This window comes from Deltaproteobacteria bacterium, assembly GCA_016875225.1.
GTDB lineage: Bacteria > Myxococcota_A > UBA9160 > SZUA-336 > SZUA-336 > VGRW01.
Window position 1 is genome coordinate 56358 of sequence record VGRW01000003.1, and the last position, 52790, is coordinate 109147.

The window sequence follows — 52790 nt, forward strand, 5'->3', positions numbered from 1 at the left end:
GGACCAGATCGCCGTGGCCGACGATGAAATGCTCGGCCCGGCCGTCCGCGTACGCGGCGACGCGCGTCGGTGCCGAGATCGAGAGCTCGTCGAGCCCGTCCTGCCCGTGAACCACCCACGCGCGCTCGACGCCGAGCTCGATCAGCGCGGCGAGCGTGGGCTCGACCAGCGCAGCGGTCGCGACGCCGACCAGCTGCCGGCGCACGCGCATCGGATTGGTGAGCGGACCCAGACGGTTGAAGATCGTGCGCACGCCGAGCTTCGCGCGGACCGGCGCCACCCGCGCCATCGCTGGATGGCAGACGCGCGCATACAGGAAGCCGAAGCCGATCTCGCCGACCGCGCGAGCCATCGCCTGCGGCGGAATCTCGATCGCGACCCCGAGCGCTTCGAGCAGCTCGGCGCTGCCGCAGCGGCTCGAGGCCGCGCGGTTGCCGTGCTTCGCCACCGGCACGCCCGCCCCCGCGACGACGATGGCGGAGACCGTGGAGATGTTGAAGGTGTTCGCGCCGTCGCCGCCGGTTCCACACGTGTCGATCGCGCCCGCGGGCGCCTCGGGCAACGGCAGCGCCAGCTCGCGCATCGCCTCGGCCGCGCCGACGATCTCGTCGAGCGTCTCGCCGCGCGTGCGAAATGCGGCGAGGAGCGCGGCGATCTGAACCTCGTCGAGGGCGCCGCTCATGATCTCGCGCACGAGCACGCGCATCTCCGCGCGCGAGAACACCGCGCCGGAGAGGGCTCGCTCGAGCGCCGCGGACATCAGGCCGCCCTCCCTCGGCCCGAATCGCGCGCGATCCGCAGGAAGTTCGCGAGCAGATCCTTTCCGTGCACGGTCAGGATCGACTCGGGGTGGAACTGCACGCCGAAGACCGCATGGCGCGCGTGGCGCAGGCCCATGATCTCGCCGTCGTCGGTCTGCGCGGTCACGAGCAGGGTGTCCGGCAGCCCCTCGCGCGCGACCGCGAGCGAGTGGTAGCGCGTGGCTTCGAACGGGGCGGGAAGTCCCGCGAAGAGGTTCTCGCCGTCGTGGTGGATCCACGAGGTCTTGCCGTGCATGAGCTGCTTGGCGTGGACCACGCGTCCGCCGAAGGCCTGTCCGATCGACTGGTGGCCTAGGCAGACTCCGAGGATCGGGATCCGCCCGGACCAGCGCAGGATCGCCGGAACGCTGATGCCTGCCTCGTTCGGCGTGCAGGGCCCGGGCGAGACCACGATCGCGTCGATTCCGCGCCGGCCGATCTCCTCGACGTCGATCGCGTCGTTTCGCACCACGTCGGAGCCGGCGCCGAGCTCGCCGAGATACTGCACCAGGTTGTAAGTGAACGAGTCGTAGTTGTCGATCACGAGCAGCTTCATGTCGACGTCCCCGCGAGCCAGATCGCGCGCAGCAGAGCGCCCGCCTTGTGCAGCGTCTCCTGGAACTCCTTCTCTGGATCCGAGTCCGCGACGACTCCCCCGCCCGCCTGGACGAAGAGCTTTCCGTCCTTCACGAGCAGCGTGCGCAGCGCGATGCAGGTGTCCATGTTCCCGTAGTAGTCGAAGTAGCCGACGCAGCCCCCGTACAAGCCGCGCCGCTCCGGCTCGACCTCTTCGATCACCTCCATCGCGCGCACCTTCGGCGCGCCGCTCACCGTTCCCGCCGGGAACGTCGCGCGCAGCAGGTCGACCGCGTCCTTGTCCGCGCGCAGCCGCCCGCGCACGTTCGAGACGATGTGCATCACGTGCGAGTAGCGCTCGATCACCTCGAACTCGTCGACGAGCACCGAGCCGATCTCCGCCACGCGTCCAACGTCGTTGCGGCCCAGGTCGACGAGCATCACGTGCTCCGCGAGCTCCTTCGGATCGGCGAGCAGCCGCTTCTCGATCTCCTTGTCCTCTTCCGGCGTCGCGCCGCGCGGGGCGGTGCCCGCGAGCGGCCGCAGCTCGATGCGCCCGTCGGTGAGCCGGACGTGGATCTCGGGAGAGGAGCCGAGCACGACGTGATCGCCGCAGCGCATGAAGAACAGATACGGCGAGGGGTTGAGCACGCGGAGCTGGCGGTAGATCAGGAACGGCTCGCAGCGCTTCGGCAGCGTGATCCGCTGGGACGGCACGACCTGGAAGATGTCTCCGGCGTGGATGTACTCCTTGCAGTGCTCGACCATCTCGACGAAGCGCTCGCGCGTGACGTTCGAGACCGGCTCGAGCGCGGCGGGCTCGGCCGCGGCCTCCGGAGGGCGAGGTGTCGGTCGGGACAGCCTCCGCTCGACCTGGTCGAGCGCGCGCAGGCCGCGCTGGTACGCCGCGTCAGGCGACTCGCCCGCGCGGATCTCGAGGTCGTGGATGATCGACAGCCGCTGTCGCGTCCGGTCGTGCACGAGCACGGTCTCCGGGAAGACGAAGTAGCAGTCGGGAACGCCGAGCGTGTCCGGGGCCCGCTCCGGCAGCCGCTCGACGTACCGAACCCAGTCGTACGCGACGTAGCCGACCGCCCCACCCGCGAAACGCGGCAGGTCGTCGAGCCGGGTGGGCGCGAGCTCCGCGAGCAGTCGGCGCAGGTGATCGAGCGGATCGTCGCTGCGGTCCGCGGCCAGCTCGTGCTCGCGCAGCTCGTCTCCGCGCCGGATCTCGACGCGCCCCGCGTGGGCGCGGAAGATCGCCCGCGCACCGATCCCGATGAAGCTGTAGCGACCCCAGTGCTCCCCGCCCTCGTTCGACTCGAACAGGAAGGAGAAGCGGCCGTCGTCGACCTTCAGGAAGATCGCGAGGGCCGTGTCGAGGTCGGCTAGGACCTCTCGGACGAGCGGGACGGCCGATCCGCTGCGCGCGAGCGTGCGGAATGTCTCGAGGTCCGGCCGTACCATGGCGCCACCGCCTTCATCGCGCGGCACTTTCTCACAGGCCCTCGGGAGCGTCAACCTCTGGCGGCCCGGCGCTCATCGGTACAGGCCCCCATACCGACCGCGCTGTCCGCTCGTGGGGCGGGTCCGCTCACCGAGGCCGGTGATTCGCACCAGCATCGTGAAGCGAGTGTCGTCCGGGCGCGCCTGCTTTTCGAGCTCGGTCACGAGATCCCAGCACTTGCAGCCCGAGATCAGCACCACGCCGACGCGCCCACCGTCCGTACCGGAGCTGCCGATCGAGGTGAAGCCGTCGGCGTAGAGCTCGAGCCGGCTCGTCGCCACGATGTAGGCGGAGAGGTTGAGCTGGTTCACCTTCTCGTCGGGGTCGTCGCCCTCGTCGAAGATCTGACCTCGGCCGAGAAAGTCCTCGAAGATCGTGCTCGGGTCGCGGTTGAAGCGATAGCCGAGGAGCAGCTGGTTTCCCGCCTCGGTCTCCCAGCCCGCCGTGGCCGAGACGTCGCGCATCTCGTGCTGTTCCGGGTCCCAGCCCGCGTCGAGTCCGATCAGGAACTCGCGCGATGGCCGGAATTCCGTGAGCGCGAAGATCCGCGTGAAGGCTTGCGCCTCGTAGTCGTAGCCGGAGCCGACGCGGAGCTCGCCGTAGAGCCGGGCGGGAAGAGCGTCGTCCGGCGACGGACCGTAGAGGCGATTCGAGAGCTGGACCTGGAGCAAGCGCGCGTCGGCCACTCGATCGCTGGGGTTGCGGGTGACCAGACGGATGTCGGCATCGATCAGGCGCGGATCGGCGCGCTGCGCCTCGGGGATGAAGAGCGGGTTGTCCTCCTGGTCCGGCGCGAAGACGCCGGCGAACGCCACGCGCGGCTCCACGATGTGCTGCAGGGGAACCGTCGCCACCGCGAATTCGCGTCCGAAGCGCGCGCGCAGATCGCCGCGCGCGGTGTAGAGCGTTCGGCTGTCGTTGTCGCCCAGGCTCGGGAAGTACAACGTCTCGCGCAGCCCGCCCTCGGTCAGCAGCTCGAACACCCCGAGCTGCAGCGGCAGCGCGAGCGTGGGGTACATGTCGATGCGCTGGCCGTGCGCGGCGAGCAGCTCTCCCTCCTGGAACACGCCGTCGCCCTCGGTCCGCGTCTTGGCGTCGGGGTTGGAGGCGTCGTCCCGATCGTTGTCGACGAGATCGACGGCCCCGCTCGCACCGGGCTCCGCTCCCGTGAAGCGGCCGTCCTCGCCGGTGTCGAAGAACTGCCCGTTCACCGGCCCGATCTGGCCCGGAACTCCGCCCACGACTCCGAAGAGCGTGCCGTCTGCCGAGCTCTGCACGAAGTTGGTGAAGCGCGTGTCGAGCCCGGTTCGGAACGGCAATCCGAAGAACGCGCGCGGCAGCGATCCTGCGCGCAGGTCGGGGAGCATCTGCAGGAAGTACCCGTCGCGGTCCAGGTCGTTGGGGTTTTGCAGATCGTCGCTCATCGAAGCGACGACGTCGCCGTAGAGCCCGAGGCCCGAAGCCGTGATCCAGCCCGCGCTGTCGAGCTGGCGCTGGTGCTCGACATCGCTGCCGAGATCCCTGAAATCCACCGCGTACTCGTTGTCGCTGACCCGATTCACGTCCAGGCCCAGCCGGACGCCTTCCGCGAGCGGCTGGTCGTGCCGCAGCCAGTAAGCCCAGCGGTCGTCGCTGAAGTAGAGATCCTCGTCGCCATCGACCTTGCGATCGCCGGGCAGGATCGAGCCTCCGCCGCGCCCCTGCCCGTCCTCTCCGATCAGGTACTCGAGGTTCGACGTCGGCTTCCAGCCGCGCCGGCTGATCCACTGCGGCTCGAGCGTGAGATTGACGCTCTCGCTCACCGCCCAGAAGAAGGGCAAGCCGAGCTCGGTGCCGTTCCGGCTCGACTGCGCGAAGCTCGGCATCAGAAACCCGGTCTGCCGCTCCGTCTTCACCGGAAACACGAGCCATGGCACGTAGAGGACCGGAACGTCGAACATCTTGAACCAGAGATGCCGGCCGACCGCGTAGCCGCCGAGCTCGAGATCCGCGTCTGCGACCTCGATCTCCCACGGACGGCGCGTCGCATCGGGGGGGCAGCGACAGGTGCTGAAGCTGCCCTTCTCGATCTCGAAGGTGTCCACGCCGGTGCGCTTGATCGTCTCGCCGCGAACGGCGAACCCCGGCGTCGGGTTGTCCAGCGACCCGCGCACCGCGATCGCGACGCTCGAGTCGAGATCGACCGCGGCGAACTCGGCGAGCACCGTGTTCTGCTCGTCGACGACGCGCACTTCGCCGGTCGCCACGCCGGTTCGGGTCGCGCCGCTGAAGATGATCCAGTCCGTCGTGAGCACGCGCCCGCCGACCTTTTGGATCCGCACGTTCCCGGTCGCCTCGTAGAGGTCGCGCTCGCTGTCGTAGGTGACCTCGTCGGCGACGAGCGAGAACTCGGGCCCCGGGTCCGGCGCGGCCGCCGCGGGCGGCGGCGGCGCGGTCGGCTCGATTTCCTGCGCGCGGGCCTCGTGCAGCGCCGCGGTGAAGACCGCACACGCGGCGAGGAACACTCGGAGGCGGCGCATCGCGCGTTTCTAACCCGCGATGCCGGCGGAAGCAAGCTGGGCTAGCCGCTCCGCTGCGAAACGAGCGCGAGCTCGTCCGGCTCGAGCACGGTGAGCTGGTCGTCGACCAGACCGACGAGCCGGCGGTCGAGCAGCTCCTGCAGGCACAGGTACGCCGGCTTGATCGGCAGCTTCGCGGCGACCGCGAGATCCATGAGCTTGCCCTTCACCGGCGTGGGAACCTCGCCGGGAATCCGCCGCTCGAGAATCGCGCGAGCGAGCGTGGCGAGCGCGCGCGGATCCTGACTCGCGGACTCGCGCGGGGGCTCGGGCTCGAGCGGGACGACTTCGGCCACGGCCTCCTCGCGCGCGTGGCCGATCCGCTCCGCGAGGACCTGGATCAGGCGGAACGCGAACTCCGTGTTCTCGCGGATCAGGGCGTTGAGCAGCGCGACGTCGATCTCGAGGACGCACGTGTCCCCCTCCGCCTGCGCCCGGAACGGCGAAGGCCGCGCGAGAATCGACGATGCCTCGCCGAAGATGTCGCCGGGGCCCAGCAGGTACGGAGCCTGGCCCTCGTTCACGTGGATCAGGACGTTGCCGCGGCGGACGACGTAGAGCATGCGCTCCGTCGAGCCGCGCTCGACGATCGTCTCGCCCTTGGCAAAGCGCCTTTCGATCTCTTCGGGTTTCATGGGCGCGAGTCCCCGCCTCCGGCCATCCCGAGAGATCGACGGCCGCGCAGGAGCGCTTGAGCTAGCGGGGGAAGTGGCGCTCGATCAGGGCGCGAAGCTCCGCGCGGTCGTGAAAGCCGGCCTCGAGCCGCTCGCGGACGGTTCCATCGGGCCCGAGCAGGACGTGAAACGGAAATGCGTCGGCCCCGTAGGCGCTGGCGAGATCGGTCGAGGCCTGCGCCACCGGATAGGCGATCTCGTGCTCGGCCACCCAGCGCGCGAGCTCCTCGTCCGGGAGTCCGTCGATCGAGATGGCGAGGATGCGCACGTCTGGCGCGAGCTCGGCCTGCAGCGCGTTCAGCTCCGGGATCTCGAGCAGACACGGCGCGCACCAGGTGGCCCAGAAATCGAGGAGCACGGCGTGACCGCGAAGCGAATCGAGCGATACACGACCGCCGCCGACCAGCGGAAGGTCGAAGGGCACGGCGGGCTCGGCCGCGGGAGTCGAGGCCTCGCGGCAGCCGAGCGCGAGAGACAGGAGCGCCAGGCCGAGCGCGACGCGCCTCAACTGCGGAGCCGGCTCACTGCCACTCCGTGGAATCGTCGGCCGCGGGCGGCTCGTCGAGCGCGGAGTCGCGACCCGTGAAGATCAGCGGCTCGGCGAAGGCCAGGTTCTCGGGCGTGACGACGTAGTCGCCCCGCACCGACGCGACGATGATCTCGCGCGCGACGTCCGTGCGGCCACCGGTGAGCACCCAGGCGAGGCCGCTCGTGATCCCGCCGAGCGTCGCGTAGACGATCTTCACCGGTCCGTAGACCAGCGAGCAGATCGCAGCGCCCACGCCGAGGCCGTAGTGCGCGGCGAGATTCCGCTCGCGTTTCTCCTCTGCGTGGGCCGAGGTGGCGAGCGAGAGTGCGATGACCAGCGCCAGTGACGCGAGACTCCGGACGGAAACGCTCTTCATGGCCGCGAAGATTCCTAAAAAACCCCCGCCGTGTCGAGGATCAGCGTCACCGGACCGTCATTCACCAGCTCGACTTCCATCTCGGCGCGAAAGACCCCGGTGACGACGGTCACACCGAGTGACCGCGCGTGTGCGACCACCCGCTCGATCAGCGGCTCGGCGTGCTCGGGCCTCGCCGCAGCGTCGAAGCTCGGGCGCCGGCCTCTTCGCGCGTCGGCCAGAAGCGTGAACTGCGACACGACGGCGAGCGAGCCGCCGGTCTCCAGAAGCGATCGGTTCATCGCTCCGGCCGCGTCCGGGAAGACGCGCAGGTGCGCCAGCTTCTCCGCGAGCGCGCGCGCGTCGCGCTCTGCGTCGTCGCGCGCGACACCGACGAGCGCCAGCAGACCGAGATCGATCTGCGCCACGACCTCCCCGCCCACGCGTACGCGGGCGCCGCGGACGCGCTGCGCCACCGCCCTCACGGAGCGTTCTGGCTGGCGAACTGCCCCCGGTAGATCGCCTCGCCCTCGCAGCGCTGCAGCACGATCTGGCAGATCCGGATGCCCGGGTGGATCCGGAGCGCACGCCCCGAGACGTTGCTCATCTCGAGGACCTGGTGGTTGGAGACGCCGGGCTGAACGAAGCCCGACGTGACGTGGACCGTGAGCCCCAGGCGCGCGATCCGGCTGCGCCCCTCGAGCCAGCCGCAGATGTCCGGCGGCAGGAAGATGCGCTCGCGCGTGATCCCGTGAACCGTCTGGCCGGGCGCGAGCAGATACGGCTCGTCGAACGCGATCAGGCGGGTCGCGAGGTCGGCAACGGCGTCGTCGGTCACCTCGATCGGCGTGTTCCCGTTCTCGATCGGCACGCGCAGGCCGGTGCCGAGGTGCAGATCGATCGATGCGGCGCCGACCTGGTCCACGGCGAACGGCTCGAGGCGAAGCCTGCCGATCTCGATCTCTCGCAGAATCGCGTCGCGGGTCAGAACGCTCATCGGGTCTTCCGGATCAGGCTCGCGGCCCGACGCCGCTTGTCAACGACGCCTTCATGTTCGTAGCGTAGCGGCATGCACCCTTACTTCGACATCCCGCGCCCGCATCTTTTCGGCCACCGCGGCGCGAGCGCCGAGGCGCCCGAGAACACGCTCCCCGCGTTCACGCGCGCGCTCGAACGGGGCGTCCCGTACCTGGAGCTCGATTGCCACGCCACCCGCGACGGCGAGATCGTGATCCTCCACGACGCGGAGCTCGAGCGGACGACGGATGGCGAGGGTCCGGTCTCGGCGCTCTCGTTCGCGGAGCTCGAGCGCCTCGATGCCGGCTACCGCTTCAGCCCCGACGGCCGCAGTTTCCCGTTCCGCGGCTGCGGCGTGCGGGTGCCGCGCTTTTCCGAAGTGCTTGCAGCCTTCTCGGGCGTACATCTGAACCTCGAGGTGAAGCAGGCGGAGCCGCCGATCGCCGAGCAGGTCGTGCGGATGGTGCGGGGTGCGAACGCGGCTTCGCGCGTGCTCCTCGCGGCCGCCGAGGAGCCGATCCTCGCCACCATCGCCGCGCTCGATCCGGGCACCGCGCTCGGCTCCTCGACCGCGGACGTGATCGAGTTCGTGAAGGCGGCCGCCGAGGGGCGCCTCTCGACCTTCGCGCCGCGCGGCCACGCGCTGCAGATTCCGCCCGATGCGTTCGGCCGACCGCTCGTGACGCGCGAGCTCGTGCAGGCCGCGCACGCGCTCGGGCTCTTCGTCCACGTCTGGACCGTGAACGAGGCCGACGAGATGCGGCGCCTGCTCGCGCTCGGCGTGGACGGACTGATGTCGGACGATCCGGGCCTGCTGGTCAGGACCGCGCGCGGCTGAGTCGCGCGCGCGCCCAGCGAGCCGCGTCGGCGACGGCCGGATCTTCCGCGTCGAGAAAGCGGTCCACGAGCTCGAGCAACCCCGGCTCACCGGAATTTCCGGCCGCGATCAGCGCATTGCGGCGAAGCCTGGTCGGCCCGGCGCGGCGCAGTGCGGAGCGGCGCAGCCTGGCTCGCAGTCCCTCGTCGTCGAGCGCGAGAAGCTCGCGGAGCGCCGGCGCGAGCCATTCGCCGCGCGGCGCGAAGAACGGCTCGCCCGACAGCGGGCGACCGTGCCGCTGGTTCCAGGGGCAGACCTCCTGGCAGCGATCGCAGCCGAAGACGTGCGGGCCGATGCCCTCGCGAAGCTCCTCGGAGATCGCGCCGTGCTTCTCGATCGTCAGGTACGAGATGCAGCGCCGCGCGTCGACCATTCCCGGCTCGGGGAATGCCGAGGTCGGGCAGGCGTCGAGACAGCTCCGGCAGCTGCCGCAGTGATCGACGACCGGCTCGTCGGGCGCGATCTCGAGGTCGGTCAGGATCACGCCGAGGAAGAGATAGGAGCCGAGCTCCGGATCGATCACGCAGGCGTTCTTCCCGACCCAGCCGATTCCCGCTCGCGCGGCGATCGCTCGCTCCGGCAGCGGCCCCGTGTCGACGTAGCGGCGGAACGCGGCTCCGGCGAACTCGGCGCGCAGCTCGCGCGCGAGCGCGTCGAGCCGCGCGCCCAGCACGCCGTGGTAGTCGTCTCCCCAGGCGTAGCGCGAGACCCAGCCCCACCCCGATTCGCGCGACGAGCGGGAGTCGGGGGTGTCGGTGTCGTAGGCCAGCGCCGCCACGATCGCGGAGCGCGCGCCGGGAAAGACGCGCTCGAGATCCTCGCGCTCCTCGATGCGCTGTGCGATGTAGCCCATCTCGCCGGCGTAGCCGCGCTCGACCCAGGCGCGCGTGCGCGCGAGCTCGGGCCATTTCTCGATCCGCGCGACACCGATCCGGGTCAGCTCGTGTCGGCGCGCGGCCTGCGCGAGCCAGGCGCGCGCCTGCCGCGGCGAGAGGGCGACGGCTTCCATCGGGCCGCACTGTAGCCGCTCGCGAAGCGGACCGGGCTCTGCGATCGTGCCGGCCATGCGCCGCACTCCCATCGCGACCCGGGACGATCTGCACGTCGTGCTCGTGCACCCCGAGATTCCCTGGAACACCGGCAGCGTCGGGCGGACCTGCCTCGCCGCCGGCGCGCAGCTGCACCTGATCGAGCCGCTGGGGTTCTCGCTCTCGGAACGCGCGGTGCGCCGTTCCGGGCTCGACTACTGGGTGCGAGTGGCGCCGCGGATCTGGCCCGACTGGGCCAGCTTCGAGCCCGCGCTGCCCGCGCTCGGCGAGCCGGTCTTCTTCAGCGCGGACGCGGAGCGCTGCTTCTGGGACGTCGACTGCGGGCCGCGCACCGTGCTGATCTTCGGCGGCGAGAGCTCTGGATTTCCCGCCGCGATCCGAGAGCGCTACCGCGAGCGGCTGGTCGGCGTGCCGATGGCGGATCCCGAGCTCCGCTCGCTCAACCTCTCCAACACCGCGGCGATCGCCCTCTACGAGGTCCTGCGCCGCCGCGCTCGCCTCTGATCGGCGCTACGCGAAGACGACGACCGCCTCTCCGGGCGTGGTCTTCTTGCCCTGCGCGTCCTCGGTCCAGATCTCGACCTGCGCGAGCTTCTTCCCGCCCTCCTCCCACTTCCGCTTCACGGTGCCGCGGCAGCGGATCGGCTGGTCGGGCATGTCCATGCCGCGGTACTGGCACGAGATCTTCTGGATCCGGCCGTTGTGTCCGAGCCAGTTCGAGACCAGCTCGCCGAGCGAGGCGTACTTGAAGCGACCGTGCACGATGATCGAGCCGATCTGCTTGGCCTGCGGGAAGTTCGGATCGTGGTGCAGCGGATTGAAATCGCCCGAGCCGGCGGCGTACTTCACGAGCTGCGTGACGCCCGGCTGCTTGTCGAGCCCGGGTAGCGTCTGACCTTCCTGGATGCTCTGCCATGTGACTGCCATGTCGTCTCCCGTTCCTAGTAGAAGATCGCCTGCGCGCGCTGACGCGCGACGAGCTTTCCGGTCTGCTGGTTGGTGTAGGTCGTCTCGCTGGTCGTGATCAGCATCTTTCCCAGGCCCTTGCTCTCGCGGACGTCGAGCCCCGCGACCTTGCTCACCACGACGAGATTGTCGCCGGCGCAGATCTGGTCGAAGTACTCGGTCTCGGTGCCACCATCGAGCAGGCCCGGGAGCCCGTGCTTCACGGACGGCTGATTCTCGGTCGGTCCGCTGAACGTGTCGCTCGAGCGCCCGGGGATGAACACGGGCGTTCCCAGGTACGTGGGCGGCGCCGGCAGGCTGCGATAGCCGGCCTTACGCGCCGCGTCGACGTCGAAGTAGACGGGGTCGGTGTAGCCGACGCCGCGCGCGAACATGCGCACGCTGGTCGTCGTCACCTCGTGGATCCAGGGCGGAGACTCCTTGCCGATCTGCGCCTTCATCTCGTCGGTGATCACGATCTCCTGGGCCATTCGCAGCGCTCCTTCGTGCCGGGCCGTGGCGTCCCGATCGCGGAAGTGTAAACCAGAAGCCCGAGGGAGTTCCCAGCCGATGAGTCGACCGCGAAACGGTGCCCTGCTCACGCCCGCGCAGGTGCTCGAGAAGCATCACGGCGGTCCGAAGAGCGGCGTGTTCACCGACGGAGCCTGCGAGGGCAATCCCGGACCCGGAGGCTGGGGCTTCGTCTGGGTCGACGACGATCGCGTCGTGGTCGAGAAGCACGGCAGCGATCCCGCGACGACGAACAACCGCATGGAGCTCACGGCCCTGATCGAGGCCTTCCGTGCGCTTCCCGACGACGCGCGCACGACGGTGTTCTCCGATAGCGAGCTCTGCGTGAAGACGGTGAACGAGTGGGCCGCGGGATGGGAGCGCAACGGCTGGAAGCGCAAGACCGGGCCGATCGCGAACCTCGAGCTCGTGCAGACCCTGTACCGGCTCGCCCGCGCGCATCCGCGCGTGGAGCTGCGCTGGATTCGCGCCCACGACGGCTCGCGCTGGAACGAGTACGTCGACGCGCTGGCGAACAGCTTCCTGCGCGAGCGCTGAGCGGCGCCCCGGCCTCAGACCGGAATCAGCGCTCCGCGCACGCCCTCGCTCTCCGGGCGGGTGAGCCAGTGGATCACCTCGGCGATCCGCGCGGGCGCAGTCCAGCTCGAAAAATCCGCGTCGGGCATCGCCGCCCGGTTGGCCGGCGTGTCGATGGTCGCCGGCACGACCGCGTTCGCTCGAACGCCGCTGGCCGCTAGCTCGCGCTGCAGCGTCAGGGTCAGCGCGTGCACGCCGGACTTCGCCGCGGCGTACGCGGCCAGACCGGCCGGGCACTCGTACGCGGCGCGCGAGCCGACGTTCACGATCGAGCCGCGCCCGCGCGCGAGCATTCCGGGCAGGACCGCCCGGCTCATCGCGACCGCGGTCCGCAGGTTGATCCGGAGCATCCGCTCCCAGACGTCGAGCTCCGTCTCGTGAACACCGGTGCCGCCCGTGAACCCGCCCACGCCGTTCACCAGAACCTCCGCTCCGGGAAGCGCCTCCGCGGCGGCCCGGGCGCCCGATTCCTCGGTCAGGTCGGCTCGCACCAGGACCAGGCGGCCCGCGGCCAGGGCGCGGGCCTCTTCGGCCTCGATCGCGTCGCGCTCGCTCGCGACGATCCACGGCACCACGACCCGGTCACCGGCCGCCAGGAACCGGGCCAGGTTGGCGCGGCCTAACGCACCGCTTCCACCCGTCACGATGACCACGCGATCTGACTGAGCTTCTTTCATGGAAGTCAGAGTACCCGAATGCCCTCGCGGCGTTACGGCCGGATCCCCCTGCGGGTCGGAGGCCAGAAAACCCCTTTACTCCGGAGCCGTTCTCTTCTATATCCAGTCTTGAATTTCCTTGAACTCCCCGGTTCGCGTCCCCCGACGCATCCAGTCGACACAGGAGAGGCGATGAGTGCTCCGGCCGAGTCCGTTCTGCGCCCCGGTCCCGGCCTGGCGGCCGGGCTGCGCGAGGTCGCCCTGCCCGATGCGGCGGCACAGAACGGGAAGGAAGCGGGCTACTTCCTGGTGGAGGACGGCGGAACGTTCCGCCAGGTTCGGCTGCGCGGCGACTCGCGCGTCTGGGAATGGCCGGGGGTGTACGAGCAGCTGGTTCGAACGCTGTTGCGCGGCAATGCGCCGGGCGCGCTGAGCCACATGCTCGATCGACAGCTGCGGGCCGCCGGCAAGAGCGCCGCGGATCTGCGCGTGATCGACCTCGGCGCGGGCAACGGCTGGATGGGCGAGGAGCTCGCCTCGCTGGGAATTCCGATGGTGATCGGAATCGACTCGGTGAACGCCGCGGTGCTCGCGGCGGAACGCGATCACCCGGACGTGTACCAGAGCTACCTGCTGCTCGACATGCGGCGGCTCTCCGAGGCGCAGCGCGACGACCTGATGAACTACGACTTCAACTGTCTCGTCTGCGTCGACGCGCTCGCCGCCGACGAGCCCGCGCCGAACGCCTTCACCGAGGCGTTCAATCTGCTCGCGCCCGATGGCTGGGTCGCCTTCCACCTGAACGCGGAGACCGCCGAGGGCGGCCGGGATTCCCGCTTCGCGCGCACGGTTCACCGGATGATCCAGAGCGGCGCGATGAACGTGGCGACCCAGCAGCGCTACCGGCACCGCTTCACGACCTACGGCGCTCCGCTCTTCCACGTCGGAGTCATCGCCCGGAAGGTGCGGGACTTCGAGCCTTAGCGGGGCCCGGCCGGGCGAAGCCCGGCCACCCGCACTTCGCTCGGCTTCGCCTCGCTGCGCGGCGCGCCTTCGGCGCGCCTTGCGGTCTCGCACCGGGCGCGCGTTCGCTCTCGTTTCAGAGGTCGAGAGAGTGGTAGAGGCCGGTGCTCTTGAAGCCGCGGCGCTCGTAGTAGGGGCGGGTTCCGACGGCGGAGATGACGGCGAGGCGGGGGAAGCCGGCGGCGCGCGCGAGGTCGGCGGCGCGCGCGAGGAGCCGCTGGCCCAGACCGCGGTGCTGGGCGTGGCCGGCGGCGTGCCGGCCCAGCGGCGCAAGCGCCCCGTAGACGTGGAGTTCGCGGAGCAGAGCCGCACCGCGCAGCTCCTCGAGCCAGGCCGGCTCGCCCGGCAGCCAGAGGCGAGCGAACCCGAGCAACCGCTCGGACGGCGTCTCGAGCTCGATGAAGTGCTCGCGGCCACCTGCCGCGGCGTACGCGGTCTCGCGCAACCGCGCCTCCATGTCTTCCGGCGATTCGGCCCGCACCTCGCGCGCGCGGATGTCGCTCGAGGCGCGGCCGGTCTCGCGCAGACGCGCATCGGCGAGCTCGCGCAGGTTCGCGGTCGTGCTCCCGGCCACGATGTCCTTCGCCGAGATGTCCCGCACGATCCGGGTCAGGCGAGTCCAGCGCGGAGTTCGCGCGATGCAGTCCGCGAGCAGCGAGACCAGCTCCTCGTCCGTGTACGGCCGCCACTCTCCGCGGCGCCAGCTCGCGCCGAGATCGGCGCCGTCGACCAGAACGCACGGGTAGATCTTCAGCTCGTCCGGACGGAGCTCCGGATCCTCGAAGAGGCGGGCGAAGTCGCGTCGATCCTCCGCCGGCGAGGATCCGAGCAGGTTGGGCATCCAGTGCGCGTGCAGCTTGAATCCGGCGCTGCGCAGGCGCCGCATCGCCTCGCGCGCCTCGCGCACGCCGTGGCCCCGCTCGTTCAGCGCGAGGATGTCGTCGGAGAGGCTCTGCAGACCGAGCTGGATCTTGGTCGCGCCGAGCCTGCGCAGATCGATCACCTCGCGCTCCGAGACGAGATCAGGGCGCGTCTCCAGCGACAGCCCGACGCAGCGGAGCGCGGCGCGCTCGTTCGCACCGTGCTCGGCCTCGAGCTCGATCCAGCTCGCGCGCTCCGAGCGGTCCGGCTCGGATGCGGCGTCTCCGAAGCGATTCAACGCCTCGAAGCAGCGCTTCACGAACCAGATCCGGTACGGGAGCGGGTACGCGGACCAGGTGCCGCCGAGTACGATCAGCTCGACCTTGTCCACCTCGTGGCCGATCGCGCGGTAGTCCCGCAGCCGGCCGGCCGTCTGCTCGAACGGATCGAAGCCATACTGCGCGGCGCGCTGGCAGCCGGGCTCGGCGGAGAGGTAGCTCTTGGGCATGCGCGCGTCGGTCGGACAGAAGATGCAGCGACCCGGACAGGGATGGGGCTTCGTGAAGACGGTGACCGGAGCGACACCGGAGAGCGTACGGATGCGCCTGCGCCGCAGCCGCTCGGCGAGCTCCGCCTCGCGACCCCCGAGCGCGAGCTTCGCCCCGAACTCCGCCAGACCCGCGAGAAGCTGCGAGCGCGAGAAGAGCCCGTTCCCTGCGCGCGGGTGGCGCCGCAGCAGCGCCTCGAGCGCGCGCTCGTCGAAGCCCGGCAGCTCCGCAAGCTCGCGCAGGACCGACACGAGCCCGGCCTCGTGTGCCCGCGGATCGAACTCCCTGCGGCTCGAGTGCAACGGAACCCCCAGATGAATCTGCCGTGAACCAGACCACCGCGATCGCGCTGGCCGCCCTGAACCGGGATTTCTACCGCGAGTCCGCCGCCGAGTTCGCCCGGACGAGGAGCGCGCCGTGGCCCGGCTGGCACGAGATTCTGCCTCTCCTCCGCGGCCGCCCGCGCGCTTCGATCCTCGACGCGGGCTGTGGGAACGGCCGCTTTGCGAGCTTCCTCTGCGACGCGCTCGGCGCTCCCTTTCTGTACTGCGGGATCGACTCGAGCGCACCCCTTCTGGCGCTGGCCGCGAGCGCGCTCGCGCACGTGCCCGGGGTTCGCCTGCTGCAGACGGACCTCGTGCTCGAGCCGCCGGAACGGGCGCTCCCGGCCGAGCGTTTCGACCTGGTCGCCGCGTTCGGCCTGCTCCACCACGTTCCCGGCGAGTCGCGCCGCCGCGAGCTGATCCGCGCGCTCGCCGCGCGCGTCGAGGAGGGCGGCTTCCTGGCGCTCACGTTCTGGGACTTCGGTGGCGAGCCCCGCTTCGAGCGGAAGGCATTGCGCGAGATCCCGGCGGAGCTGTCGGGCCAGCTCGAGCCCGGCGACGTCCTGCTGCGCTGGGGATCCGACGACTCCTCCCGGCTCCGCTACTGCCACCACACCGACGCTGCGGAAGAGACGCGCCTGCTCGCCGGGCTTCCGCTCGCGCCGCGGCTCGCGTTCTCGAGCGACGGCGCGACGGGCCGCCTGAACCGCTACCGGGTCTTCGAGCGGCTTTGACTCGGCAGCGGCCCTGACAAACAATCGCGCGGATGAGTTCCAGGACCTCGATCTCCCGGCTCGACCCGCCGACGCGACGCGAGCTGCGCAAGGCGCAAACACGCCGCCAGCTTCTCGACGCGGCGCGAAGCCTGTTCGTGAAGCGCGGCTACGACGCCACGCGCCCGCAGGACATCGCGCGCGCCGCGGCCGTCGCGACCGGGACCTTCTACCTGCACTTCGAAGACAAGCGCGACGCGTTCCTCGCCTTCACCGACGAGGCCGCGGCCGAGCTCATGGAATGCGTGCGCGCGCACGCGACCGCGGGCGACTTCGCCGGCCGGCTGCGGCAATCGCTGGAGGCGATCCTGGAGTACTCGGAGCGGCACCCGGGCGTGCTTCCGGCCGCGTTCGCGGACGCGAGCGTGATCGCGGCCGGCGCGAGCGAAGGGGCCTGCCTGCGCGACCGGCTGGCGCTCTCGCTCGCGCAGTCGCTTCGCGAGGGGATGCAGCGCGGCGACCTCAGAGGCGACTACGATCCGGCCGTGATCGCGCACGCGATCGTGGGCTTGGTGCAGCAGGGTCTCCGCTACGGAACCCACGCAGGCATCGAGCGCGGCCCGCTGCTCGAAGACCTGGTCCGCTTCTGCGCGCGCGCGCTCGTGAGCGACGGGCGCTCCTGACGCTCGCGAGCCGCACGGCGGCTCAGCCCAGCGGAAATCCGAGCACCGCTTCGAGCTCGGCGATGGCCTGCTCCGCGGAGTCGACCTTGATCGTGTGCATGCCGAGCGCGCGCGCCGCCTTGAGATTCGCGCCGATGTCGTCCAGGAAGATCGAGGCCTCGGGCGCGACGCCGAGCGCGTCGCACGCGTACCGGTAGATGCGCGGGTCCGGCTTGCGCAGGCCGACCACCGCGGACTCCACGAAGGCGTCGAAGAGCCCGCGCAGCTCCTGGCCAAGGCGACTCGCGGCGGGCTCCTCCGCGACCCAGTTGTTCGTCAGCGCGCCGACGCGCAGGCCGCGCACACGGATCGCGCGGATCGCCGCGATCATGCGCGGCCGCGGCTCGCTCGCGCCGCGGATCGCCTCCATCATCCGCGCCGCCGATATCGCCTGCCCCGCCTCGGCGCAGTCGCGCTCGAATTCCGGCACCCACTCCTCGACGCGAAGCTCGCCGCGCTCGAGCCGGGACCACGCGCCCTGCGGCCCGGTCGAAACGACGACGCGATTCACGAAGCCCGCCGGGATTTGCGCCTCGCGCTCGTAGCGCGCGATCGCGTGGAGAGGCGAGTCGAGCACGACTCCCCCGAGGTCGAAGATCACCGCGTCGCGTGGCATGCGCGGCGATCATATCCCGCGGAGATCGCCCGCTGCGCTGGCGGCGCGAGAGCGGAGCGGCTACGCATCCTGCAGGGGGTGGGTGTGAGAGAGCACCGGATCCGAGCCTGCGCGGGCGCCCTCATCGTGTGCGCGCTGCTCTGCGCGAGCCGTGCCGGCGCCGAGGCCGAAGCCGAATCCGATGCGCCGGAGCGCTCGACCGGCGAGCTCGCGTGGACGATCGCCGCGTACCTTCCGAACCGGCTCTTCGATCTCTGCGACGTCGTGCGGCTGCGCGTTCGCGTCGGCTCGGGCTTCGCCGTCGGCGCGCGCGTCACCCGCTACGTGCCGCTCTTCGCGGGCGACTACCAGGCGCTCTGGCTGGGACTGCCCGGTCCGCGCGGCCGCGCGCGTCTGCCGCTTCCCGTGGGAACCGAGGGGCAGAGCGGCTTCGACGCGGGGCTCGCGCAGCTCGGCAGCGCGTCGAACGCCCCCGAGTACGGCGCGGGCGAGGTCGGCGCGGGCGCGATGCTCTACCTGGTCGGCATCGACGTCGGCGTGGACGTCTGGGAGCTGGTCGACTTCGCCGCGGGCGTGGCGACGCTCGATCTCGCGCACGACGACTTCTGACTCTCGCGGGCTCATCCGTTAGCATCGCAGCCTCGGAGGCGCTCTTGAACGAGAAGGCGCGATGAAGTACCGGCGGCTCGGCGCGAGCGGCCTGTGCGTCTCGGAGATCGCGCTCGGCTCGTGGCTCACGCTCGGCGGCAGCGTCGATGCGGCGGCGAGCGAGCGGATCGCGCGCCACGCGTTCGACCTGGGCGTGAATCTCTTCGACTCCGCCGATGCGTACTCCGGCGGAGAGGCGGAGCGCGCGCTCGGCCGCGCGCTCTCGGGTCTGCCGCGAACGCGTCTGGTGCTCGCGACCAAGTGCTTCTTCCCGATGTCCGACGACCCGAACGACCGCGGGCTCTCGCGCAAGCACGTCTTCGAGAGCGTCGAGGGGTCGCTTCGCCGCCTCGGCACCGACTACCTCGATCTGCACCAGTGTCACCGCGCGGATCCCGAGACCCCGCTCGAGGAGACGGTCCGCGCGTACGAAGACCTGATCCGCCAGGGCAAGATCCTGTACTGGGGCGTCTCGGAGTGGAGCGAAGACCTGGTCGCGCGCGCGTGTCGGATCGCGGACGCGACCGGCGGCTACCGGCCGATCTCGAACCAGCCGCAGTACTCGCTCCTGCGACGAGACGTCGAGCGCGACCTGCTCGGCGCGCATGCGCGCCTGGGCCTGGGCCAGATCGTCTGGAGCCCGCTCGCGCAGGGAGTTCTGACCGGGAAGTACGCCGGCGGCGCGCGCCCGGAGGGGAGCGGGATCACGATCGCCGCGCGAGCGCGCTTTCTCGAGGCGCTGCTCTCGGAGCAGAACCTGGCGCGCGTCGACCGGATGCGGCCGCTCGCGGAGGAGCTCGGCGTGACCGCGGCGCAGCTCTCGCTCGCGTGGTGCCTGCGCCGGCCCGAGGTCGCGAGCGTGATCGTCGGCGCGACGCGCGCGGAGCAGCTCGACGAGAATGCGCTCGCCTCCGGACTCGTCCTGCCTCGGACGACGCTGCGCCGGCTCGCGCGGATCTTCCCGCGCTGATCAGTACGAGCCGCGAAGCCGGAGCGCCTGGAACAGCTCCTCGCCCGCGGCGGCGAGCGTCACCCGGTACGCGCGAGCGCTGCCCACCACCCACCACTGCGCGGCCGGCGATTCCGCGAAGCGCGCGTAGCGCTCGAGGTCGGCAGTCGAGATCCAGCGCAGCGCGTAGAGATTCCAGCGCAGCACCTGATCCTCTCCCAGCGCGTAGAGCCCCGGCTCCTCTCCGGCGTAGCGCTGGCGCAGCGCGCGAATCGGCCCGGCCGATTCCGGGGGAAGGCTCTCGCCGAGCGAGCCGAGCCCCGCGTCGAGCATCGCCCGGTTCAGCCAGACGGCGGTCTGCGAGGTGAGCAGCGCGCGGTCGATCCGGCGCAGCAGCTCCACGCGCGCGCTCGAGTGCCGCGCGAGCTCGAAGCCGCGGCTCCATTCCTGGAACTTCGCGAGCGTACGGGCGTCGCGCCGGGTGGACTGCGCGCGCAGGATGCGATTGCCGAGCCAGGACTCGTGGAACTCGAGAAGCTCGCGCGCGGCGTCGGGATCCCAGGACGCCGACACGCTCGTCGCCATCCGGTCGAAGAGCCGCTGCGGGGCATAGGCGCGCCGGATCGCCGCGCGAAGCGCGTCCGACCGCGACGCATCCACGCCCGCGCCCAGCGACTCCACCGAAGTCAGAAGGGCCGGACCCCAGCTCGCGAGCTCGAGCTCGCTCTGCTGCGCCCTGAGCAGCGCCCGCGCCCCGATCCCCGGCCGCTCGACCGCCTCGGCCATGTCGTCGGGGAGCTCGACCGCCGGACCGTACAGCCAGCTGCATCCCGCGAGCCCGAGCCAGATCGCGACGCACGTGACCAGCCGCGCCAGCCGAATGTGTCGAGCGGGACGAGTCTCCATCGAACCCATCTTCGGCGCGCGCGCGCGGCGGCTATACACCGCGCCGGCGGCGGGAATGAGATGATCGGGGGCGCAAGGGAGGCGCACACGGATGGAGCCGCAAGTGGTCCGCTACGAAGTCGACGGCGCCGTCGCGCTGGTCACGCTCGATCGCCCTCGCTACCGAAACGCACAGAGCTGGCAGATGCTCGACCAGCTCGACGCCGCGCTCGACCGCGCCTGCGCCGACAAGGCCGTGAAGGTCGCGATCGTGCGCGGTGAGGGCGCGCACTTCTCCGCCGGCCACGACCTCGGAACGCCGGAGCAGATCGAGGACCGCAAGCTGCGCGGAATTCCCGACACCGGCCTGCTCGAGTACGAGACGTTCCGGAGGTACAACCTCGACTACACGCTGAAGTGGCGCAACCTGCCCAAGCCCACCGTCGCGATGGTGCGCGGCTACTGCATCTACGGCGGCTGGATGATCGCGGCGGCGATGGACGTGGTCTTCGCCTCGCCCGATGCTCGCTTCCTCGCCGGACAGGTCGAGTACTTCTCGATCCCATGGGACGTCGGCGCGCGCAAAGCGAAGGAGCTGCTTTTCGAGTCGCGCTTCATCGGCGCCGAGGAGGCGCGCGAGCTCGGCTTGGTGAATCGCGTGATTGCCAGCGAGGACCTCGAGCGAGAGACGGTCGCCTGGGCCAAGCGCGTGGCCGACCAGCCGCACGGCGCCCTGCGCATGGCGAAGCTCGCGATCAACAAGGTCCAGGACCTGCAGGGCTTCAGCAGCTCGATGGAGGGCGCCTTCGCCGATTTCCTGGTGCTCGCGCAGATGGGCGGCCATCCGCGAAAGCCCGCCGAGAACCGTCGGCTCGGCGGCGTCGACCTCGCTCTTCGCGGTGCGCGCGGCGAGCGAGAGTCGTGAGACACTGACGGCACGAACCGAGCGGGAGTGGCTGCGATGGCGGGTCTGGTGCTTCGCGACGACAGCGAGGGCGTGGCCGTGCTGACGCTCAACCGCCCCGAGGTGCTGAACGCGCTCTCGCCGAAGCTCTTCGAGGAGCTGCGCGCGCACGTCGACCGCCTGGCCGACGAGACCGGGTCCGTGGGCTGCGTGGTGCTGCAGGGCGCCGGACGCTCGTTCTCGGCCGGCAACGACCTGAACGCGATCCGCGCCGGCGAGCGCGCGCCGTCGCCGCACTTCCAGGCGGAGACGCTCGAGGCGATCGAGCGCCTGCCGCAGCCGGTGATCGCCGCCGTTCAGGGCCACTGCTACACCGGCGCGCTCGAGCTCGTGCTGGCCTGCGATCTTCTCGTCGTCGCGGAGTCGGCGAAGCTCGCCGACACGCACGGCAAGTGGGGAATGACGCCGACCTGGGGCATGAGCCAGCGCCTGCCGCGCCGGATCGGGGGGCTTCGCGCGAAGGAGCTGATGTTCAGCGGCCGCGCGGTCACGGGGCGTGAAGCGGTCGCGATCGGGCTCGCCAACGCCTGCGTTCCGGACGCCGAGCTCGCGGCGCACGCGCTCGGGCTGGCGCGCGAGATCGCGGCCAACTCCTGGTTCACGCTCCGCACCGAGAAGAAGCTGCTGCGCGAGGGGCAGGACCTGCCCGCCAGCCAGGCGCTCGCCTACGAGCGCGCGAACAGCCCGGGCGCCGGGCCCGACATGGCCAAGCGCCTGGAGTCGTTCGGTGCCGGAGGGAAGAAGCGCTAGCAGCCCGTGCAGGGCAGCTGCTTCTGCCGCCAGCCGCTCATGTCGCCCTCGAGGTGGCGCAGGTCGGCGAAGCCCGCGTCCTCGAGTGTGCCGAGCGCGCGGAAGGCGCGCGGACCGCGCTCGCAGTAGACCACCACCTGCCGGTCGCGCGACGGTCCGAGCTCGTCGATGCGCTCCTCGACCTGGTCGTACGGCAGGTTCACGGCCCCGGGAATGTGCCCGGCCGCGAACTCCTTGGGCGAGCGCACATCGAGCACGAGCGGCGCGTCGCTCGCCTCCATCCGCGCGAGCAGCTCCTGGTCCGAGATCGACGGCACGCCGAAGCCGCAGCCCGTCGAGAGGCCAAGAGCGAGCGCGGCGGCGTAGAATGCAGGCCGCGAAAAGCGAAGGAGCCGCATCATGCAGGTCGCACCTGTCACCGGACTCGGGGATGAGATCAACGAGATCCGCCTGCGAACCGCCGAGATCGTCACGAAGGAGATCATTCCGAACGAGAACTCGCTGCGCTACGGGGGCCCCGAGAAGCGCCGCGAGCTGTACCAGTCGATCCAGCGCAAGGTGAAGCAGGCGGGGCTCTGGGCGCCGCACCTGCCCGAGGAATACGGCGGGATGGGGATCGGCTTCCTGAAGCACGCCTACATGAACGAGATCCTCGCCTGGAGCCCGTTCTCGTCGGGCCTGTTCGGCTGCCAGGCGCCCAACTCGGGCAACCAGACCATCCTGGTGAAGTACGGCACCGAGGAGCAGAAGAAGAAGTGGCTCGAGCCGCTGGTGCGCGGCGAGATCGAGTCCTGCTTCTCGATGACCGAGCCGAACCAACCCGGCTCCAACCCGTACGCGATCAAGACCCGCGCGGTGCGCGACGGGAACGACTGGGTGATCAACGGCCACAAGTGGTTCACGTCCAACGGCCGGCGCGCCGCGTTCGCGATCGTGATGTGCCGCACCGAGGAGGACGGCGGCGAGAGCGGCGTGCGCGATCGCATGACCCAGATCATCGTGCCCACCAACACGCCGGGCTTCAATGTGGTGCGAAGCGTGCCGGTCTGGGGCCACGAGCACGGCGACCACTGCGAGATCATCTACGACAACGTGCGCGTGCCGATCACGAACGCACTCGGGCACCGCGGCAGCGGCCACCAGGCCGCGCAGGACCGGCTCGGCGCGGGACGCGTCTTCCACTGCATGAACGCCGTGGGCCAGATGTGGCGCGCCTTCGACCTGATGGTGCAGCGCTCGATCGAGCGCGAGGTGCACGGCGGCAAGCTCGAGACCAAGCAGTTCATCCAGGGCTTCATCGCCGACTCGTTCATGGACATCCAGAGCGCGCGGCTCATGACGCTGCACTGCGCGCACGTGATGGACGCGGGGGGCGACATCCGCACGATGATCTCGGCGATCAAGATCTTCGTGCCGGCCGCCTTCGAGCGCGTGGTCGACCGCGCGATCCAGGTCTGGGGCGCCGCGGGCGTCTCGAGCGACCTGCCGCTCGAGGCCATGTACAAGGGCGCGCGCACGCTGCGCATCGCCGACGGCCCCGACGAGGTGCACCGGCTGCTGATCGCGAAGAACGTGCTCAAGCGCTACCACGCCGGCGAGTCGTGGGACTTCGGGCTCTAGCATGGCGATCAAGAAGTTCCCGGTCGAGGCGAGCCACATCCTGATGTTCGCGCGCGCGATCAACGACCCGAACCCGATCTACTCCGACGAGGAGGTCGCGAAGAAGTCGGAGCTCGGCGCGATTCCGGCGCCGCCGACGTTCACTCAGGCGTCCGCGCAGTTCGACCCGGACTACTTCCTGCGCCCGAAGATCGGCCAGCCCTGGTTCGGCTCCGCGAAGGAGCCGAGCGGGATCCGGCGCGAGCCGGCCGGCGCGGACGCCTCGGGCGCTTCGCGTCCGAGCGGCGCGGCGGCGGGCGGCCTGCACGCCGAGCAGCACTTCGAGTACCACCGGCCGCTGGTCGCGGGAATGGTGCTCACCGCGAAGACGAAGCCCGGCAAGACCTGGGAGAAGGAGGGCAAGCGCGGCGGCAAGCTGCACTTCTCCGAGTCGATTACGGAGTACTACGACGCGAGCGGCGAGCTCGTGGTGACCGCGCGCGGTGTCGGTGTGCGCACCGAGCGCGTGATCGAGCAGAAGTAGGAGGATTGCAGATGCCGCTTCGAGCCAGCCAGCTTTCGGTCGGCGACGCGCGCGAGGAGGTCGTGATCGAGAACCTCTCGCGCACCCAGCTCGTCATGTACGCGGGCGCCTCGGGCGACTACAACCCGGTGCACACCGACGAGGTCTTCGCGACCAAGGTCGCCGGCTACCCGACGGTGTTCGCGCACGGAATGCTCAGCATGGGCGCGACCGGCCGCATGCTCACCAACTGGGTCGGCGACGGGCGGCTCACCAAGTACGGCGTGCGCTTCGTCGCGCAGGTCTGGCCGGGCGATTCGCTCACCGCGCGCGCGGTGGTCGACGCGATCCGCCACGAGAACGGCGTGGCGCTGGCCGACCTCACCGTCGTGACGGTGAACCAGGACGGGAAGGAAGTCGTCTCCGGCTACGCGTGCGCGCGGCTGGATCCGTAGCGCGAGACGAACCCCAGGTAGGCGTGCACGTCGATCAGGTCCTGCGCGCCCAGAGGAGCCAGCCGCTCGAGAAGCGCTCGCCCCATGCGCAGGTGCTTGTCCCAGGTGCGCGGGTTCGGCTCCACCTGGTAGGCCAGGTCGAAGCGCAGCCGGTCCGCGGCCGGCTTGCTGACCTCGGGCTTGAGCAGCAGGAACGCGTCCGGTCGCGCCAGGAACGGAAGCGCCGTGGCGAGGCTCCACTTCGAGGCCGCGGTCTTCACCGGGAGCGAGAGCTCGGCGACGGTCTCGAGGTAATCGGCGAGCGCCGGACCCGGCTGGTCCGCCAGCCCGAGCAGCTGAAAGAGCGCGGCGAAGAAACCCTTCGCCCCCGCGCCGTCCGCGAGCCCGTCGCGGAGCACCGCGAGCTCGACGCGATTCAGCACACCCGCGCGCTTCGCGACTTCGAGCGCGCGCTTGGCGAGCTCGGGCAGATCGCCGCCTGCGAGCAGCCGCTCGCCCTGCCCGCCGCCGAGTGACTCGACGAAGAGCGCGTGGGCGCCCGCGCGCGGCGCGCGCTCGCGCTCCAGGTAGCTCGGATCCGCGAAGCCGCCCGCGAACTGCCGCACGAGCTCGTCCGCTCCCTGCTGGACCGTGACGCGCGGCTGGCTGACCTGGAACCTCCCCTGCTTGAACGGGGGCAGGTTGTCGAGCCAGAGATCGCTCTGCACGCCCGAGGGCTCTAGCGAGCGAAGCACCATCGTCTTCAGCCCGTCGCCCGGAGCTTCCGCGACCGCGTCGCGAAAGCAGACGACCGCCTTCGCTCCCTCGATCTGCATCACCCGGCCGGGTCCCCACTCGCGCATGCGCGGGTTCTCGACGTAGCTATCGGCCTCGATCGCCGTGGCCAGTGCAGGCTCACTCAAGACGACTCCTCCGCTCGTTCGCATGTCGCGAACGCGAACACGGTCGAGCGTCGATTCGCCCGGACCCCGCCAGCGTAGCGCGCGATCGCGGATTCCGCGCCCCGCATGGCATGATGCGGCGCATATGGCACTGCGCTTGGACGGAAAGGTCGCCCTGATCACGGGCGGCTCTCGGGGAATCGGCAAGGGAATCGCGACCGCATTCGCGCGCGCCGGCGCACAGGTGATGATCACCTCGCGCAAGGCCGAGGGCTGCGAAGCCGCCGCGAAAGAGATCGGGCCGAGCGCCCACTGGGAGACCAGCAACATCGGCCGGCCCGAAGACGCCGAGCGCGTGATCGGCGCGACGCTCGACCGGCTCGGCCGGCTCGACATCCTGGTGAACAACGCCGCCACCAATCCCTACGCCGGCCCGACGATCGACGTCGACCTGCCGCGCTGGGAGAAAACGCTCCAGGTGAACCTGACCGCCCCGCTCTTCTGGACCCAGCTCGCCTGGCGCCGCTTCATGCGCGAGAACGGCGGCGCGATCGTGAACATCTCGAGCGTCGGGGGCCTGGCGACCAACCCGATCCTCGGCGTCTACGACGTCTCGAAGGCCGCGCTGATCCACCTGACCAAGCAGCTCGCCGCCGAGCTCGGCCCGCGCGTGCGCGTGAACGCGATCGCACCCGGCCTGATCCGCACCGACTTCGCGCGCGCACTCTGGGAAGGAGGCCGCGGTGACCAGGTCGCAAAGGCCTACCCGCTGAAGCGCCTCGGCGAGCCCGAAGACGTCGCCGCCGCCGCGCTCTATCTCGCCGACGACGCTTCCAGCGGCTGGGTCACCGGCCACACGATCGTGCTCGACGGCGGCGGCCTGATCGGCTTCCAGAAGGTGGGCTGAGCGAGGCCCGGTCGAGCGCCGTTGCGAGATCTGCGATTGCCCTCAGTCGCCGTAGACGATCGTCGTGAACTCGACATAGAGGCCCAACACGTTCATGACCTCGTAGTCGGCGTGCCGCACATGCGTGATGCCGCCATCGCGGGCCGCGTCCTGGATCGACGCTGACCCCCACGACGCCAGCGGGAGCCCGGTGATCAGGATGTCGCGGATGTAGTGGACCTGCGCGGTTCCCTTCTTCGTCCCGAACGACGTGTCGCGAAAATCCAGCTGTAGAGGGGCGCGATGACTCCCGTAGAGGAATCCCAGCGCCGGCCGAACAGGGGCGTCGTACCCGCCCGACTGAGGCAGAAGGCACCCGGTCGACCACATCGCGAGCAAGCCCAGCAGCAACCACCGGGTCGCAAGAGAACGCGCCATCTCGCGGGCTACTCGCCGTATACGACGGTCGTAAAGCGCGAGAACACTCCAAGCACGCTCATGTACTCGTAGTCCGCGTGCTTGATGCTGCTGATGCCACCGTCTTGAGCGGCAGCGCGAGCACTGGCGTCGCCGAACGACACGAGGCCGAGAATGTTGGTAGCAGTCGCCTCACCGCGCTTCGGCCCCGTCTGTGTGGACTCGAACTGAGTATCCAGTGGCGCCGAGATGCTCGTAAAGACGAACGCCGCTGGCGGAACCACAGGCGCCGAGAGAAAACCCACGCAGGCGGTCGACGACAACGCCAACAATGAAATTGCACCGATCAACACCGCACGCATGAGCCTCTCCCAATCAGTTTGCGGCCGTCGCCACGTCTGACTAGCAGCAGATCATGCAGAGCCACTCGCGTCAAGCGGGTATCCGGAGCGGCCAGACTGCCCGAATTAAGTCGGCCACGCGCGGCTTCTCTTTCTCGGCATAGGCGGGCGTTGTGGCGAACACGGCCTTTTCCGTAGCCGACAGGCGAGTGAGTCGCGGGAGCGCGCTGGGCTCATCTCCTAGCGCCGCGAGTCGGGCGCAGATCTTCGGATCGCGCCCTCGGCTGGACGCCAGCCGGCGTACTTCGGGTGATCGGCGCCGATCGGCAGCTCGACCGGGCGGCCCGTCTCGGACGAGTGGTAGATCGCCGTCGCGAGCTCGAGCGAGGCGCGCGCGTCGGCGATCGTCACCGGGAGCGCCGCGCCGGTCGTGATCGCGGCGTGGAAGGCGGCGATTTGTCCGGGGTAGCCCTCGGCGCCGGGGTCGAAGCCGGCGAGGCAGTCGTCGATGCGCCGCTGCGCCTCGGCCGAGGCCGGTGTGATCGTCCACGGCTCCGCGCCCGGCGTGTAAGGCGCGAGGCTGCTCTCGGCGACGAGATGTTCGAAGCACAGCCGCAGTCGCGAGATCTCGCGCGCCGAGCCGAGCGTCGCCGAAAGCGTCGCGAGTGCGCCGCTTTCGAGCTCGAGCGCGACGACCGCGCAGTCCTCGCTCTCGATCGGATTCACGCGCGTCGCGAGCCGGGCGAAGACCGAGCGCGGCGGCCCGCAGAGCCAGTACAGGAGATCGTGGGCGTGGATCGCGTGCGAGACGCAGACGCCGCCGAGCTCGCTCTCGAAGCGGCCGCGCCACGGCACCGCGTAGTAGTCGGCGCCGCGCGTCCACGCCGTCTCGACCGTCGCGAGATGGCAGCGCCCGGCGACGCCCTCGGCGACCAGACGGCGCAGCCGCGCGATGCCGCGCCCGAAGCGGTACTGGAAGATCGGCATGAGCCGGCCCTTCGAGGCGGCCTCGCAGCGCGCGAGCTCGTCGACGTCGGCGAGCGAGCCGGCGAGCGGCTTCTCGCAGATCGCGTGGCGGCCCGCCGCGAGCGCAGCGCGCAGCATCGGAACGTGCGCGACCGGCGGCGTGCAAATGTCGATCACATCGATCCCGTCGCGCGCGACGAGCTCATCGAAGCGCTCGGTCGTGAACGGGATGCCGAACAGCAGCTTCGCGAGCCCGAGCTTGCCGGCGTCGGTGTCGCAGACCGCGGCGATCTCGAAGCGGTCGCCCAGGTCGCGGTAGGCCGTGAGATGCTGGAAGCCGATCCCGAGACCGACCACGGCGACGCGGAGCCGATCGCTCACGACGCGGCTCCCGGGTCCCCGACCAGATGGCCGAGCCGCAAAGCACGCGCCTGTGCCTGCAGCACCAGCTCGCAGGCGCGGAAGCAGTGCGCCTGGGTCATCGCGGTCTCGCTGCGGTCGCGCACGTCGGCGGCGAACGCCGGACCGAAGGGAAGCGCATCGTGGCGGCAGTCGAAGCGGCGCAGCTCGCCGCGCTCGACGAGGAAGAGGTGGTCGGCTCCCGGCGCGCCGCCGAGGTCGCAGTACTTGCGCACCTCGAGATAGCCCTCGGTGCCGAGCACGAAGAGGCGGCCGTCGCCCCAGGTCGGAAGCGCGTCGGGCGTGTACCAGTCGACGCGCACGGTGCCCGTCGCCGCATTGCCGCGCAGGTGGAGCTCGCCGAAGTCCTCGAAGCCCGGATGCTCGGGATGCGCCCAGTTCGCCACCGTCGACGCCACGACCTCGGCATCGTACGCGCCGGTGAAGTGCAGGAACTGATCGACCTGGTGCGAGGCGATGTCGCAGAGCACGCCGCCGTAGCGCTCGCGCTCGAAGAACCACTTCGGCCGCTGCGCGAGGCTCGCGCGGTGCGGGCCCAGGCCGATCGTCTGCACGACGCGCCCGATCGCGCCCTCGGCGACGAGCTTCGACGCGCGCTCGGTCGCGCGGCTCTCGAAGCGCTCGGAGAAGAACACCGAGTAGATCCGGCCGGTCTCGCGCTGCACGCGCCGCACCTCGGCGAGCTGCGCGAGCGTCGTCATTCCGGGCTTGTCGACCAGGAAGTCCTTGCCGTGCCGCAGCACGCGCACACCGAGAGGCGCCCGCTCGCTCGGGATCGAGGCCGAGGTGACCACCTGGATCGAGCCGTCCTCGAGGATCTCGCGCTCGTCGTGCACGCGCTTGGCCTGCGGATACATGCGCGCAAAGCCCTCGGCCTGCGCCGGCTCGGCGACGTGAAAGGCCGCGAGCTCGCCGCCGGCGGCGAGCAACGTCGAGACCTGACCGAAGATGTGCGGATGGTCGACGCCGATCACGGCAAAGCGCAGCGGGGGTCGGTCCTGCATCGGGGGTCGCTCCTCAGCGCGCGGCCTGCGGCGCGAAGTCCGGCTCGATCGTCTCGCGCAGGTAGACGCCGAGCGTCCCGCAGCATCCCATACGGCGCTCGGCCGGGGGCGGCGGCAGCCGGTGGACGGACGCATCGGCCAGGTGCGGCGCAACCCCTCGCGTGAGCGACACGAGCTGCGCCTCTGTGGCGCGCACCGCGGCGATCGGCCCCTGCTCCACGAGATCGCGCCAGCCCTTCGCGCGCGGCGTCTCCCGAGCCGATCGTGGTTCGCTCGAATTCCGGCAACGTGGCTGCCGCGGCGTAGGCCTCGGGGTCGTCGAGCGTTTCGGGAGCAAAGGTGATCACCATGTCGCCCGCTTCGGGAAGCTCCGCGTTCTGCATCAGCACGACGATCTCGAGCGCTCCGTCTCCGTTCACGAGTCGGTGGATCGTACCGGGCGTGAACCAAACGAAGGCGCCGGGCTCGAGCGGAAGCTCGCGATAGCCCGCCGGGCCGAGTGTCTGCACCGCGCCGCGACCCGCGACCACCAGATACGCCTCCGAGCACACGGAGTGCACGTGCGGCGTTCCGCCGCGGAGCCCGTCCGGCGCGACTGAGTCGTAGACGCGCAGGTGCGAGACGCCGATCGCTCCGGGAAAGGCAGGACAGGACATCGCATCCAGACCGTAGCCGTGGGGGCGGAACGGTTCCGCACCCGATGAGATACACTCGCCGCAGTATGCCACATGGTCGGCCAGCGACTCGCGTGCCCCGACCGGACCTGGACGAGGTCGTCTCGGGGATCTATGAGGCGGCCCTCGGATCCTTGGACTGGGGCGCTCTGCTGCCCACCGTCACGCGGTTTCTCGGCGCGGATCGCGGCGCGGTCGGTTTCCGCCCTCGTGGCTGGCAGGCGGAGTTCGTGCTCTCTCACAACCTCGATCCCGCGATTCTCACCCGCTGGATGGATTAGTACACGGGCCACGATCCGTGGTGCGAACAGTTCGCCGACCGAATGACGCCCGGCGAATTCCTGCACGGCGGATCCGAGCCTCGCATGGCCGACGTTCTCACGACGGAGGTGTACTCCGAGATCTTCCGCCCCGTGGGGATCCATGATCTGCTCGGGATCACCATGGCCGCGGAGGGCGCGCAGCGCGCGTACTTGTCGGTGTATCGGCATCACTCCGACAGGCTCTTCGACCAGGACGATCTCGCGCGGGCGCGGCTGCTGGCGCCCCATCTCGTACGCGCGGCCGCCATCCAGCAGCGGATCGGCGCCCTGGGCCAGGAGAGAGATGCTGCTAGGGCCGTCCTCGAGTGCGTGCCCTACGGTGTGCTTCTGCTCGACGGCAGTCGAACGCTGATTTGGGCGAATCGAAGGGGCGAGGACTTCCTGAGAGGCGACTCACCGCTGACCGTGAGGGCCGGCGTCGTCCGCGCGCGGGAATCGCGTCTCGATGCACGGCTCGTGAACGCGTGCGAAGACGCGCTGCGGATCGCGGACGGAGGCGAGCCGAACCTCAGCACGAGAACCCCCACCCTTCGCAGCGCGACGGGAAGCTCGATCGAGATCATGGTGGTCCCCGTCGCGCCGCGCGCGCGTGAGTCTGCGCTCGCCTTCAGCGTGACTCCGACGCGAATCGCACTGGTTCTGGCGGATCCGACGGCGCCGGACTCTCTGCGCGCGGACGCGGTCGGGGAGGTCCTGCAGCTGCCCTCGGCCCTCGCTCGCCTGGCCACCTCCATCAGCTCGGGAATGACCGTCACGGAGTACGCCGAGAAGGCGGGCGTCACCGAGGGAACCGCTCGGCAACAGCTGAAAGATCTCTTCTTGCGCGTCGGCGTGAGTCGCCAGGTCGACCTGGTTCGAGCCGTCCTGCGCAGCCTGGCACCGCTCTCCCTCCCCGACTTGCAGTCCAAGTCGTAGGTGCCCGAGCGCCCGCTAGCGCCTCAGCTCGAAGACCTTGATCAGGTTGTAGACGTGCGAGCGCGCTAGCTGGAGCCGTCGCGCGACCTCGCTCACGTTCCAGTCCGCGGCGTCGAGCTCTCGAGTCAGTAGCTCGCGTTGGAACCGGCGCGTCGCCTCGCGAAACGAGGGCGGTCGAGGGCACATCTCCTCGGCGGTCACCGACCCCCGCGGCAAGCCAGCTTGCGGTGGGAAGGGAAGATCACCACCGGATAGCTGCCGCGAGGGCCGGCTTCCCCGCCCACTCAAGGGCGAAGCCCTTCTCTCATCCGCGCGTCGGCACGCGCATGCAACGTCGCGCGCTTCGCTCCGTCCGGGCTTCGACTGCGCTCGGCTGCCGACCCTCGATCCAGTCGCGCCAGCCGAGCCCCGCTTCGGTCGAGACGCCGTTCGCTGAAGTGACAACGCATGTTCGCAAGCTAGTCACCGGAGCCACTCGGGGCATCTCCCATTTGAGATACCCGCTCCACATCTCCGGCCTGTGTGCGCCGGATCAGCGAGCTCGAGAGCCACGGGATCGGCCGGCTTCGCAGCCGCGCCGGCACGTGGTTCGTGCGACTTGCGGCGAGGAGAGCGAGCCGTGGGCACGTCCGAGGAGCGCGAACGATGGGTCGAGCTGCAGCTCGAGATCTGGACGGGCTCCGGGTACGCGGCGGCGATCCTCGGCCCGGTCGCCGGAGAGGTCTACACCGTCGAGTGACACAAGCGGCTTGCCGACTCCGCGGGCCGCAGATCTCCAGGTGCGAAGCTCCCTCGCGCGTCGGTCCACAGGTAGCGCAGGGTGGGCCGACTGGAGCCAAGCCCCGTGCGCTCGGCGAAGCCGAGCATCAGCGATGCCGCGGTCTCGATCGCTTCCGGGTCGGAACGCATCGCCCTGCTGGAGCGGGAAACGGGACTCGAACCCGCGACCCCAAGCTTGGGAAGCTTGTGCTCTACCAGCTGAGCTATTCCCGCGTGCGGCCGAGCATAGCGGCTCGGGCGCGGGAGCGGAAGCGGGCCAGGCCCCTAGTCGCCGATCTGGATCTCTTCGAAGAGCAGGTCGAGCTCGTCCTCTTCGCGCGCGGGCGGCGGCTCCGGCTCCGCTTCGACCTCGAGCGCGACGCTGCGCAGATCGAAGCTGTCCTCGTTTCGCTCGCGGACGACCTCGGCCGGCGGCTCCTCTTCGCGAAGCGCGGCGCCGAGGCTCCAGTCCGAGTCCTCGGGACCGAAGTCGGGCTCGCGCGCTACGTCCGCAGGCGGCTCGACCTCGAGCTCGATCGCGATCTCCTCCGCGGGCTCGCGCTCCGGCTCCGGCAGCGGATCGACGAAGGCCTCCACATCGAGCTTCGTCACGGCCAGATCGGCGCCAGAGTTCTCCTCGACGAGATCCGCCGATTCGAACTGCGCCGAGAGCTCCTCTTCCACGACGGGCTCGGGCGCAGACGGCCGCGCCGGCCGCACGTCGCTCGGCATCGGCGCGAGCGGCTCGAGCCACTCGGCCGGGGTCGGCTCGGAGTCCCGAGCCACGACCGGCGCGCTGGGGTTCGCCGTCGGCTCGATTCCGAGCGCCTCGGCGGCGGCGACGACGATCGAGCTGTCCACGGGACGCGCCTCCGAGAGGAACGCCTCGAAGAGCGCGTTGTCGGCGATCGTGTTGAGCAGCCGCGGCACGCCCCCCGAGCAGCGGAACAGCGCCTCGAGCGCATCGGGCGCGAAGACGGGCGACTTCGCGCCGGCGAGCCGCAGGCGGTGCGAGACGTAGGCCTGGGACTCGAGCCAGTCCATCGGTGTGAGCTCCACGCGGATCTCCACGCGCTGCGCGAGCGGGGCGTCGAGCTTCAGCACCTCGGCCAGCTCGGGCAGACCGAAGAGCACCAGGCTCACCAGCTTGCGACCGTCGTGCAGCAGGTTCAGAAGCCCGCGGAACTCCTCCATCGCGTCGCGATTGCGGAACAGCTGCGCCTCGTCGATCAGCAACACCGAGCTGCGTCGGGAGGCGGCGATCTGAACCAGCTGGGCGTGGATCTGATCGACGAGCGACTGGACCTGGTCGGCTGGCGCATGGACGCCGAAGGCGCGCGCGACGTTGGGCAGGAACCAGCCCGAGGCGCACGCCTCGTGGGGAATCGACAGGTAATGGGCCGCGAACTCGCGCGGGTCGAGCGCGCGGAGCAGCGAGTGCGCGAGCGTCGTCTTGCCCAGGCCTGGCCCGCCGAGCAAGACCGAGAGCGCGCGGCGCTGCTGGATGCCGCGCATCAAGCGCAGGCGCGCGCGCTTCTGCGGCGCGCTCTCGAAGTAGAAGCGCTCGTCGCACTCGTTCTGGAACGGGTCCGTGGGAAGCTGGAAGAACTTCAGATGCTCCATTCGTTTCCTCGCCCGCGCAGCAGCTGCGCGATCAACCGAATCTCGCGAGCCGCTCCGCGACGTCGCGGAAGCCGGGATCGATCGCGGCCACCTTCGAGAACGCCTCGCGCGCTTCCGCCTCGCGGCCCGCGGCCAGGAGCGCCTCACCCAAGTCGTAGCGGAGCGCCACCACGGCCTCGTGCGAGTCACCGGCCCGCGCGAGCGCGGCCTCCAGGTGGGCCGCCGCCGAGGTCGGGTCGCCGAGCGCGAGCCTGCAGCTGGCGAGAAGCGAGAGCGCCTCGATCATCCGCGCGCCGGTCCGCAGCACGACCTCGAGCTCGCGCACGGCGTCCTCGTTGAGGCCCATCTCCTTGTACGCGATCGCCAGGTCGTAGTGCGTGTCGGCGTCGCCCTCCTCGACCTGGTCCTCGATGCCCTTCTTGAAGGCGGAGAAGACCTCTGCGAAGCCGCGCCCGACCGAGCCTACACCGACGAGCGTCCCGATCGTCTTGCCGGTCGTGGACTCCTCCTCGTCGAGCATCGCGGCCAGGTCGAACTCGCCCTCCTCGTCCGCGCTCTGGTGAGTCACTTCGAGCTCGTCCGAGTCGGCCGGCTCGCTCTCGAGCGCGACCGGCGGCGAGGTGTCCTCGGCGATCACGATCTCGTCGTCTGGCGCGGGCTCGAGCTCTTCGAGCGGAGGAATCGTGTCTTCGCCGACCACGCTCGGCTCGAGCTCGATCGACTCGAGTAGTTCGGCGGATTCGGACGGAGCCGGCGGCTCGCTGTTGCCAGGATCGCAGACGATCGTGTCGCCGAGCGCGTTGGCCGGGATCTCGACCTCGACGCCGGGGCCCTTCCCGCGCCGCGCGGCGATCTCGCCCAGGCGCAGCATCGCCTTGGGATGGTGGGGCGCGAGCGCGAGAACGCCCTGATAGATCTTCTCGGCCTCGTCGACGAGACCCTGCTCGAGATAGAAGTCGGCCTCCGACAGGCTCTCGGTGACCCTGGCCGAGACGTCCGCCCGGCTCTCACCCCGCTCGGATGCGAGGGGCTTTGCGAACTCGAGCGCGGCTTCGCCTTCGCCGTCGTCCGCGCGCTCGGCGTCGATCTCGAGCTCGAAGTCGAGGGGCTCCGCCTTCGCAGGTGCAGCGGGTTGCGCGGGCGCACGCGGCGGCGTTCCCTCGAGCGCGATCTCGAGCGGCGGATCGACGGATGCGAATTGCTCGTCGCGATCCTCCTCGTCCTCGAGCATGATCTCGATGTCCGGGAGCGTGTCGAAATCCTCGCCCGGCTCGAAGGCGTCGATCTCGGGGTCCGCGCCCTCGAGCTCGATCTCGGGCAGCGGCGCAGGCGCCTCGGTGAGCTCCTCCGATGGAAGGTGGGAGTTCACCTCGAGCAGATCCGAGAGGCCGCCCTCGTCTCCGGTTGCGGTGAGCTCGCCCGCCTGCGCGAGAAGCTCGTTCGCCTCCGCGGATCCGGGCGCGAGCTCGAGGACCTGGCGCGCGATCCGCACCGCCTCCGCGCGATCGCCGAACTCGAGCGACACGCGGGCCTCCGCGATCAGGTCGGCCACGGTCTGCGAGACCGGCGCGGGCGATGCTGGTGTCGCAAGCGTCGGCGCGGGCGCGCGAACGGGCGGCGGCGTCGCGCGGCCGGTCTCGACGATCGTCGCGGGGCGCGGCTTCGAGGCGGGCGCGCGCGTCGGCGCCGGGCGCGGCGGCGCGGACGCCTCGGGCTCGTCGAGCTCGAGCACGTCGTCCGCGGGCGAGCGCCCGGTCGAATCGGTGAGCAGAAGACTCGGCGTCGTGTTTCCGTCGTCGACCGCGAGCTCCTCGGCCGTGACGTAGCGCTGCAGGATGTCGCGCGACTTCTCGAGGTCTCCGCGCCGCTTGTAGAGCTCCGCGATGTCGCGCCAGACGCGTCTCGCAGCGGTCGCGTCGCCGGACGCTTCGTGGGCACACACGAGCGACTCGCGCAGGGCGATGTCGTCCGGGGACTTCGCGATCGCCGGCTCGAGCAGCCGCACCGCGTCCGCGTGCGCTCCGGTGGCGAGCTTCGCCCCGACCAGCGCGCTGAGCGCCTCCCCGCTCTCGGGGAAGGCGTGAAGCATCTGCTCCGCCACACGTACGACCAGATCGGAGCCGCTCTGTCGGCGCACCTCTTCGAGAAGCGATGCGAACTCGCGCTGCGCGTCGTCGAGCATCTTCTCGCGCACGAAGAGCCCGGCGAGATTCAAGCGATTGGCGATGTTCGACGGATCGAGCGACGCCAGCCGGCGCAGCAGCTCGAACGCCTCGCGCTTCAGCTCGCGCTTCTGGCACAGCTTGAAGGCGTCCTGGAACTCGCGCAGCGCGTCGGAGGTCAGACCCATGCGCTGGAAGCACTCGCCCAGGCGCGTGCGCGCCTCGAGCGACTCCTCTTCCACGCGCAGGATCTGCTTGTAGATCGCGACCGCCTTCGCGTCGAATCCGGTGCGCGAGAAGAGCTCTGCGACCTCGGTGTAGGTCGCGATCGCCTTGGCCTTGTCGCCCTTCTTCAGGTGCAGGTCGCCGATCTTCAGCCGCAGATTCGAATCCTTCGGATCCGCCTTCAGCAGCTTCTCGTACTCGAGCAGCGCCTTGTCGTACGACCCCTTCTGGGCGTACTTCTGCGCGGACTCGAGCGTCTTGCGCTTCTTCGGCGTGAAGGCCAGGGGTCGGTCCTCGCTAGGCTGGCGAAGACCGCGCTGCTCGGGGGGTCCTCGCTACGCAATCCTATCGGCGGCTTCGGGGAATCTTCTTAGGGAAAGGGCTGGCGCGCGGAGGGGATCGCTCCATCGCTGCGCCATCCGCGCCTCGGCCCGGACGCGCTCGGCTGGCGACAGCGACGCCGGCTCGAGCCGGGCTCCGAGCGCGGCTTCGAAGCTATCGGTGATGGCGCGGCGAAGCGCCGCCGCATCGATTCCCGGCCGCGGGACCGGCGCCGGCTCCGAGCCCGTGACCGCGCGGTAGAGCGCGGAGTCGTCGCAGATGCGGATCGAGCCGTGCTGCAGCAGCCCGAACGGGGTTCTGCGCTGCGCGCTCCCGATCAGCTTGCGCCCGTCGAGCTCGACCTCGTAGCCGGTCGCCCCGGCGAAGCAGAGCTCGAGCCGCGAGGCGCCCGCGCGCTCGACTGCCGCTCGAGCCGAAAACCCCGCCGCGCGCAGCCCCTCGAGCAGGCGCGCGCGGATCCAGCCGTAGCTGCCGGACAGATCGTCGGGAAGCGGCGGCGTGCCCGGCGGCGCGATCACGGCGTAGGTCAGGTCGTTCGCGTGCAGGACGGCCCCGCCACCGGTGACACGCCGGACGACCTCGACGCCGAGCGCGTCGCAGCGGTCGAGCCAGCCCGGCGCGGCCTGGCGATAGCCGAGCGAGACCGCCGGAGCTCTCCAGGCGTAGAAGCGCAGGACCGGGCCCGCGACCGGCGCCTCGAGCAGGAGCGCCTCGTCGACCGACATGTTCCAGTCCGCCGGCCCCGGCCCGTCCTGCAGGACGCGGAAGCGCCGCGCCCGCACCCTACTTCAGCCGGTCGAGCAGCGCCTCGAGCGCCAGCTCGTAGCCCTTGGCGCCGAGCCCCGAGATCTGCCCGAGGGCGATGCCGGCCACGAGCGAGCGCTGCCGGAACTCCTCGCGAGCGTGGATGTTCGAGAGGTGAATCTCGATCACCGGCAGGGAGCACGCGACCAGCGCGTCGCGAAGCGCCACACTGGTGTGTGTCAGCCCGCCGGGGTTGATGATGATCCCCTGGTGGGTCCGGCGGGCGGACTGGATCCGGTCGAGCAGCGCGCCCTCGTGGTTCGACTGGAACGACTCGACCTCGGCGGAGCGCTTCGCGCCCAGCTCTCGCAGCCGCGCGTCGATCTCGGCGAGCGTCGTCCGCCCGTAGACCTCGGGCTCGCGTTCGCCGAGCAGATTCAGGTTCGGGCCGTGCAGGACCAGGATCTTCATTCGCCCAGCCTACAGCGCCTCGCGGATCTCCTCCAGCAGCACGCGCACCAGATAGCGCGCCTTGCCGACCAGACCGGTCGCGTCGAGCGCCATCACGAGGAAGCTGTCCTCGTCGAGCTGTCGGAAGAAGACCTGGCTCGCACCGGTCACGAGCAGCATCTCCGCGAGCGCGCCGTCGCGCGAGCCGTCGAGCGCGTCGGCGACCTTCTGGGACTGGTGGAAGATCCGGCCGAACTCGATCGCGATCGCGCCCAGGTCCACGCCCGCGCCGGGGCGCGCGTACTCGTCGATCGCGACACCGTCTCCGGCCATCACCGCCGCGGCGAGCGCGCCCGGGGTCTGGTCGACGAGTGACTGGAGGATCTCTCGAAACGTCATGCCCACGCGCCTCCCTGCTTTCGTCGCACGAGATTCCCGAGCCAGCGTTCCAGCTCGGCGACGATCCGCCCGTTCCGACCCGACGGCACTCGCTCCGGCTCGGGCGGCCTCTCGAGCGAGGCCCGCACCGCGAGCGCGCGTGCGTCTTCGGGATTGCGCCGCAGCACGTCGGCCGCGATCAGCAGCGCCTGCTCGGGGTGGCCCTGCTCCGCCAGGAGCCGCGCCACCGTCGGGGTCGCGAGCGGCGCGGGCATCTCCGCGGAGGAGAGCTCGTCCTGCGCGTCGAGGATCCTCGCGCGCAGCGCGGCCAGTCGCAGCGCCAGCTCCTCCGAGCCGCCCGTCTCCAGATCCTCGAGGCAGCTCTCGACGAGCGCGAGCAGCCCCTCGTGCAAGGGCGCCGCGGCAGCCGCCCGCTCGACGCAGACGACGGCATCGTCGCGCTCGCCGATCTGCCAGTGGCCGCGGGCCAGCTCGATCCGGATCCGCGTCGATTCGTCCACGCTCATTGCGCCCCCGCCAGGATCCATTCCTTATCGACCGCGCCCGCGCAGAGATGAGCTCACGGCGCAGCTCCAGCGCCGAGCGCGTCGACGATCGCCGCGCAGACCTCGTCCGCGCCGAGCGCGTCGGTCTCGATCCGGATCTCCGCCGTGGCGTAGGCCGCAAGACGTGCCTCGCGCAGCTCCGCGAGCTTCGCGAGCCTGCCTCCGCGATCCAGACCGGCGAGAAGCGGGCGCTCGGCTGCCGCACCGATCCGCTCCACGATCGTCTCCGGCCGAGCGTCGAGCCAGACCAGCCGGCCCTTCTCGCGCAGCACGAGCCGGTTCTCCGCCGATGCGACCGCACCGCCGCCGAGCGCGACCACGCAGCGCCGGGTCGGCAGCGCCTCGAGCGCCGCCCGCTCGCGCTTGCGAAAGCCCGCCTCGCCCTCGCGAGCGAAGATCTCGGCGATCGAAAGCTCCGCCGTCTTCTCGATCTCGGCATCGCTGTCGATGAAGCGGAACCCGAGCCGCTTCGCGAGCGCGCGACCGACGCGGCTCTTGCCCGAGCCCATCGGCCCGGTCAAGAGCACGCACCGGTCGCTTCGCCCGCTCCCCGACATTCCGGTCGGGGAGCATAGCACCGCGTCACTGCACGTCGGCCTGAACGCCCTGCACGATTCGCGGAGTCACGAAGACCAGCAGCTCCCGGCGCTCGTCCTTCACTTCCTTGTTGCGGAAGAACGTGCCGATGCCCGGGATGTCGGCCAGGAACGGGACCTTGGTGGAGCCGTGGCCGTTGTCGACCACGTAGATGCCGCCGAGCACCATCGTCTCGCCGTCGCGGAGGATCGCCTCGGTCTTGGTCTCGTTCTTGTTGATGCCGACGATGTCGCCGGTCGCCGTGGAGAGGTTCGGCGAGTTCTTCGACACGCCGAGCTTCATGATGATCGAGCGGTTGGCGGTGATGTGCGGCGTGACCTTGAGCTCCAGCACCGCGTCCACCCCGGACGTGTTGATCTTGTCCGAGGTCACCTCGGTGAACTTGATCGCGACGCCCTGCTTGATCACGGCCTGCTTGTTGTCCAGCGTCACCACGCGCGGCGACGAGATCACCTTGCCCTGGCGGTTCTCCTCGCCCGCCTGCAGCTGCATGTCGAGCTGGAGCTTGTCGTCCAGGCCGAGGATGCCCAGGTTGAGCAGCCCGGTCGGGTTCCCGATCGGATTGCCGGTCAGGAAGTTGTTCTGCTGCAGGCCCAGGCCCGGCAGCAGGTTCGGCTGGATCGTGTCGGCCGAGTCGGTCGGCGAATCCCAGCCCACGCCCCAGAGCACGCCCAGGCCGCGCGAGAAGTTGAGCGTCGCCTCGACGATCTTCGCCTCGATCAGCACCTGCGGCGTCTGGGTGTCGACCGCCTTCACGAGCGCCGTCGCCTCGTGGATCACCGACGGGATGTCCTTGATGATCAGCGTGTTGGTGCGGTCGTCGACGTTCACCGAGCCGCGCCCCGAGAGCAGGCGTTTGACCAGCTTGCCCAGGTCCGAGGCCTTGGCGAAGTTCACCGGCTGCAGCTTCACGACCAGGTCCTCGAGCTTCTCGCGCGAGCGGCGGTCCTGCAGCCGGGCCTCGCTCTCGAGCTTGAGCGTCTCGACCGGAGCGATGCGCAGGATGTTGCCGATCCGCACGAAGCCCAGGCCCTTCGTCAGCAGGATCACGTCGAGCGCCTGATCCCAGGGCACGTCGACCAGGCGGATGGTCACCTTGCCGGTGACTTCCTGGCCCGCGATCACGTTCAGGTCGGAGACCTCGGCGATCAGGCGCAGGATGTTCGCGATGTCGGCGTCCTTGAAGTCGAGCGAGACGCGCCGGCCCTGGTAGGCCTTGCCCTCGTCGAAGCCGCCCTCCTCGAGCAGGTCGATCGACGCGGGGTCGGCCGGGCCATCCAGGAACGGGTCGTAGGCGACCTGTCCCTGCGATCCGGCCTTGGCGCTCGCGGGCGCGGCAGGCGCCGCGGCCGCCTTCGCGGCCTCGGGCGCAGGCGCTGCAGGAGCGGGCGACTCGTCGGCCGACGCCGGCTCAGTCGCGTCCGCGCTCGGCATGTCCGCGTCGGCGCTCGTGGGCAGCGTCTCGGAAGTCGCCTGCGCGGTCGCGTCGGTGGCCGCGGCCGGTGCGGGCAGCGCGGCCGCGGAGCCGGCGGGGCGCGCCATCTCGATCCGGAGCTGCGCGCCTTCCCAGGTCAGCGTCGCGGGCTCGGAGACGTTGCGCTTCAGCACGACGCGCACCTCGGGGCTCGGCACGTCGGGCGTCTTGAATACCGAGAACAGCTCGATCGGTCCGCCGAACTCCTTGGTGTCCACGCGCCGCTCGGTCGCCTCGTCGATCGTCGCGTCCTTGAGCATGACGATCAGCGTCGAGTCGTCTGGCGCGAACTGAGACGCCTTGACCTTCCGGCCGAGCGTGATCACGACGCGGTCATGAGTCGGCAGTGACTCGAAGTGAACCGACTGGACGGACGGGTCGCCGCTCGGCTCCGGCTCCGGACCCGTCGACTCGGCGGCCGGCGCGGCGGGGACGCTGCTCGCCATCTCCGTGGGCTTGGCCGCAGTCGCGCTCTCGGCGGCCGCGAGCTCCACGCGCACGCCCTGCGCGGTCGGCACCACCGTGGGCTTGCCCGCAGGCGAGCGCAGATCGAGCACCACCCGGACCTTGTCCGGGTGCTCGCCGATCCGCGCCTGCGAGACCACGCCCTCGCTGAAGCTCTGCTTCGCCAGGCGCATTCCGCTCTTCACGCCGAACAGGTCGATCACGATTCGGTCGGGGTTCTGGAGCGCGAAGCTGTCGACGTTGTCGATCGGACCGGTCGCGCCGATCTCGACGCCCTCCGCGATCGCCACGATGCTCTGGATCTTCGCGCTCTGGAGCTTCGGAGCGGCAGGCGCCGACGCCGGCGCGCTGGCCGTCTCGGTCGGGGCTGCGACTGCAGCGGCCTCGGGCGCCGGCTCGGGTGCGGCCTCGGGCGCGACCTCGGGCGGGCCGGGCTGGCTTGCGGCCACGGCGCCGGCGCGAAGCTCGACCACGATCTCGTCGCCCTGCGGCTTGACCTCGTAGTCGGAGGCCGTCGCCAGCGCGATCGAGACCCGCGCCATTCCGTGTCCCGCCTTTGCGTCGCCGAACGCCCCGAGCGTCACGTCCTCGACCAGGCCGTTCTTCACGCTGATCGGCGTGGAGACGCCCTCGAAGGCGACGTCCGGAAGCTCCAGGATCAGGCGCGGCGGATCCTCGCGCATGAATGCGGTGTAGATCGCATCCTTTGCGCCGCGCAGGACGATCCGCGTGACTCCGTCCTCGCCCTGCACCTCGACCGAGGAGATCGTCTTGGTCTCCCCGGCCAGCGCATGCGCTCCCGGAAGCAGCACGGCCAATGCGACCGCAGCAATCATTCGAAGCGTCCACATGGTGAGTGACACCCCCTGCCGAGTCATCATCCCTTCCTTCCGTTTACGTAGAGCTCGAGGTCGACTTCTTTGGTCGTCGCTCGGTCCAGGTGATCGAGATACGTTTCCTTCACGACAACCTTGTTGTCCTCGATGCGCAGAATCCGGCCCTTGTTCTTCCCGATCGGCGTTCCCGCTCGAACGATGTACCCCTTGCCCGTCGGGTCCCGAACCAGCGCGCGCGGCTCCTCCAGACCCCAGATGATTCCCATCACGGCGAGCTGGGTGAGATCGAAGCGTTCGAGCGGCGAGGCGCTGCCCTCGGGATCGAACGTGACCTGGCGGCGCACATAGGAGCGGAACGGATCGACCTTGTCGGTCGGGTCGTAGTGGTACTCCGGCGCCAGGGCCGCCGGTTCGGGCGCAGCGGCTCTCGTCGGCCGGGGCGCGGCGCTCTTGGCAGCCGCGCTCGCCGCATCGTCGTCCGAGCAGCCGCTCGAGAATGCCAGCGCAAGAGCCAGCGCAAAGGCGAATCGGAGCGTCCGGAGGCCGCTCATGTCACTCCCCTCCCGCCGTCTTCGGCGCAGTCGTCGCGGCGCCCGTGCTCGCTTCGTTGAAGTAGAACGTCGCTGCGATTCCCTTGACCTTGAGCTGCGGCGTCTCGCTGGTCTCGCTCGCCACGCTGAAGGTGAGATCCGACAGGTTCACGATTCGGGACAGGCTCGCGACGCGGTCGAAGAACAGGCCGATGTCGTGATAGGCGCCCGCGAACTCCAGCTCGATCTGCTGCTCCGAGTAGAAGCCGCGGTCGATCTTCTTGCCCTGCTTGAAGGTCTGGATCTCGAGCCCGGACCTCTTGCCGAGACCCGTGATGTTGGTGAGCAGCGCCGGCAGATCGCTCGACTCGGGAAGTTTCTCGAGCGCAGACTTCAGCTGGCTCTCGAGCTCCTCGCGCTTGCGCTTGAAGCTCTCGAGGTTGTTCGCCACCGCCTTGGCGGCCTGGATGTTCTGCTCGAGCTTGGCCCGTTTGTTCTGCAGCGTGTGCAGCGAGTTCTGATCGCCGCCGAAGAAGAGCAGCAGGTAGAGGCCGACCACGGCGAGCGCGACGCCCGCCAGGATCCCGTAGCGCGCGAACTGCGGCAGACGGTCCAGCCTCTGCAGGATCTGCTGCGCGTTCAAACTGTCGCTGATCGCCATCTCGCGCTCCCTGTTACTTTTCCGCGCCGGCCGCGGCCCTGGCTCCGCGGCGCTGCGCCTTCCTGCCCTGCGGCTGCGTCGGCGCGGGCGCTTCCTTCAGGTACGGATACTGCGCGGTCATCTTGAAGGCCGAGAGCTTCAGGCCCTCGGTCTCTTCGAGCTTGGTCTCGCGCAGGTCGACGCCCGAGAGCATCGGTGACTCCTCGAGCGCAGCCGCGAAGTCCGCCACGATCTCCGCGTCGATGCTGTTTCCCTCGATCTCGAGCACGCCGCCCTTCGCGGTGAGTCGGGTGAGCCAGACTCGCTGGGGGATCCGCGTCGCGATCTCGTCCATGATCCGGACCGGACCGGTTCGCGCCGCCTCGATCTGGTCGATGATCGCGAGCTTCTGCTCGATCGCTTGCTGCTCGTCCTGGAACCGCTTCACTTCCTTCTGGACGGCCTCGAGCTTCTTCAGCTCCGCCTCGCGCGCGGCGATCAGCGTCCGCTCGTGCGAGATGTGCGCGGTCATGTACATGGAGATCAAGAGCGAGATCGCGACCCCCGCGCCGACGGCGCCGCCGAGGAACACGCCCTGCTTGCGCAGGTTCGCAGCCCGTCGGGCCTCCCGGACGGGGAGTAGATTGATTCGAATCACGTGTCGTCTCCTCGCCGCATGCCCAGACCGATCGCCGTGCACAGCGACGGACCGAGCTCGCGGATCATCTCCTCGTCTCCGGCGCTCGACGCGATGTCCACGCGCTGGAACGGGTTGGCGATCTCGACCGGAATCTCGAGCCGGTCGTGGAAGATCCGCTCCAGCCCCGGCACGCGCGCGGCGCCGCCGCAGAGCAGCAAACGCTCCAGGCGCGAGCTCGTGGCGGTGGCCCGGTAGAAGTCGAGCGAGCGCTGGATCTCCGCGAGCATCGTCTCGGAGACCTCGCGCATCGACTCCTCGACCTCCTGCGGGACGACGTCCTTGCTGGTCTCGCCGGGCCGGCCGCCGACCTTGATGCGTTCGGCCTCCTCGAAGCTGATGCCGAGGGTCTTCTGGATCTCCTCGGTGTACTGATTGCCACCCGAGGTGATGTCTCGCGTGAACACCGGCACCGAGCCGCTCATCACGTTCATGTTGATCACCGACGCTCCCAGATCGAGCAGCGCGACGGTGGTGTCGTCGGAGGGCTGGTAGTTGTGCTGGTACATGTTGCCGACCGCGAAGGCGTCGACGTCCATCACCAGGAGCGAGAGCCCGGCTTCGCTGATCACGCTCACGTAGTCGTCGATCAGGTCCTTCTTCGCGGCGACCAGCAGGACGTCCATCTGACCGTCGACGCCGGATTCGCGCAGGATCTGGTGATCGAGGTTCACCTCGTTGATGTCGAACGGGATGTACTGCTCCGCCTCCCAGCGGATCGACTCCTCGAGCTCCTCCTTGCTCTGCGCCGGAAGCGTGATCCGCTTCACGATCACCGAGTGGCCCGACACGGACGTGACGACGTCCTTGGACTTGAAGCCGCCCATCGCGCAGGCCTCGGAGACCGCGGCGGAAATCGCCGGCGCGTTCATGAAGGAGCCCTGCACGATGGCCTCCGGCGGAAGCAGCGCGAAGCCGTAGCCGCGCAGCCGGAAGTTCGAGCCGTGCGGCTCGAGCTCCACCGCCTTGACCTGGCTGGAGCCGATGTCGAGCCCGATGACCGTTTTCTTCCCGAAGGAGAACATCGTCGACCCCGTCTCAGTTTCCGCCCGTGTGGGCGTCGCTGATGTGTGTTGCGATCAAATGCTCGATCGACCGGTCACCGAAGACCGAGTCCTTGTCGGCCACCCGCAAGCCGAGCGCGTGGAGGATCTTCCGCTTGGTGTCGAGCCTGCAGGTCTTGCCCGCCTCGACGCGATCGATGGTGAGAGTCGAGAGCCCGGCTTTCCGGGCCAACTCTGCCTTGCTCATCATGAGCGCCTCTCGAACTCGCCGAACTTTGTTCCCAGACACTGAGACCCTCCGTTACGCCCGACGTGAAAATCGAGTTCCGATCGGCGGGGCGAAAACACGACTTGAGGCTTCGCGACCCTCACCTAGGCGTCAGCCGCGCGCAGCGCGCGGGACGCCTCAGAACTCGTCGCCAGCGTCCTCCCCGACTCGATCCTCTTCGGTGTAATCGCCGTCACGTTCTTCCACAGGAGGCGCGGCCGTCGCGCGCGAGGGCGTGGCAGGCGCGGCCGCGCTGGCCGGCAGCTCGCTCCAGTCGACGGCGAGCGAGTAACTCTGGGTCGTCTTCCCGCCGTACGGATCGGACACGCGAAGCTCGATCGGGTACACGCCCTTGGCGCTGCCGGGCACCTGCCAGCTGACGCGGCCGCTCACGATGTCGACCGCCATTCCCGGCGGGCCCTCGACCAGCTCGTACTTCAGCGGGCGGTCGCCGTCCGGATCGCGCGCCGCCACCTCGTAGTCGTAGCGGCTCGAGCCGGACAGCGTGTAGTTCGGCTGCGTGGTGATCTCGGGCGGCGCGTTTCCGATCGTGAGGGGAGCCGACGCGATCCAGTCGCTCTCGGCAGTTCCATCGCTGCCGCGGACCTGCAGCACGACGACCTCGCCGCGGTGGCCCGCGCCGGGCTCGAGCCGCGGGCCCTCGCTGTCGCCGATCGGCTGGCCGTTGCGCAGCCAGCGGTAGCTGAGCTCGACCGGATCTCCGTCCTCGTCCCGAGCGTCAACCTCGGCCTGCAGCAGGTCGAGCGCGGTCGCCCGCATCGGCGTGATCGCGACACGCCGGATCGACGGCGGAGAGTTCGCGACGATGATCGCCCCGGTCTGGTGGGTCACCTCGGACCGTCCATCCGACGCGTAGACGATCGCGTAGACCCGGTCGCCGCGCGCGAAGCTCCCCGCGGGAACGTCCGCCCCGTCCAGGTCGGCGACCCGCTCGGAGTTCCGATACCACTCGATCTCGAGCTTCACCCGGTCGCGGTCCGGGTCGCTCGCTACGATCGCGAGCGACATCGGCTCGCTCGCCCAGGCGCCCTCGGGCTCGATCTCGGCGGAGATGATCTCTGGCGGCGAGTTCTCCGCCCCGCGCGCGGGCGCTGCGCGCCCCGTCACCGCTCCGCTGGTGCTGGCGTGATCGCTGTCGTCGCCACACGCTACACAGAGAAGCGTGATCGCCGTCGCGAGGATCCGCTTCATGCCGCCCCCCATCGGAAGTCCGAATGCTCCCGCTTGGATCAGCTATCGGAGCCGGGAGGAAGCGGATTGAGCGGCTCGATCCCGTACTCTTTGAGCTTGTACTGCAGTGCGCGTGCGGAGATCTCGAGCAGCAAAGCGGCTCGGGTTCGATTTCCAGCGGTGCGGGCGAGTGCGAGGCGGATCAGTCGCTCCTCGAGTGCCCTCCCGCGCCGTTTGATGGACAGGTCTTCCGCGGGGTCGGCATCGGCGCCGGCCGCGGGGGCAGTCGGCGCGGAGCTCGGCTCGGGCCGTGCGACGAAGGGAAACAGCTCGGACGTGATCCGTGACTGGCTGGCGAGAATCAGCGCGCGCTCGAGCGTGTTCTCGAGCTCGCGCACGTTTCCCGGCCAGGCGTAGGCGACGAGCGCCGCGACGGCCGCCCGATCGAGCGGCTCGATCTGCTTTCCCATCCGCCGCGAGAGCGCCGCGAGCAGCTGGTCCGCGAGCGCCGGAACGTCCTCGGGCCGCTCGCGGAGCGGCGGGACGTGCAGCCGGAACACGTTCAGGCGATAGAAGAGAAAAGCGCGGAACGTGCCCGCTTCGACCATCGCCTCGAGATCGCGCGCGGTCGCTGCGACGATCCGCACGTCGACCGGATGCGACTTCGAGGCGCCGACCGGCCGCACCTCCTCCTCCTGGAGCACGCGGAGCAGCTTCACCTGCGTCGAGAGCGGAAGCTCGCCGATCTCGTCCAGGAAGAGCGTCCCGCCATCCGCTTCCCGGAACATGCCTCGCGCCTCGCTGTCCGCCCCGGTGAACGCGCCGCGAACGTGCCCGAAGAGCTCGCTCTCGATCAACGACTCCGCGATCGCCCCGCAGTTCAGCGCCACGAACGGCTGGTCGGCCCGATCCGAACGGCCGTGCACCGCGCGCGCGACGACCTCCTTGCCGACTCCGCTCTCGCCCGTCACGAGCACCGTCGTCTTGAACTCGGCGGCGCGCTCGACCAGCTCGTAGATCTCGCGCATCGCGGGCGACGCAGCGACGAGCGCGCCGTCCACGCTGCCGTGGCCGAGCTCGCGGCGCAGCTGACGGTTCTCGCGCCGGAGCCGCTCGCGCTCCTCCGCCTTTCCGATCGCGAGCAGCAGCTCCTCGGCTTGGAACGGCTTGGCGAGGTAGTCGTAGGCGCCCTTGCGCACCGCTTCGAGCGCCTGCTCCACCTGGCCATACGCGGACATCATCAGAACGGTCGCATCGGGCTGCGCGCGGATCAGCTCGGGCAGGATCTCGAGCCCGCTTCGCCGCGGCATCCGAACGTCGCAGAGCACCAGGTCGAAGCGCTCGACGCGCGCCGTGGACAGCCCCTCGTCGCCGTCTGCGGCCCTGCGCACCTCGTAGCCCTCGTCTTCGAGGATCAGCCCGAGGCTCGCGCGGATCCCGCTCTCGTCATCGATGATCAGTGCGCGGCGCTTGGACATCTCCGGCTGGCGTATCGGCCGCGGGCAGCACCAGTCTGAAGCAAGTCCGCCCCGACTGACTCGTGACTTCGAGCCTTCCCCCGAGCAGCTCCGCGATCCGGTGCGCGTTCCAGAGCCCCAGTCCGGTCCCCTCGTCGGGCCCCTTGGTGGTGAAGAACGGATCGAAGATCCGCGGCAGGTCCTCGGGATCGATTCCGGGCCCGTCGTCGACCACCTCGAAGGCGACGCCATCGGGAGCGCGAAGCTCGAGATAGCTGGCGAGCTCCGCGTCGCCGCTTCGCCGGGACGGTCGCGACGGTGCGTGGCCGGAACGAGCCGCGAGCTCGATCCGGCGCCCGCCGCCGGCGCGCAGCGCGTGGGCCGCGTTCTCGATCAGATTCACGAACACCTGCTCGATGCGGCGCCAGTCGACCTCGACCTCGGGCAGGCCCGGCTCCACCTGCACATCGAGCTCGAGGCCCGCGAGCAGCGGCTGGGGTCGCATCCTGCTGGCGACCCGCTCGACGAGTGCGCCCGGCTCGACCCGCTCCAGCAGCAGCGCTTCCGGACGCGACAGATCCAGCATCTCGCGCACGAGCGCGCGAACGCGCAGCGCCTCGTCGGCGATCAGCTCCGCCAGCTCCCGAGTGCGCGGCGACGCGGTCTTCTCGCGCCGACACACCTCGGCGTAGCCGAGGATCGCCGCGACCGGGTTGCCCACCTCGTGCGCCACACCCGCCGCGAGCTGGCCCAGGCTCGCCAGGCGCCGGCTCCGCGAGAGCGACTCCTGCGCCCGAAGCAGCGCCTCGCGTTCGAGCTCCAGCGACTCCGCCATCTGGTTGAAGCCGCGCGCCAGCTCCTCGAGCTCCGCGGGCCCGTGCTCGGCGATTCGCGCGCGCAGGTCGCCCTCGGCGATCCGCCGCGTTCCCGCGGCGAGCAAGGCGAGCGGCGACACCACGCGGCGGCGGAGCAGCCAGGCGCCGAAGCCGACGAATCCGATCGTCGCGATGAACAGCAGCCAGGCCGCCGACCCGATCACCGGCGCGAGCCTTCGCCAGATCTCGTCTCCGCTCGCGCGTCCGACCAGGAAACCCGTCTCGCCCGCCGGCGAGCGCAGGCGGCGCACGAGCGTCAGGTCCCCGCCGACCAGGCTGCCGAGCTCGACGGCTTCTCCGTCTTCGCGCGCGAGCTCGAGCAAGAGCTCGAGGCGCTCGTCCGCGCGCGCGCCCGGCACGGCGAATCCGGGTTCACGGCCCCGCTCGTCGAGCACGCGGAACTCCCCGCCCGAGAGTCGCGGCCCGCTCGCACGCACGGTCGCCGCCAGGTCGCCCAGGCGCCGCGCGCCGCCGTCGAGCGATCGCTCCAGATGGCGCGCGCCCATTCGCAGCCGCTCCAGCGCGTCGTCGCGAAGCGCGCGGAGCGAGAGTCCCGTCATCACGACCGCGACGATCGCGAGCCCCGCGAACATCATCACGAACAAGTTCGCGACGATCTCGAGCTGAACGCCGCCCCGCAGGGTCAGCCGACGTCGACCAGCCGCGCCCATAGCCTCGGCTCGAACAAGAACACCAACCCCGCGATCGCCAGCCCCGGCCCGAAGGGAATCCGCGTATCCATCCCCTTCTTCTCGATCAACAGCTTCGGAATCCCGTACGCAAGCCCGATCACCGACCCCAAGAAGATGATCCCGATCGCCGCAGACGTCCCCAGCAGACTCGCGAGCATCGCGACGAGCTTCACGTCGCCGAAGCCCAGCCCCTGCTTTCCCCGCAGGCGCGGGTAGACCTCGGCGATCAGCCAGAACGCGCCGCCCGCGATCAGAACCCCGAGCGTCGCGTCCTTGAAGCCGACGCCGAGCGAGGGCGCCGCGATCGAGATCAGAAGTCCCGCCGCGAGCCCGGGAAGCGTGATCCAGTTCGGGATGATGTAGTGATCGATGTCGATGAAGATCACCGCGATCAGCGCCGACGCGATCGCCCACTCGATCAACAGCCTTCCCGACGGCCCGTGCGCGGCGAGCAGCGCGGCGAAGAGCGCGCCGGTCAGCGCCTCGACGAGCGGATAGCGGATCGAGATCGCGACCCCGCAGGCGCGGCAGCGCCCGCGCAGGAACAGGTACGAGAGGATCGGCACGTTGGCGAACGCGGGGATCGCCGTGCGACAGCCCGGACAGCGCGAGCCGGGCCAGAGCAGCGATTCGCCGCGCGGCAGCCGCCAGATCACGACGTTCAGGAAGCTTCCGATGCAGGCGCCGAGTGCGAACGCGACGGCCACGAGCAGCGGGAACGGAGCGTCGAGCTCGTCCATCGCCAGGACGTTAGCGCGGGCTAACGGAAGTCGCGCCGCTGGAACAGCAGCACCGCGCCCGACATGAGCACGAACGAGTAGAGCCAGGCGTAGAGCGCCGCACCCGCCACGCGCGCGAGCTCGATCGGGCGCCCCGCGCTCGCGTCCGCCTTGATGTCCAGGCGGTCCAGGTTCGGCAGCGTCCAGTAGAGCGCCTCGAGCAGCTCCTTCAGGCCCGGCAGATCGGACTTCGAGCCGAAGGCACGCAGATCCGCGAGCAGGTGCCCGATGATCCAGACTGCGATCGTGAACATGCCCGATAGGTACGGCGTGGTGAAGCTCGAGAAGAACATCGCGATCGCGGTCACCAGCGCCAGCTCGCAGTAGATCAGCACGATGCTCCAGACCAGGCCCATCTCGAAGATCGCGCCGGTCCAGACCAGCACGCACAGAAAGCACGCGCTCATGATCCCGACCTCGACCGCGAGCAGGGTGAGGAGCCCTGCGTACTTGCCGAGCAGGAACTCCCAGCGGCGCACGGGCTTGGCGAGCATGGTGTAGACGGTCTTCGTCGAGAGCTCCTTGTGTACCAGGTTGATGCCGACGAAGATCGCGATCAGCACGCCGAAGAACGCGATCGAGGAGAGCCCGACGTCGCGGTAGATCCGGTCGTCCTTTCCGATCTGGATCTGCGCGAGCAGGATGGAGCTCGCGATCATCAAGCCTGCGAAGAGCAGCAGGTTGTAGAGCAGCTTGTCGCGCACCGCCTCGCGGTAGGTGTTCGACGCCAGCACCCAGATCCGCCAGAGCGAGCTCATCGCGACGCCTCCTGGCGCAGGCCTTCCATCAGCAGATCCTCCAGGCTGCGCCGCTTGGGCACCAGGCTGCGCACGCGGCCGCCGCAGGCGCGCACACGGTCGAGAGCCTTCTCCGCCGCGGACTCGTCGCCGAACTCGAACAGGAAGCGGCCTCCCTGCACGACCGCGCGCTGCGCACAGCTTTCGAGCTCCGCGTGCAGCTCCTCGCCGATCGCCTCGACCACGAGCTCGGCTCCGACCATCTCCTGGCCGAGCAGCTGGTCGAGGTAGCCCTGGGTCACGATCCGGCCGTTCAGGATGATCGCGACCTGATCGCAGATCACCTCGGCGTCCTCGAGGATGTGCGACGAGAAGAAGACGGTCTTGCCCTCGTCGCGAAGCGACAGGATCAGGTCGCGCACGTCCTTGCGGCCGATCGGATCGAGGCCCGACATCGGCTCGTCCAGGATCACCAGATCGGGGTCGTTGATCAGCGTCTGCGCGAGCCCCGCGCGCTGCCGCATTCCCTTCGAGTAGCGGCGGATCTGGCGGTCTTCCGCGCCGGCGAGGCCGACGCGCGCGAGCAGCTTCGGAATCCGCTCGCGCCGCGTCGCCTTCGGGATTCCGAGCAGCGCTCCGTGGAAGTCGAGGAACTCGCGGCCGGTCAGGTAGTCGTGGAAGAACGTGCCCTCGGGCAGGAAGCCCAGCCGCGCGCGGCTCATCGGGTCCGACACCGGCAGACCGTGCAGCCACGCATGTCCGGCGCTCGGCAGCATGAGCCCGGTCAGGATCTTGATCGTGGTGGTCTTTCCCGAGCCGTTGGGCCCGATGAAGCCGAAGATCTCTCCCGCCTTCACCTCGAGGTCGATGCCGCGCACGGCCTCGACCGCGCGCATCCAGAAGCCGGTGCGGTAGACCTTCCGCAGTGCGCTGGTTCGGATCACGACGAACTTCCCTCCCTGGGCATGTTCAGCTTCATGACCTCGTAGTCGAGGTCCGTCTTCGCGCGGCCGTCCGACAGCGAGTAGCTGCCACCGTCGGGATCCCGAGGAGCGGCGTCGAGCACTCCGGACGCCACCAGCTCCGCGATCGAGACCGGTTCGCGGGAATTCGCGGCGCGGAAGCGCTCGATCGCGGCATCGATTCGTGCCAGGTCGCGATTGATCCAGATGTCCCGGTAGCGCTTCTGGAGCTGCTCGCGGATCTCGGGAGTCTCCTCGTTCGCGAGCCGCGCGGCGATGAACTGCATCGCGGTCGAGGGATCGCCCGCGTGCGAATAGAGCCGGCTGATCAGGAACTGCAGGTACTGCGGGCCGCCGAGCGCGAAGGCGCGCTCCAGGTGCTTCGCGCCGAGCGCGTGCTCGGACTTCTCCATGAAGTACTGGAAGCCGAGCAGGAAGTGGATTCGCCAGTAGCTGCTGATCGCCGCACCCTTCTCGAGCAGGCGGATCGCCGCGTCCGGATCCTTGCGCAGGCCGCCGAGCACCGAGGCCATCACCACGTAGGCCGAGTCGAACTGCGGATCGATGTCCGTGACCAGATTCGCCAGGCGCTCCGCGGAGGGCCAGTTGGCGGCCGTGGCGTTCTCGTCGCCGACGTAATAGACGGTGCGGATCCAGAACAGGTCGGCGACCGCGCGCTCGAAGCCGAGCGAGGCGACGCGCAGGACGTTTCCGTCGGGAAGCACGCCGACCTCGCCGTCGGGCGCGACCTGGCCGAAGCGGCTCTCGAGGCGCAGGTTCGCATCGTGGGCCGCGTAGCCGGCGAGGATCGCGATGGGCAGGAGCAGGAGCTCGAGCGGAATGCGGGCGAGTCGCGCGACCATCACGCATGCAATCGGAGCCGCCCGCGAGCGTCTTAAATGAAAAGGGGCCCGGCGGGAGGGCGAACGCCGTCCCGCCGGGCCCGATCGAAGCAGGGCGAATTAGAACGTGTTGCGGCCCATGTCGATCTCTTCGCAAGGCGCGACCTGCGCCAGCACCGAGACCACCGCACCGGTCGCGTCGACCGCCACCGGGCCCAGGGTGCCGCAAGCGGCCGTCGTGAAGCTGCCCGGCGCCGGCGCGAGGCCGGTGATGTCGGGCTGGTTCAGGCCCCAGCTGTTCAGGTTCGTGTCGCCGTCGATGTCGGCCACCGCCCCGACCACGAACTGGTTCGACGAAGCCGGCGAGGCCACCACCGCCGAGGCGATCTGGGTCTCGAGCTGGTACGTGTAGTACACGTCACCCTCGGGCTCCCAGCCG

61 protein-coding genes, 1 tRNA gene and 2 pseudogenes (2 of these 64 cut by a window edge) are annotated in these 52790 nt (G+C 70.0%); 16 read left to right on the plus strand and 48 right to left on the minus strand.

What is annotated here, in order from left to right:
- From trpD to dcd, 9 genes are all read right to left on the minus strand, one after another.
- A protein-coding gene (gene trpD, locus FJ108_01510; GenBank protein MBM4334578.1) for an anthranilate phosphoribosyltransferase crosses the window boundary here: on the minus strand, positions 1 to 760 show its 5' portion. Its footprint begins 254 nt before the window's first position; only the first 760 of its 1014 coding nucleotides appear in the window; its start codon is at positions 758 to 760; its stop codon lies off the left edge, out of view.
- Entirely contained in the window at positions 760 to 1356 is a 597-nt protein-coding gene (locus FJ108_01515; GenBank protein ID MBM4334579.1) for an aminodeoxychorismate/anthranilate synthase component II, read from the minus strand. The genes trpD and FJ108_01515 overlap by 1 nt, the downstream gene beginning before the upstream one ends.
- Positions 1353 to 2843 (minus strand): anthranilate synthase component I, encoded by a 1491-nt coding sequence (trpE, locus tag FJ108_01520; GenBank protein MBM4334580.1) that lies wholly within the window; start codon positions 2841 to 2843, stop codon positions 1353 to 1355. Before trpE ends, FJ108_01515 begins: the two co-directional genes overlap by 4 nt.
- A 72-nt stretch (positions 2844 to 2915) precedes the next feature.
- Entirely contained in the window at positions 2916 to 5402 is a 2487-nt protein-coding gene (locus FJ108_01525; GenBank protein ID MBM4334581.1) for an LPS-assembly protein LptD, read from the minus strand.
- Between the two features lie 41 nt (positions 5403 to 5443).
- Positions 5444 to 6076: a cyclic nucleotide-binding domain-containing protein gene (locus FJ108_01530; protein ID MBM4334582.1), complete on the minus strand. Its 633-nt coding sequence runs from the start codon at positions 6074 to 6076 to the stop codon at positions 5444 to 5446.
- A 61-nt stretch (positions 6077 to 6137) separates the two neighbouring features.
- The gene (locus FJ108_01535) at positions 6138 to 6656 is read right to left on the minus strand and encodes a TlpA family protein disulfide reductase (protein ID MBM4334583.1); all 519 of its coding nucleotides are present in this window, start codon (positions 6654 to 6656) and stop codon (positions 6138 to 6140) included.
- A complete protein-coding gene (locus FJ108_01540) occupies positions 6637 to 7020 on the minus strand; it encodes a hypothetical protein (GenBank protein MBM4334584.1) in 384 nt (127 codons plus the stop codon). Before FJ108_01540 ends, FJ108_01535 begins: the two co-directional genes overlap by 20 nt.
- 14 nt (positions 7021 to 7034) lie before the next feature.
- Entirely contained in the window at positions 7035 to 7484 is a 450-nt protein-coding gene (locus tag FJ108_01545; GenBank protein ID MBM4334585.1) for a D-tyrosyl-tRNA(Tyr) deacylase, read from the minus strand.
- Complete coding sequence (gene dcd / locus FJ108_01550) at positions 7481 to 7996, minus strand: dCTP deaminase (protein ID MBM4334586.1); 516 nt, start codon at positions 7994 to 7996, stop codon at positions 7481 to 7483. The genes FJ108_01545 and dcd overlap by 4 nt, the downstream gene beginning before the upstream one ends.
- Positions 7997 to 8068: 72 nt before the next feature.
- On the opposite strand from dcd, the gene FJ108_01555 reads away from it, so the two are divergent.
- On the plus strand, positions 8069 to 8854 hold the full coding sequence (locus FJ108_01555; GenBank protein MBM4334587.1) for a glycerophosphodiester phosphodiesterase: 786 nt from the start codon (positions 8069 to 8071) through the stop codon (positions 8852 to 8854).
- Here FJ108_01555 and queG read toward each other — a convergent pair.
- On the minus strand, positions 8835 to 9974 hold the full coding sequence (gene queG / locus FJ108_01560; protein MBM4334588.1) for a tRNA epoxyqueuosine(34) reductase QueG: 1140 nt from the start codon (positions 9972 to 9974) through the stop codon (positions 8835 to 8837). The two genes, FJ108_01555 and queG, sit on opposite strands and share 20 nt — an antisense overlap.
- Here queG and FJ108_01565 point away from each other — a divergent pair.
- The gene (locus FJ108_01565) at positions 9958 to 10446 is read left to right on the plus strand and encodes a tRNA (cytidine(34)-2'-O)-methyltransferase (GenBank protein ID MBM4334589.1); all 489 of its coding nucleotides are present in this window, start codon (positions 9958 to 9960) and stop codon (positions 10444 to 10446) included. The two genes, queG and FJ108_01565, sit on opposite strands and share 17 nt — an antisense overlap.
- Before the next feature lie 6 nt (positions 10447 to 10452).
- On the opposite strand, the gene FJ108_01570 is transcribed toward FJ108_01565, so the two are convergent.
- Positions 10453 to 10869, minus strand: coding sequence for a hypothetical protein (locus FJ108_01570; GenBank protein MBM4334590.1), 417 nt, complete (start codon positions 10867 to 10869; stop codon positions 10453 to 10455).
- A gap of 14 nt (positions 10870 to 10883) precedes the next feature.
- Complete coding sequence (locus FJ108_01575; protein ID MBM4334591.1) at positions 10884 to 11378, minus strand: MaoC family dehydratase; 495 nt, start codon at positions 11376 to 11378, stop codon at positions 10884 to 10886.
- A 79-nt stretch (positions 11379 to 11457) separates the two neighbouring features.
- Between FJ108_01575 and FJ108_01580 the strand changes: the two genes are divergently transcribed.
- Complete coding sequence (locus FJ108_01580) at positions 11458 to 11955, plus strand: ribonuclease HI (GenBank protein MBM4334592.1); 498 nt, start codon at positions 11458 to 11460, stop codon at positions 11953 to 11955.
- Between the two features lie 14 nt (positions 11956 to 11969).
- On the opposite strand, the gene FJ108_01585 is transcribed toward FJ108_01580, so the two are convergent.
- Positions 11970 to 12671: an SDR family NAD(P)-dependent oxidoreductase gene (locus FJ108_01585; GenBank protein MBM4334593.1), complete on the minus strand. Its 702-nt coding sequence runs from the start codon at positions 12669 to 12671 to the stop codon at positions 11970 to 11972.
- 18 nt (positions 12672 to 12689) lie between these two features.
- On the opposite strand from FJ108_01585, the gene FJ108_01590 reads away from it, so the two are divergent.
- Positions 12690 to 13634: a class I SAM-dependent methyltransferase gene (locus FJ108_01590; GenBank protein ID MBM4334594.1), complete on the plus strand. Its 945-nt coding sequence runs from the start codon at positions 12690 to 12692 to the stop codon at positions 13632 to 13634.
- Positions 13635 to 13749: 115 nt separating this feature from the next.
- Here FJ108_01590 and FJ108_01595 read toward each other — a convergent pair whose 3' ends face one another.
- On the minus strand, positions 13750 to 15651 hold the full coding sequence (locus FJ108_01595) for a tRNA uridine(34) 5-carboxymethylaminomethyl modification radical SAM/GNAT enzyme Elp3 (protein ID MBM4334595.1): 1902 nt from the start codon (positions 15649 to 15651) through the stop codon (positions 13750 to 13752).
- Between FJ108_01595 and FJ108_01600 the strand changes: the two genes are divergently transcribed.
- Together FJ108_01600 and FJ108_01605 are read left to right on the plus strand one after the other, a co-directional pair.
- Positions 15249 to 16139, plus strand: coding sequence for a class I SAM-dependent methyltransferase (locus FJ108_01600; protein MBM4334596.1), 891 nt, complete (start codon positions 15249 to 15251; stop codon positions 16137 to 16139). The genes FJ108_01595 and FJ108_01600 overlap by 403 nt on opposite strands.
- 32 nt (positions 16140 to 16171) lie before the next feature.
- Entirely contained in the window at positions 16172 to 16801 is a 630-nt protein-coding gene (locus tag FJ108_01605; GenBank protein MBM4334597.1) for a TetR/AcrR family transcriptional regulator, read from the plus strand.
- A gap of 22 nt (positions 16802 to 16823) precedes the next feature.
- Here FJ108_01605 and FJ108_01610 read toward each other — a convergent pair whose 3' ends face one another.
- Positions 16824 to 17456: an HAD family phosphatase gene (locus FJ108_01610; GenBank protein MBM4334598.1), complete on the minus strand. Its 633-nt coding sequence runs from the start codon at positions 17454 to 17456 to the stop codon at positions 16824 to 16826.
- Positions 17457 to 17582: 126 nt separating this feature from the next.
- Between FJ108_01610 and FJ108_01615 the strand changes: the two genes are divergently transcribed.
- Together FJ108_01615 and FJ108_01620 are read left to right on the plus strand one after the other, a co-directional pair.
- Positions 17583 to 18065 carry a hypothetical protein gene (locus FJ108_01615; GenBank protein ID MBM4334599.1) on the plus strand — a complete coding sequence of 161 codons (483 nt, stop codon included), beginning with the start codon at positions 17583 to 17585 and terminating at the stop codon, positions 18063 to 18065.
- Positions 18066 to 18126: 61 nt separating this feature from the next.
- The gene (locus FJ108_01620; protein MBM4334600.1) at positions 18127 to 19074 is read left to right on the plus strand and encodes an aldo/keto reductase; all 948 of its coding nucleotides are present in this window, start codon (positions 18127 to 18129) and stop codon (positions 19072 to 19074) included.
- Here the strand turns inward: FJ108_01620 and FJ108_01625 are convergent, their stop codons facing one another.
- Positions 19075 to 19959, minus strand: a complete 885-nt coding sequence (locus FJ108_01625) for a hypothetical protein (GenBank protein ID MBM4334601.1) — start codon at positions 19957 to 19959, stop codon at positions 19075 to 19077.
- A 91-nt stretch (positions 19960 to 20050) separates the two neighbouring features.
- On the opposite strand from FJ108_01625, the gene FJ108_01630 reads away from it, so the two are divergent.
- Positions 20051 to 20863, plus strand: a complete 813-nt coding sequence (locus FJ108_01630) for an enoyl-CoA hydratase (GenBank protein ID MBM4334602.1) — start codon at positions 20051 to 20053, stop codon at positions 20861 to 20863.
- 36 nt (positions 20864 to 20899) lie between these two features.
- A complete protein-coding gene (locus FJ108_01635; protein ID MBM4334603.1) occupies positions 20900 to 21652 on the plus strand; it encodes an enoyl-CoA hydratase/isomerase family protein in 753 nt (250 codons plus the stop codon).
- Here the strand turns inward: FJ108_01635 and FJ108_01640 are convergent.
- Entirely contained in the window at positions 21649 to 22137 is a 489-nt protein-coding gene (locus tag FJ108_01640) for a rhodanese-like domain-containing protein (protein MBM4334604.1), read from the minus strand. The two genes, FJ108_01635 and FJ108_01640, sit on opposite strands and share 4 nt — an antisense overlap.
- Between FJ108_01640 and FJ108_01645 the strand changes: the two genes are divergently transcribed.
- The 3 genes from FJ108_01645 to FJ108_01655 are packed head-to-tail and all read left to right on the plus strand — an operon-like array spanning position 22052 to position 24229.
- Positions 22052 to 23272, plus strand: a complete 1221-nt coding sequence (locus FJ108_01645) for an acyl-CoA dehydrogenase (GenBank protein MBM4334605.1) — start codon at positions 22052 to 22054, stop codon at positions 23270 to 23272. The genes FJ108_01640 and FJ108_01645 overlap by 86 nt on opposite strands.
- 1 nt (position 23273) lies before the next feature.
- Positions 23274 to 23795 carry a MaoC family dehydratase gene (locus tag FJ108_01650; GenBank protein MBM4334606.1) on the plus strand — a complete coding sequence of 174 codons (522 nt, stop codon included), beginning with the start codon at positions 23274 to 23276 and terminating at the stop codon, positions 23793 to 23795.
- 11 nt (positions 23796 to 23806) lie between these two features.
- Positions 23807 to 24229: an acyl dehydratase gene (locus FJ108_01655; GenBank protein MBM4334607.1), complete on the plus strand. Its 423-nt coding sequence runs from the start codon at positions 23807 to 23809 to the stop codon at positions 24227 to 24229.
- Here the strand turns inward: FJ108_01655 and FJ108_01660 are convergent.
- Positions 24202 to 25131: a hypothetical protein gene (locus FJ108_01660; protein MBM4334608.1), complete on the minus strand. Its 930-nt coding sequence runs from the start codon at positions 25129 to 25131 to the stop codon at positions 24202 to 24204. The genes FJ108_01655 and FJ108_01660 overlap by 28 nt on opposite strands.
- 124 nt (positions 25132 to 25255) lie before the next feature.
- Between FJ108_01660 and FJ108_01665 the strand changes: the two genes are divergently transcribed.
- Entirely contained in the window at positions 25256 to 26017 is a 762-nt protein-coding gene (locus FJ108_01665; GenBank protein MBM4334609.1) for an SDR family oxidoreductase, read from the plus strand.
- Between the two features lie 42 nt (positions 26018 to 26059).
- Here FJ108_01665 and FJ108_01670 read toward each other — a convergent pair whose 3' ends face one another.
- The 5 genes from FJ108_01670 to FJ108_01690 all read right to left on the minus strand — a co-directional run bounded on the left by FJ108_01670 (position 26060) and on the right by FJ108_01690 (position 29800).
- Positions 26060 to 26434 (minus strand): hypothetical protein, encoded by a 375-nt coding sequence (locus tag FJ108_01670; protein ID MBM4334610.1) that lies wholly within the window; start codon positions 26432 to 26434, stop codon positions 26060 to 26062.
- A gap of 8 nt (positions 26435 to 26442) precedes the next feature.
- The gene (locus FJ108_01675; GenBank protein ID MBM4334611.1) at positions 26443 to 26775 is read right to left on the minus strand and encodes a hypothetical protein; all 333 of its coding nucleotides are present in this window, start codon (positions 26773 to 26775) and stop codon (positions 26443 to 26445) included.
- 219 nt (positions 26776 to 26994) lie between these two features.
- The gene (locus FJ108_01680) at positions 26995 to 28101 is read right to left on the minus strand and encodes a Gfo/Idh/MocA family oxidoreductase (protein MBM4334612.1); all 1107 of its coding nucleotides are present in this window, start codon (positions 28099 to 28101) and stop codon (positions 26995 to 26997) included.
- On the minus strand, positions 28098 to 29144 hold the full coding sequence (locus FJ108_01685) for a Gfo/Idh/MocA family oxidoreductase (protein MBM4334613.1): 1047 nt from the start codon (positions 29142 to 29144) through the stop codon (positions 28098 to 28100). Before FJ108_01685 ends, FJ108_01680 begins: the two co-directional genes overlap by 4 nt.
- The gene (locus tag FJ108_01690) at positions 29111 to 29800 is read right to left on the minus strand and encodes a cupin domain-containing protein (protein ID MBM4334614.1); all 690 of its coding nucleotides are present in this window, start codon (positions 29798 to 29800) and stop codon (positions 29111 to 29113) included. The genes FJ108_01685 and FJ108_01690 overlap by 34 nt, the downstream gene beginning before the upstream one ends.
- Positions 29801 to 30183: 383 nt before the next feature.
- Here FJ108_01690 and FJ108_01695 point away from each other — a divergent pair, with 383 nt between their 5' ends.
- Positions 30184 to 31056, plus strand: a complete 873-nt coding sequence (locus FJ108_01695; GenBank protein ID MBM4334615.1) for a hypothetical protein — start codon at positions 30184 to 30186, stop codon at positions 31054 to 31056.
- Positions 31057 to 31071: 15 nt separating this feature from the next.
- Here FJ108_01695 and FJ108_01700 read toward each other — a convergent pair whose 3' ends face one another.
- The gene (locus tag FJ108_01700) at positions 31072 to 31242 is read right to left on the minus strand and encodes a hypothetical protein (protein ID MBM4334616.1); all 171 of its coding nucleotides are present in this window, start codon (positions 31240 to 31242) and stop codon (positions 31072 to 31074) included.
- 475 nt (positions 31243 to 31717) lie between these two features.
- Here FJ108_01700 and FJ108_01705 point away from each other — a divergent pair.
- Positions 31718 to 31792, plus strand: a pseudogene (locus FJ108_01705) (protein-L-isoaspartate O-methyltransferase).
- On the opposite strand, the gene FJ108_01710 reads toward FJ108_01705, so the two are convergent.
- From FJ108_01710 to FJ108_01825, 24 genes and pseudogenes are all read right to left on the minus strand, one after another.
- Entirely contained in the window at positions 31780 to 31965 is a 186-nt protein-coding gene (locus FJ108_01710; protein ID MBM4334617.1) for a hypothetical protein, read from the minus strand. The pseudogene FJ108_01705 and the gene FJ108_01710 overlap by 13 nt on opposite strands.
- A gap of 8 nt (positions 31966 to 31973) precedes the next feature.
- Positions 31974 to 32049 (minus strand) — tRNA-Gly (locus tag FJ108_01715).
- Between the two features lie 51 nt (positions 32050 to 32100).
- Positions 32101 to 33438: an AAA family ATPase gene (locus FJ108_01720; GenBank protein MBM4334618.1), complete on the minus strand. Its 1338-nt coding sequence runs from the start codon at positions 33436 to 33438 to the stop codon at positions 32101 to 32103.
- A gap of 31 nt (positions 33439 to 33469) precedes the next feature.
- Positions 33470 to 35842 carry a tetratricopeptide repeat protein gene (locus FJ108_01725; protein ID MBM4334619.1) on the minus strand — a complete coding sequence of 791 codons (2373 nt, stop codon included), beginning with the start codon at positions 35840 to 35842 and terminating at the stop codon, positions 33470 to 33472.
- Between the two features lie 54 nt (positions 35843 to 35896).
- Positions 35897 to 36109, minus strand: a pseudogene (locus FJ108_01730) (tetratricopeptide repeat protein).
- Between the two features lie 51 nt (positions 36110 to 36160).
- The gene (locus FJ108_01735) at positions 36161 to 36949 is read right to left on the minus strand and encodes a lipoate--protein ligase family protein (protein MBM4334620.1); all 789 of its coding nucleotides are present in this window, start codon (positions 36947 to 36949) and stop codon (positions 36161 to 36163) included.
- 1 nt (position 36950) lies between these two features.
- A complete protein-coding gene (gene aroQ / locus FJ108_01740) occupies positions 36951 to 37382 on the minus strand; it encodes a type II 3-dehydroquinate dehydratase (GenBank protein ID MBM4334621.1) in 432 nt (143 codons plus the stop codon).
- A 9-nt stretch (positions 37383 to 37391) separates the two neighbouring features.
- Positions 37392 to 37760, minus strand: coding sequence for a roadblock/LC7 domain-containing protein (locus FJ108_01745; protein ID MBM4334622.1), 369 nt, complete (start codon positions 37758 to 37760; stop codon positions 37392 to 37394).
- Positions 37757 to 38266 carry a hypothetical protein gene (locus tag FJ108_01750; GenBank protein MBM4334623.1) on the minus strand — a complete coding sequence of 170 codons (510 nt, stop codon included), beginning with the start codon at positions 38264 to 38266 and terminating at the stop codon, positions 37757 to 37759. Before FJ108_01750 ends, FJ108_01745 begins: the two co-directional genes overlap by 4 nt.
- A 53-nt stretch (positions 38267 to 38319) precedes the next feature.
- A complete protein-coding gene (locus FJ108_01755) occupies positions 38320 to 38862 on the minus strand; it encodes a shikimate kinase (GenBank protein ID MBM4334624.1) in 543 nt (180 codons plus the stop codon).
- 25 nt (positions 38863 to 38887) lie between these two features.
- Complete coding sequence (gene pilQ / locus FJ108_01760; protein ID MBM4334625.1) at positions 38888 to 41722, minus strand: type IV pilus secretin PilQ; 2835 nt, start codon at positions 41720 to 41722, stop codon at positions 38888 to 38890.
- Complete coding sequence (locus FJ108_01765) at positions 41719 to 42228, minus strand: pilus assembly protein PilP (protein MBM4334626.1); 510 nt, start codon at positions 42226 to 42228, stop codon at positions 41719 to 41721. Before FJ108_01765 ends, pilQ begins: the two co-directional genes overlap by 4 nt.
- Before the next feature lies 1 nt (position 42229).
- Positions 42230 to 42868, minus strand: a complete 639-nt coding sequence (locus FJ108_01770) for a hypothetical protein (protein ID MBM4334627.1) — start codon at positions 42866 to 42868, stop codon at positions 42230 to 42232.
- A gap of 13 nt (positions 42869 to 42881) precedes the next feature.
- Positions 42882 to 43505 carry a hypothetical protein gene (locus tag FJ108_01775; protein ID MBM4334628.1) on the minus strand — a complete coding sequence of 208 codons (624 nt, stop codon included), beginning with the start codon at positions 43503 to 43505 and terminating at the stop codon, positions 42882 to 42884.
- Positions 43502 to 44569 carry a type IV pilus assembly protein PilM gene (gene pilM / locus FJ108_01780; protein ID MBM4334629.1) on the minus strand — a complete coding sequence of 356 codons (1068 nt, stop codon included), beginning with the start codon at positions 44567 to 44569 and terminating at the stop codon, positions 43502 to 43504. Before pilM ends, FJ108_01775 begins: the two co-directional genes overlap by 4 nt.
- 13 nt (positions 44570 to 44582) lie before the next feature.
- Positions 44583 to 44837, minus strand: coding sequence for a helix-turn-helix domain-containing protein (locus FJ108_01785; protein ID MBM4334630.1), 255 nt, complete (start codon positions 44835 to 44837; stop codon positions 44583 to 44585).
- A 117-nt stretch (positions 44838 to 44954) separates the two neighbouring features.
- On the minus strand, positions 44955 to 46028 hold the full coding sequence (locus tag FJ108_01790; protein MBM4334631.1) for a hypothetical protein: 1074 nt from the start codon (positions 46026 to 46028) through the stop codon (positions 44955 to 44957).
- A 38-nt stretch (positions 46029 to 46066) separates the two neighbouring features.
- On the minus strand, positions 46067 to 47485 hold the full coding sequence (locus FJ108_01795) for a sigma-54-dependent Fis family transcriptional regulator (protein MBM4334632.1): 1419 nt from the start codon (positions 47483 to 47485) through the stop codon (positions 46067 to 46069).
- Positions 47454 to 49010, minus strand: a complete 1557-nt coding sequence (locus tag FJ108_01800) for a HAMP domain-containing histidine kinase (protein MBM4334633.1) — start codon at positions 49008 to 49010, stop codon at positions 47454 to 47456. The genes FJ108_01795 and FJ108_01800 overlap by 32 nt, the downstream gene beginning before the upstream one ends.
- The gene (locus tag FJ108_01805) at positions 48983 to 49771 is read right to left on the minus strand and encodes a prepilin peptidase (protein MBM4334634.1); all 789 of its coding nucleotides are present in this window, start codon (positions 49769 to 49771) and stop codon (positions 48983 to 48985) included. The genes FJ108_01800 and FJ108_01805 overlap by 28 nt, the downstream gene beginning before the upstream one ends.
- Before the next feature lie 20 nt (positions 49772 to 49791).
- Positions 49792 to 50568, minus strand: coding sequence for an ABC transporter permease (locus FJ108_01810; GenBank protein ID MBM4334635.1), 777 nt, complete (start codon positions 50566 to 50568; stop codon positions 49792 to 49794).
- A complete protein-coding gene (locus tag FJ108_01815; GenBank protein MBM4334636.1) occupies positions 50565 to 51491 on the minus strand; it encodes an ABC transporter ATP-binding protein in 927 nt (308 codons plus the stop codon). Before FJ108_01815 ends, FJ108_01810 begins: the two co-directional genes overlap by 4 nt.
- Positions 51488 to 52372 carry a hypothetical protein gene (locus FJ108_01820; GenBank protein MBM4334637.1) on the minus strand — a complete coding sequence of 295 codons (885 nt, stop codon included), beginning with the start codon at positions 52370 to 52372 and terminating at the stop codon, positions 51488 to 51490. The genes FJ108_01815 and FJ108_01820 overlap by 4 nt, the downstream gene beginning before the upstream one ends.
- A gap of 99 nt (positions 52373 to 52471) precedes the next feature.
- Positions 52472 to 52790, minus strand: partial view of a prepilin-type N-terminal cleavage/methylation domain-containing protein gene (locus FJ108_01825; GenBank protein MBM4334638.1) — the 3' portion only. 308 nt of this gene lie beyond the right edge of the window; only the last 319 of its 627 coding nucleotides appear in the window; its start codon lies beyond the right edge, outside the window; its stop codon occupies positions 52472 to 52474.

What these genes read in the sequence shown, in the direction of transcription:
- FJ108_01515 (MBM4334579.1), bottom strand. Translation starts at nt 1,356, where the DNA reads ATGAAGCTGCTCGTGATCGACAACTACGACTCGTTCACTTACAACCTG.
- trpE (MBM4334580.1), bottom strand. Translation starts at nt 2,843, where the DNA reads ATGGTACGGCCGGACCTCGAGACATTCCGCACGCTCGCGCGCAGCGGA.
- FJ108_01525 (MBM4334581.1), bottom strand. Translation starts at nt 5,402, where the DNA reads ATGCGCCGCCTCCGAGTGTTCCTCGCCGCGTGTGCGGTCTTCACCGCG.
- FJ108_01530 (MBM4334582.1), bottom strand. Translation starts at nt 6,076, where the DNA reads ATGAAACCCGAAGAGATCGAAAGGCGCTTTGCCAAGGGCGAGACGATC.
- FJ108_01540 (MBM4334584.1), bottom strand. Translation starts at nt 7,020, where the DNA reads ATGAAGAGCGTTTCCGTCCGGAGTCTCGCGTCACTGGCGCTGGTCATC.
- dcd (MBM4334586.1), bottom strand. Translation starts at nt 7,996, where the DNA reads ATGAGCGTTCTGACCCGCGACGCGATTCTGCGAGAGATCGAGATCGGC.
- FJ108_01555 (MBM4334587.1), top strand. Translation starts at nt 8,069, where the DNA reads ATGCACCCTTACTTCGACATCCCGCGCCCGCATCTTTTCGGCCACCGC.
- FJ108_01565 (MBM4334589.1), top strand. Translation starts at nt 9,958, where the DNA reads ATGCGCCGCACTCCCATCGCGACCCGGGACGATCTGCACGTCGTGCTC.
- queG (MBM4334588.1), bottom strand. Translation starts at nt 9,974, where the DNA reads ATGGGAGTGCGGCGCATGGCCGGCACGATCGCAGAGCCCGGTCCGCTT.
- FJ108_01570 (MBM4334590.1), bottom strand. Translation starts at nt 10,869, where the DNA reads ATGGCAGTCACATGGCAGAGCATCCAGGAAGGTCAGACGCTACCCGGG.
- FJ108_01575 (MBM4334591.1), bottom strand. Translation starts at nt 11,378, where the DNA reads ATGGCCCAGGAGATCGTGATCACCGACGAGATGAAGGCGCAGATCGGC.
- FJ108_01580 (MBM4334592.1), top strand. Translation starts at nt 11,458, where the DNA reads ATGAGTCGACCGCGAAACGGTGCCCTGCTCACGCCCGCGCAGGTGCTC.
- FJ108_01585 (MBM4334593.1), bottom strand. Translation starts at nt 12,671, where the DNA reads ATGAAAGAAGCTCAGTCAGATCGCGTGGTCATCGTGACGGGTGGAAGC.
- FJ108_01590 (MBM4334594.1), top strand. Translation starts at nt 12,690, where the DNA reads ATGCCCTCGCGGCGTTACGGCCGGATCCCCCTGCGGGTCGGAGGCCAG.
- FJ108_01605 (MBM4334597.1), top strand. Translation starts at nt 16,172, where the DNA reads ATGAGTTCCAGGACCTCGATCTCCCGGCTCGACCCGCCGACGCGACGC.
- FJ108_01610 (MBM4334598.1), bottom strand. Translation starts at nt 17,456, where the DNA reads ATGCCACGCGACGCGGTGATCTTCGACCTCGGGGGAGTCGTGCTCGAC.
- FJ108_01620 (MBM4334600.1), top strand. Translation starts at nt 18,127, where the DNA reads ATGAAGTACCGGCGGCTCGGCGCGAGCGGCCTGTGCGTCTCGGAGATC.
- FJ108_01625 (MBM4334601.1), bottom strand. Translation starts at nt 19,959, where the DNA reads ATGGAGACTCGTCCCGCTCGACACATTCGGCTGGCGCGGCTGGTCACG.
- FJ108_01630 (MBM4334602.1), top strand. Translation starts at nt 20,051, where the DNA reads ATGGAGCCGCAAGTGGTCCGCTACGAAGTCGACGGCGCCGTCGCGCTG.
- FJ108_01635 (MBM4334603.1), top strand. Translation starts at nt 20,900, where the DNA reads ATGGCGGGTCTGGTGCTTCGCGACGACAGCGAGGGCGTGGCCGTGCTG.
- FJ108_01645 (MBM4334605.1), top strand. Translation starts at nt 22,052, where the DNA reads ATGCAGGTCGCACCTGTCACCGGACTCGGGGATGAGATCAACGAGATC.
- FJ108_01640 (MBM4334604.1), bottom strand. Translation starts at nt 22,137, where the DNA reads ATGATCTCCTTCGTGACGATCTCGGCGGTTCGCAGGCGGATCTCGTTG.
- FJ108_01650 (MBM4334606.1), top strand. Translation starts at nt 23,274, where the DNA reads ATGGCGATCAAGAAGTTCCCGGTCGAGGCGAGCCACATCCTGATGTTC.
- FJ108_01655 (MBM4334607.1), top strand. Translation starts at nt 23,807, where the DNA reads ATGCCGCTTCGAGCCAGCCAGCTTTCGGTCGGCGACGCGCGCGAGGAG.
- FJ108_01665 (MBM4334609.1), top strand. Translation starts at nt 25,256, where the DNA reads ATGGCACTGCGCTTGGACGGAAAGGTCGCCCTGATCACGGGCGGCTCT.
- FJ108_01670 (MBM4334610.1), bottom strand. Translation starts at nt 26,434, where the DNA reads ATGGCGCGTTCTCTTGCGACCCGGTGGTTGCTGCTGGGCTTGCTCGCG.
- FJ108_01675 (MBM4334611.1), bottom strand. Translation starts at nt 26,775, where the DNA reads ATGCGTGCGGTGTTGATCGGTGCAATTTCATTGTTGGCGTTGTCGTCG.
- FJ108_01685 (MBM4334613.1), bottom strand. Translation starts at nt 29,144, where the DNA reads ATGCAGGACCGACCCCCGCTGCGCTTTGCCGTGATCGGCGTCGACCAT.
- FJ108_01690 (MBM4334614.1), bottom strand. Translation starts at nt 29,800, where the DNA reads ATGTCCTGTCCTGCCTTTCCCGGAGCGATCGGCGTCTCGCACCTGCGC.
- FJ108_01695 (MBM4334615.1), top strand. Translation starts at nt 30,184, where the DNA reads ATGGCCGACGTTCTCACGACGGAGGTGTACTCCGAGATCTTCCGCCCC.
- FJ108_01700 (MBM4334616.1), bottom strand. Translation starts at nt 31,242, where the DNA reads ATGTGCCCTCGACCGCCCTCGTTTCGCGAGGCGACGCGCCGGTTCCAA.
- FJ108_01710 (MBM4334617.1), bottom strand. Translation starts at nt 31,965, where the DNA reads ATGCGTTCCGACCCGGAAGCGATCGAGACCGCGGCATCGCTGATGCTC.
- FJ108_01720 (MBM4334618.1), bottom strand. Translation starts at nt 33,438, where the DNA reads ATGGAGCATCTGAAGTTCTTCCAGCTTCCCACGGACCCGTTCCAGAAC.
- aroQ (MBM4334621.1), bottom strand. Translation starts at nt 37,382, where the DNA reads ATGAAGATCCTGGTCCTGCACGGCCCGAACCTGAATCTGCTCGGCGAA.
- FJ108_01745 (MBM4334622.1), bottom strand. Translation starts at nt 37,760, where the DNA reads ATGACGTTTCGAGAGATCCTCCAGTCACTCGTCGACCAGACCCCGGGC.
- FJ108_01750 (MBM4334623.1), bottom strand. Translation starts at nt 38,266, where the DNA reads ATGAGCGTGGACGAATCGACGCGGATCCGGATCGAGCTGGCCCGCGGC.
- FJ108_01755 (MBM4334624.1), bottom strand. Translation starts at nt 38,862, where the DNA reads ATGTCGGGGAGCGGGCGAAGCGACCGGTGCGTGCTCTTGACCGGGCCG.
- pilQ (MBM4334625.1), bottom strand. Translation starts at nt 41,722, where the DNA reads ATGATGACTCGGCAGGGGGTGTCACTCACCATGTGGACGCTTCGAATG.
- FJ108_01765 (MBM4334626.1), bottom strand. Translation starts at nt 42,228, where the DNA reads ATGAGCGGCCTCCGGACGCTCCGATTCGCCTTTGCGCTGGCTCTTGCG.
- FJ108_01770 (MBM4334627.1), bottom strand. Translation starts at nt 42,868, where the DNA reads ATGGCGATCAGCGACAGTTTGAACGCGCAGCAGATCCTGCAGAGGCTG.
- pilM (MBM4334629.1), bottom strand. Translation starts at nt 44,569, where the DNA reads ATGTTCTCCTTCGGGAAGAAAACGGTCATCGGGCTCGACATCGGCTCC.
- FJ108_01790 (MBM4334631.1), bottom strand. Translation starts at nt 46,028, where the DNA reads ATGAAGCGGATCCTCGCGACGGCGATCACGCTTCTCTGTGTAGCGTGT.
- FJ108_01795 (MBM4334632.1), bottom strand. Translation starts at nt 47,485, where the DNA reads ATGTCCAAGCGCCGCGCACTGATCATCGATGACGAGAGCGGGATCCGC.
- FJ108_01800 (MBM4334633.1), bottom strand. Translation starts at nt 49,010, where the DNA reads ATGGGCGCGGCTGGTCGACGTCGGCTGACCCTGCGGGGCGGCGTTCAG.
- FJ108_01805 (MBM4334634.1), bottom strand. Translation starts at nt 49,771, where the DNA reads ATGGACGAGCTCGACGCTCCGTTCCCGCTGCTCGTGGCCGTCGCGTTC.
- FJ108_01810 (MBM4334635.1), bottom strand. Translation starts at nt 50,568, where the DNA reads ATGAGCTCGCTCTGGCGGATCTGGGTGCTGGCGTCGAACACCTACCGC.
- FJ108_01820 (MBM4334637.1), bottom strand. Translation starts at nt 52,372, where the DNA reads ATGGTCGCGCGACTCGCCCGCATTCCGCTCGAGCTCCTGCTCCTGCCC.